Here is a 57,671-nt window from a genome sequence, read left to right as displayed (position 1 = left end):
CAACGGCCGCCAGAAGTGTCTGTCTTGCGCTGCTTCCCTCAATACGGCCCTGAAGACGCACCTGTGTTACCAGATCGCTGCCGGTGCGCCCGCCCCAAGGACAGGACTGCATGCCCTGCTTCAACGGTGACAAAGCCTTAGGTTCGTCCGGAGGCCAGCACAACTGCTCGCGGAGCTGGCCGTCTTCATCCAGGACCTGATACCGCAGCCCGTTCTGATCGACCGCCATCTGAACACAGTGAAGATATTCAACACCGTCCGGCATTCGGTGCGCGGTGCCCGCACCGGCGCTGGTGATTTGCAAGACACCCTTATGGCACTGGACATCAAAGGCCAGGATATGGCTGCAAAGATAGGCAGTCACACCATTGCCGGTCAGGATCTGCCAGAACTTTCCGGCATATTCCGGGCCTATATTGCGCTGATAAGGGCCACCATAGCCGTTCACAGTGAAGGCGGGATGGTGGCCAACCACAAATTTCCAGCGCGCATCCGCGTGGGTTTTCAAGGTTCCTGCCAGCCAGTCCAGCTCCAGATGCCCTTCCCCGCCCAAACCGCTCCAGAGCGTGTTCACAAACACCATCACCACATCACCCCGGCGAATGACATAGGAGAGACCATCTTGTCCCTCAGGACCGTTGCGCGGAAGGTGCGCCATGACTGCGGCGAACACACGCTCGCTCATCTTGTCATAGACCGTATGGTTGCCGGTCGTATGGTAATGCGGAATACCAGACTGGCTCAGCCAGGCCATTTCCACATCGAAAAAATAGGCCCATTGCTGCCGAAGTTCCGCTTCTCCGGGCACCAGACCAATGATTTCGTCCCCCGGAAAAACAACCCATTCCGGCGCTGGGTCCAACCGCTGCACGACCGCATTCACCCTGGCCAGCTTTTGCGCATGAAGCGCTTCCGCAATACCGGAGCAGCTGTCCCCGTAAAAAACAAACTGATGCCCCTCCCCCTCCGGGGTCAGGGCCTTTATTTTGCTGTCCGCCATCGCCTACCCGCGCTCCGCCTTTGACCAGACCACCGAATGCGGCTGAGTGTCTGTCTAGTGTGGTGGAATTGAAATACGCCCGATTTGTGCAGCGCACGCCGTAGCGTATTTCGAGTCCGAAAACCACATTAGAAACATAGACTTGCTAGTCACCTTCTTGAATCTGAAGTTCGTTCGGATCGTGCCGGGAAATGTGACGAACTTCAGATTCAGGTGACTAGCAGATCCTAGGCCTGCCCCAATAGATCCACCAGCCCAAGAACAAAGGATTGGAAAGCCCTGAGCTTTCGTCGTAGCTGATTCTCTGCAATCTCACATTGTAACGATCCCAGCTAAAAAGATCACTTATCAATTTTAAAGTACATTTCAAAAATAATTATTATAAAATAATACAATATTACTATAAAATATTCTCAATATATCATTTTATGCCATATATTGCTATATATATTGAAAATTATGTTATTATTACGTGAGGCACTGTAGGGAAAACTTCGCAGCAGTGCCGTAAACCTACCAGTTGAAAAAGCAAATCCTCCCTTACCCCGCCACTTCCTCCTGCAGCCAATCGGCAAAGGCGGCGGCCGGGGCTGTCAGACCGGCGGAGGGGCCGGTGAGCCAGTAGGCGGCGCGGGCGGGATGCTCAAGGCCGAAAGGACGGACGAGACGGCCCGCGCGCAGGGCGTTGCCGCAGGTGACACCGTCGCCAAGACAAAGGCCAAGGCCGGCTTCCGCGGCCGCATACATGGCCAGCAGGCCGGTAAAGAGCGCTCCACCCGTGGCCAGATCCGACGTAAGTCCAGCCGGTTTCAAGCCTGCCTGTGTGCCTCTCTCCGGCCCGGGGGCCGACACCTCCCCATGTGCTTCCAGCCAAAGCTGCCAGTCGCGCGGCGTGTTCAGATGGAGGAGCGGCAGCGACGGGATCCCGGAGAGGGTGAGCGGACCATTCCGGCTCAAAAACCCGGGGCTGCAGACCGGAAAGAAAGACACGTCCTGAAGATGGTCCGCCCCCTCCGGCGGCTGATCGGTGAACACTATACCAAGATCGCACTCGGGCAGCTTTTCCCCGGCTGCAACACTGCGCAGCTTCAAGGACACTTCCGGATAACCGCTCAGGAAACCGGACAGGCGCGAAGCCAGCCATGTCGCCGCAAACCCTGAACTGACAGCGATATCCAGGCTGCCCCGGGCCTGGTCCCGGCCGCGATGGGCTGCCCGCAACACAGCAAGGGCAGGCCGAATGGCCTCCACATAGCGCCGGGCCTCTCCGGTCAGCACTACGCCGCGCCCCTTCGCCCGGGTCAGTTGGAAACCCAGCCGGGTTTCCAGCGCCTTCAGCTTGTGGCTGACCGCGCTTTGGCTGAGTTTCACCTCCTTGGCCGCCTCCCGCACAGAGCCGGTGCGGGCAAGAGCGTCCAGAACGGTAAGCGCAGAAAGAGAAGGCATATTCATGCATGAATTGCAGCATTAAGCGCCGGAAATATCAATAGACCTGCAAAAACCTAATCGGTACGATTTTCTGCGTATGAGGCGCTCCAGCACCATCTGCCGGAGGCCTCATGAAGAGATATCTGGCTGAGAGGGCCTTTTATGGACGCGCAATTTTCCCGCCGCAAATTGCTGGAGCCGGCCGAGCTTCACGCGCTCAACAAACGCTCGGATCTGCGCGGCTGGGCCCAGATGCTCAGCCATATCGGCGCCATTGCCGCTATTGGCGCCCTCCATGCCGCTGCCATGGGCACCTATTGGGTGCTGGTGACCGGCTTCTGCCTCGGTGTGCTGTTGAACTTCCTTTATGCTGCCCAGCATGAACTCTCCCATGGCACGGTGTTCACCGCCCGCCGGGTGAATGAGATCTGGGGCCGGATCATCGGCTTTTTGATGCTGTTTCCCCGGGATTTCGACCAGGTGATGCACTTTGCCCATCACAAATGGACCCAGGACTGGGAGCGGGACGGCGAGCTGGTGCGCGAACCCTATACGCTGGGCACCTATCTGCTTTGGGTCAGCGGGATCACCTATTGGCGCAACCGGGTGGTGGGGCTGCTCCGCCGGGCACGGGGCATCATCGCCGAACCTTATATCCGAGCCGATGAAGAGGACCGGATCATCCGCGAAAGCCGCATTCACCTGGCGCTCTACGTCCTGATCATCGCCGGATCTGTGCTGCTCGGCAGCTGGGCCTTTGCCACCTTCTGGCTGCTGCCCATGCTTTTGACCAAACCGGTGCATCAGCTGCAAAACACGATCGAGCATCTTGGCCTCAGCCATGAGGACAATATTCTGGAAAACACCCGCAGCACCCGCGCCAACGGCTTTATCCGCTGGCTGTGCTGGCAAATGCCCTATCACACCGCCCATCACACCTTTCCCTCCGTGCCGTTCTGGAAGCTGAAACAGCTGAACGACAAGATCGAGACCAAGATCGGCGGCGAGGTCTGGCGCATGGGCTGGATCGAGTTCCAGATCGAGGTGATCAAGAAACTCAGCCAGAAAGAGGAAAGCGCCTATCCGATGAACGAGGTCTGGGTTGTTCCGGTCAATGGCCGCCAGATGCGGATTGCGGCCGAATGAGCCGGTCGCTTTACGTCTACACGTCCCTTTGGGCCCTGCAGCCCCATGACCCGAGCGGAGTGAAGCTGCCCTTCGAACAGGTGGTCGAGAAGGTAAAAGAGGCCGGCTATGCCGGCATGGCGCTGGATTTCGGCGCGACCCCGCAGGAGGATATCAAGCGCATTCAGCCCATGATGGCCCGGGCCGGGCTGACGCCGTTTCTGTTGGACTTTCCCAAAACAGTTGAAGGCCTGAGGCCGACGCTGAAACTGGCCAGCGACTTCGGCGCCCCCTTTGTGGTGGTGATCGGCCAGGTCATGCCGCTCAGTGTGGACGCCATGATCCCGGTGATCCGCGCCTGGATCGACATGTCTAAACAGGAAGGCATGCCGATCCTGTTTGAGACCCACCGCGACTGCATCACCAATGACCTTTTTGCCACCCTGCTTCTTCTGGATGCGGTTCCCGAAATGCGGCTCTGTGCGGACTTGTCCCACTATGTCACGGCCAGGGAAATGGCCTGCCCCCTGCGTCCCCGCGATGCGGCGCACATGAGCCGCATCCTGGAGCGCTCCGACAGTTTTCAGGGCCGGGTGGCCAGCCGCAGCCAGATCCAGCTGCAGCTGGACTTTCCGCAGAACCAGAAATGGGTGGAGATGTTCAAGGGGTGGTGGCGAGAGGGTCTGGCCGGGTGGCAGGCCCGCAACACGGACGGCACCTGCATCTTCTTATGCGAACTTGGCCCGCCCGACTATGCCATGACCGGCCCGGACGGACGCGAACTGTCCAACCGCTGGGACGAAGCCCTTCAGATCAAAACCTGGGTGGAAGATATCTGGCAGGATCTCTTGAAGGTAGACCTTGCAGAAGACCTCTAAAGCAAATCGCGTTTCATCCGTCTGGTCTCCCGGCTTTCTTAACCGGCCCCGGGGCCAGATGCGGTTTCTGGCTCGGTTCCCGGAGCCAGCCCGGGTGCGGAACCAAGGCGCTGCGGGCGTGCCAGGGCGTTTTCGTCTTCCAGATTGTCGCCCCAGAAACCAGCAACGCTTGGCCCATCCTTCACCCTCTTGTCCTTGAAGAGAAATCCGAACACCTCATGGAACCACACCCGCTTGCCCATCTGGTAGTACCAGGCCTGACCGTGGCGCAGCTTCCTGTCTTTCAAGGTGAAGAGCCGCCACAGAGCCCTGGGGCGGGACTGGACGATAAACTCGATTGCCTTCACCCATAAAAACACCCGCCAGGGCGGCACATGGCGGGTCGCCAGGACCTGGTGTTTGTAATCCCATTTGCGCTGGTCAAGCTGGATCACCTGCCGGTGGCTGATCTCGGCAAACAGCGGTGTCCAGCGGTGCGGCGTGACATAGAGCGACTGGATCTGATCCGGGTCATACACCAGGAGAAGACGCAGCACCCGCCAATAATCCCGGTCCCGTTCCTCCTCAAAGCCAACCACCCAGGTGGCCATGGACAGCATGCCATGGCGCCGCATCAGCCGGATTGCCTCGCGGTCGGTGCTGGTGGCGCCACCCTTGCGCACCTTTTTCAAAACGGCCTCATCTGTGTGTTCCATGCCCATCAGGAACCGTTCGACACCTGCTTTCTTGTAAAGGTGAAGATGATCCCGGTCCCGGACGATATCGTCGGCCCGGGTGGACCCGACCAATGACACATCGATGTTTTCCGCTATCAGAGCCTCCAGGAACCGGCGCCACATCTTTTTTGAAGACGTCGGGTTTTCATCGGCAAAATTGAAGACTTCGACCCCATGCTTCCGGTGCAGCCAGGCAATCTCACCGGCAAAACGTTCCGGATTGCGGTGTCGCCATTGGGTCCAGAAGCCGCGCTGGCCGCAATAGGTGCACGGATGCGGACACCCCCGGGAGAACTGCACCACCACGGCGCGCTTTCCGCCCCAATAGGAATAGTCGGCAAAATCGATCAGCTCCCAGGCGATCCGGTAGGCATCCAGATCCCGGATCACCGGCTGTGGTGCAGTTGAGGTAACTTTGCCCTCCTTCCGGAACGCAAGGCCGCGCACCCCGCTGAGAGGCTGCCCCGTTGCGAGGGCCTGAACAAGCTGGCGGCAGGTTTCCTCTCCTTCCCCCCGGACAATGATGTCGAATTGCGGCGCGTCCTTTAGAACCTCGCGCCAATGGTAGGTGGGAAAGACACCGCCATAGATCACCGTCAGCCCAGGGCAGAGCGCCTTGGCCTCACAGGCGATCTTAGCGGCAGTCGGATGGGCCGAGGTTGATCCGGAGTGGCCGATCAGCAAAAGATCACAGCCGCTCTCCGCAATGTTCCGGGCAATCTGGTCCGGGGAAAGCGGACCGAACTCGGCATCAAGCAGGCGAACCTTGTGCCCGTCATCCAGAAGCGGCCCTGCAATCGACAACAACCCTAGAGGCGGCAGATGATCATCCGGAATCCGGCTGCCGATGGCCGTGTGCGGCGGGTTGACGATCAGAATATCCATGGGCTTCCTTTCCGGGCGTGGGACCACGGCAAGAAAGCCTGCCCGGCTTGCAGAAACTCAGGAGAGCCTGTGCGGAACGGGCTGAGTTCGGTTTGAAATCTTAAGGGTGCCTGGAAATCACATGGGCAAAGGAGCCCATTACGGAGCCGGACTTCAGGCCCATATCGGGCAAGGCTGTGCCTGCTGCGTCCTGTGCCGCAAACAGCCGCTCTGCCGTGCCTTCCGACTGGATCGAGGCATAGTGGAACTCATGGGCTGCCAGCGCGCCCTGCCAGGGATGCCCGTCAAGCGGTGTGAGCCTGCGATAGCCCAGATGCCGTTTGCGGGCTGCAAACGAGGTTTCCAGCGGCAACAGGCCCAGCATCCGGTGACGGAGGCCCTTGGCATCGGTGAGGCCGGTGCCAAGGGTCATATAGCCGCCGCACTCCCCGTAGATCAGCGTGCCGGAAGCGGCCGCCTTTTCCATACCAGATCGAAAACGCTCCGCCGCTGCAATCCGGCCCGCATGAAGCTCCGGATAGCCGCCGGGCAAAAAAACCGCGTCGGCGCTGGGTCCGGGCGTTTCATTTGCCAGGGGGGAAAAGAAGCTCAGTTCGGCCCCCTGGGCTTGCCAGAAAGACAGGAGATGAGGATAGGAAAACGCAAAGGCGGTGTCCTGTGCAATGGCAATTCGCTGTCCCGGCGGCTGCGGCAGATCAATGGAACGCCCGCCAGCCTCCTCAAGGGGGGCTGCGGCGGCACTCAAGGCCGCCAGATCAAGATGCTGTGCACAGAGCGCCGCGGCCTGGTCCAGAAAGGCCTCCAGATCCGCATGTTCGCCGGCCTGAACAAGTCCCAGATGGCGCTCTGGCAGGATCAGCTCGTCTGACCGGGGCAGAGCGCCGAAAATGTCAACTCCGCCGGAGGCCAGTGCGGCGCGCAGCATGGCCTCGTGACGGGCACTGCCAACCCTGTTGAGGATCACGCCTGCCAGATGGATATCGGGGCGAAAGCTTTGAAAGCCATGAACCAGCGCGGCTATGGACTGGGCCTGACGCGCGCAATCCACCACCAGAATCACGGGCAGCGCCAAGCAGGCAGCCAGATCAGCGGCAGATCCGCGCCCGTTCGCCGCGCCATCAAACAGACCCATGGCCCCTTCCACCAGCAACAGCTCCGCCCCTGTCCCATGGGCGCACGCAAGCCCTTTCAATGTGCCCGTCCCCATGGCCCAGGCATCAAGATTGAAACAGGCCTTGCCGCTGGCCGCCCGGTGAAAGCCGGGATCGATATAGTCAGGACCGGATTTGGCCGAGACGACGGACCGGCCTGCATTGCGGAACGCCCGCAGCAGAGCCAGGGTGACGGTGGTCTTGCCCGAGCCGGAGGATGAGGCTGCAACAAGAAGCCCCTTTGCAGGACCAGCGATCTGATCCATCGGCAGGAGCCTATCCGGCATCGGCTGACCGCTGCCCGCGCGGATGGCCCAAATGCAAGCCCAGCGGGTCGCTCACCAGCACCTTGCCGGAGAGCGCGCCCAGCCAGTCGAGCCCGGCGCGCAGGCGCACCACCTCACCGACACAGACAATCGCCGGAGGTTTGAGGCTGGAAGCTGCCGCGTCGGCCGCGCAGCGTCCAAGCGTGGTCTCCAGCACCTGCTGGCCCTCCAAAGACGCATTGCACACAATGCCCACAGGCTCGTCCACAGACCGTCCACCGGCTATGAGTTTGCCGGCTATGTTTTCAAGATGCTTCATCGCCATATACATGACGATCACCGGCGAGCCCTTGGCAATGCCTTCCCAATTGACCGCATCGGGCGTCAGGCCGGTCTGGTCATGGCCGGTCAGGAAAGTAACCGCCTGATTGCAGTCCCGGTGGGTGGCCGGAATGCCCGCATAGGCCAGCCCGCCAATACCCGCCGTGATGCCCGGTATGATGCGGAAGGGAATTTTGGCCTCCACCAGCCCGAGCGCCTCTTCCCCGCCCCGGCCGAACACAAACGGATCGCCGCCTTTAAGCCGCAAAACCCGTTTGCCCGCACGGGCCGTCTCAATCAGCTTCAAAGTGATGTCGCGCTGTTTCGGGCTGGGTTTGCCGCCACGCTTGCCTGCATAATCGGCAACCGCCCCGGGCTTCATCCAGTCCAGAATGCTGCGGTCGACCAGCGCATCATAGACCACCACATCCGCCTGGCGCAGGCCGTTGAGGGCATGCAGGGTCAAAAGGCCCGGATCTCCCGGCCCGGCGCCTGCAAGCCAGACCCAGCCGGGCTCAAACACCGGAAGGCTTCTTGGCATTGCAGTCAAATGATGCGGTTCGTTCATGAAACCTGTTTATCCGGCAATCCTTCGCCCGCCAAGCCGGTCCGTGCTGGAAAAGAGAAGGAATACGACACCGCCGCGGTACCGCCGTTCCCCTTTTGCCATGGGACACCGGCAAAGAGGCCGCGCACAGGGTGGGAACATCGGCTATAGAGGGATCATGTCATCACCGGAGCCTAAAGACCTCAGACGTGGCTGGACGACCGGGGCCTGCGCGACCGCAGCTGCCAAGGCCGCCTATTGCGCGCTTTTGAGCGGCCGCTTTCCCGATCCGGTGACCATTGCCCTGCCCAAGGGCGGCGAGACGGATTTTGCCCTCACCCGGCACGCCTTGCTGTCAAAGGACAGCGCCAGCGCCACCATCACCAAGGATGCGGGCGATGATCCGGATGTGACCCACGGGGCGCTGATCACAGCCACCGTGCGCCTGCTGGCGCCCGGCACCGGGGTCCGGTTCTCGGCAGGGGACGGGGTTGGCATGGTGACCCGGCCCGGCCTGCCCATCCCGCCTGGGGAACCGGCCATCAACCCGGTGCCGCGCCAGATGATGGCTGAGGCCATTGCCGGGGCCGCTACAGCCTATGGAGCGCCGGGGGATGTGGAGATTGAAATCTCCATCGACGGCGGAGCGGAGCTGGCTCAAAAAACCATGAACCCGCGTCTCGGGATCGTCGGCGGCCTGTCGGTTCTGGGCACAACCGGCATTGTGCGCCCCTTTTCCTGCGCCGCCTGGATCGCCTCCATTCACCGGGGCATTGATGTCGCCCGGGCGGGTGGTCTCTCCCATGTGGTTGGCGCCACGGGGGCGTCTTCGGAAGAGGCGGTGCGCAAACGGTATCAGCTGGATGAGGCCGCCTATCTTGACATGGGCGACTTTGCGGGCGGGCTGTTGAAATATCTGCGCCACCACCCCGTGGACCGGCTGACCCTGTCCGGCGGCTTCGCCAAGTTCTCCAAGCTGGCGCAAGGCGCCCTCGATCTTCATTCGGCCCGCAGCTCGGTCGACTTCAGCTTTCTTCAGGAGCTGCTGGAGGAGGCAGGCGCATCCGAAGCCCTGATCAAACAAGCTGCCGCGGCCAACACCGCCAAGGAAGTGCTCGACACCTCGCTTGCGGACGGGCTGGACCTGAGCACGCTGCTGGCCCGGCGCACAAAACAGGCGGTCCGCCACATCCTGAAAGACGCGCCGGTGGCGCTTGAGGTTCTGGTCACGGACCGTACCGGCATGGTTCTGGGGGAAAGCGGCTTTGACAACACCTGACCACCTTTTGCTGCTGGCCGGAACCTTTGAAGCACGCCAGCTTGCCGAAAGGCTCAAGCAAGCCTTTCCCGGTCTCCGGATCACGGTGTCCTTTGCCGGAGCGGTCAAGGATCTGCCCGCGCTTGACCTGCCCACCCGGGTTGGAGGATTTGGCGGGGTTGAAGGGCTCTGCGCGTATCTGCGGGCAGAACAGGTCACGCTGGTAATCGATGCCACCCATCCCTTCGCAGCGCAAATGAGCCGCAATGCCACGAAAGCCTGCCAGCAACTGGCTCAGCCGCTGATCCGCCTGGACCGCCCGCCCTGGCCGGTGCAAGACGGCGACCAATGGATCGAGGTGGAGACGATGGCGGCTGCGGCCTCCGCCCTGCCCGCCGGGGCGAAGGCCTTTCTCGGGATTGGCCGGAAGGAAATCGGCCAGTTCACCCAGCGCACGGATCTTTCTGCGCTTGTGCGGATGATCGAACCGCCTTCAGTGCCCCTGCCGGCCCGTTGGGATCTGGTTCTGGCCCGGCCGCCGCGTTCCGCACGGGACGAATTTGCCCTCTTCAGGCACCATGGCATCACCCATGTGGTCACCAAGAACAGCGGCGGTACAAGGGCCTATGCAAAGATAGATGCCGCCCGCATGCTGAATGTTCCGGTGATCATGATCAACCGTCCTCAACTGCCTGAAACCAGGACCGTTTCAAGCCTTCAGGACATGTTCGCGCAGGTTGAAAAGGAGCTTGCCAGAAACGCCTGATCCGGGCGGGACTGTCAGGGCTGTTTGTGCTTCAAAGTCCACAGAGCGAACAAGAAGCGGGGAATACCGATGACATAGCGGCGGAACAGACGGCGCGGTTCCAGCAGAAACCGGAACAACCACTCCAGGCCGACGGCCTGTACGGCACGGGGTGCCCGAATCACCGATCCTGACAGGAAATCAAACAGAGCGCCGACGCCGACCGCGACGGTCGCGTTCAGGTGTTCACGATTCTGGACAATGAAATTTTCCTGCCGGGGATTGCCCATGCCGACAAGCAGAAGGTCTGCCCCGGTGCTGTTGATGCCCTCGCAAATGGCCACACTGTCAGCCAGATCGAAGTAACCGTTCCGGCATCCGACAACCTTGTGCTGGGGGTACGTCTCGACGATATGGCGTTTGGCCTGTGTCACCCGGTCTTCGCTTGCGCCCAGCAGATAGATACGGAGCGGCGTTCCAACTTCTGCAAGAAGGGTCGGGATCAGATCCGTGCCATTCAGGTTTTCCGGAAAGCAAGTCCCGTTCAGATAGTGACTTGCAATGTTCACTCCGACCCCGTCATTCAAAAGGGTCATCTTTTGTAGTGTTTCGGCAAACTGCGGATCATCCAGTGCGGTCAACGTCGTATGCGCGTTGCAGATGGCAATATCCAGCCGTTGATGCATCAAGATCGCGGACCTTATCAGCTGAACGGCCTGAGAGCTTGTCAGCCGCGAAATCGCCAGCGGCCCGATAGTCGTGGTATCCGCCCGGACAGGAAGATTGACATCCACCTTATTCATTATCGGAAAGCCATAGTTTACTGAACGCATTCTTCATTTCTTACTTCGCCAACGACCAAATGTTTCTTAGTGGAAATAAACTTAATTTGGTTTAACGTGGTCATACGCCCCTCGTTTATCGTGAATATTTCGTTTCGTCATCATCTAAAATTTTTTCTGAAATACACTTTTAAGATGTTCTATCTGCGATTTGCATCCAGGAACGATCTTTGCGATGCGTTAATCATGTTTGTTTACCCTCAGGGACCGGTGCGCGGCAGTGCAACTTGCCCCTGCCCGGCGCCGGCAGAACGCATGGCCTAACAACCAGCTCCAACCGGGGCGCTTGACGGCCCCCAAGTCAGAACGATGGCGGAATGATCGAACTTTCAGAGATACCGGCAATCCTGCGGCGTCATACCGTGTGGCTGATCGTGTCTCCCCTGGTCTTCGCCGCTCTTGCCCTAGGATATGCGGTTCTGAAAACCCCCGTCTATCAGACGACCACACAGCTTCTGATCCAGCCTGACGGGGTCCAGATTCTCGGCACGGACCCGACCCAGCTCCAGGGTGACCAGAGCCTGAAGGGGATGGATCTCGACAGCCAGATCTTCGTCATCCTGTCCGCAGGTGTCCTGAACGAAGTCGCCAACACGCTCCAGCTCGACGACAATGCATCCTTCCAGCGGCCCGGTCTGCGCCAGCGTCTGGCCGGACTGCTCACGGGCGGGCTTGCCCGCGGGGGGCGCTCCTCAAACGACGCCCGCAATGCCACACTGGAAGCCCTGCGGGAGATCCTTCAGGTCTACCGGCTGGACCGGTCCTTTGTTTTTGCGATCACGGTCAGCCATCCCGACCCGCAGCTGGCCGCTGCCATCGCCAATGAGACGGCCCGCGCCTATATTGATCAGACCCGCAGCAGCCGGAGCGACGCCCTGGCACGGGCCAGCCTGTCTTTAAGCAAACAGGCCGGGCAGCTGCGCGCCCGGGTGGAAACTGCCGAGGCAGCCGTGGAGACCTACAAGGCCCGGCAAGGCCTGATCAGCACCGCTGGCGGCTCGGTGGTCGGCCAGCAGCTGGAAGCCCTCAACACCCAGATCACCACCGCACGTGTCGATCTGGACCGGGTCAAGGCGCTTTACGATCAGATGGCGCCGCTGACCCTGTCGGATGTGGAGGCGGGGTCCGTGCCGCCCGCAACGGGCAATTCGGTTCTCAATTCCCTTAGAGTGCAATATGCCCGCGCTGCACAGCAGGAAGCCGAAGCGGCGGCAACCCTGGGCACCAACCATCCTACCTTGCGCGAGCTGCGGTCGCAGCTTACCAATACCAAACGCGAAATCCAGAGCGAACTGCAGCGGATCAAACAATCGGTGCGCAGCCAGTATGAGCAGGCCCAGGCCACCGTGAACGCACTGGAACAGAGGTCAAGATCCCTGCAATCGGAAACCACGGCTCAAGGCAAAGCGCTGATTGAACTGCGGCAATTGCAAAGCGAAGCAGATGCGAGCCGGGCGATCTATGAGGCCTTCCTGAAACGCTCCCGGGAGCTGGAGGAACTGCCAGATCTGGACACCAGCACCACCCGCATCCTGTCGGAGGCGCCAGTGCCGGGCGAGGCGAGCGGACCGCGCAAGCTTGTTGTGCTCGGAGCGGCCCTGGTCTTTGGATTTGCCGTTGCCGCGTCCGGTGCCGTTGGGATCACGCTCTTGAAGGGCACGATGGTCACCGAACGGCAGCTTGTCACGCGGACCGGAGCCCCGATCCTGGCCAGTCTGACCGCGCCGCCAAAACCCGGCCACTCCTTTAGGGCTTTTCCCAGGCTTGGCTCTCCTGCCCGCCACGCCCCGGAGCGCGAAACGGCCGTTGCCAGCGCGCGGGTAGCCTATGCGGTCCGCCACGCCCTGGCCGACACAAGGCCTGCGAACATTCTGGCCTTGAGCGTTGGGCGGAGCGGCGCCGGAAAGGGCTTTGTCCGCAGCCTGGCCGAAGAGCTTCACGACATGGGCGAGGATGTTCTTTTTGCCCAAACGGCAACCGGACCAAAAGCCCCACGGCAGGCCAGCCAGGTGCCGCGAAAGGGCAGTCAGCCCGGACACCCCGGACAATCAGGACAATCCGGACAATCCGCGCGCGAGATTTTCTCCCAGATGGCGACCAAATTCTCCGGTCCGGCCGAACGCGTCCAGCAGGATACAGCGGCAACCGGGGAAGGACTGTCCGGCTTTTTGCACGTGGAGCAGATCGACTCGCGGCGCAAATATGCCTCAGGCGGTGATCTGGCCACATCAACCGAAGATATTTTCCTGGTGGATGCAGGCCATATCGACGAAAGCCCGGTTCTGCCCGTGCTGCTGCGCCATTGTGACGGCATTCTTCTGATCACGGCACAGGACGGCACACCGGCCGCCGAGTTTGAACATGCGGCTGCCTTCCTGGAGCCCTGGCACAAGCGGATCATCGGAAATGTTGTCCTCAAGCCTGACTGACCGGCAGGGCGCCCTCCGGGCCGCCGGGGCGCAGGACCTGAACGGATACCGGCTCTGGCTACGGGCCGTTTACGCGGTCGTGCTCGGTGCGGTGATGTTCAATTTCCTGCTCGCCATTGTGAACACCAATGGACTGCGCATCTCCGAAAGCCATGTTATCCTTTCCGAGCTGGCGCTTCTGGGCGGCGCGCTGGTCCTCGCCTTCAGCCGGAACACCCTGGTTCTGGTGCTCGTCTTTCTCTATCTCAGCTATATGGCGCTGATCCTGGCCCTGCGGCCCGAGCTTGATCTGAAGGCCGTTCGCGACTTCCTGATCCCGATCGTGTTTTACCTGATCGGCCGGCAGATCCGCCATATCGAAGAGGCTGACCGGCTGGTCTGGATCTGCGCCGGACTCGTCCTAAGTGTCGGGCTGTTCGAGTTTTTCTTTCTCGATGTCTATACGCGGGTAGTGAACATCTTCGATTATTATGTTGCCCGCGGCACCTTGAGCGCGGATGCAAATTTTGTCGAAGGCTCGAACCTGTTTGTGTCCAGCACCCGGCTTGGCGGCCGGAACTTTTTCGGGTTTTTGGGCGAGGTGCGCGCCTCCTCCGTGTTTCTTGAGCCGGTCACCATGGGCAATTTCGGGGCCTTCCTGTGCCTGTGGGCCCTTTTCCGGTCGGGAATGCGCCGCCGCGCCCTGCTCTTTGCCGCCGCTTTCATTGCCATTGTCCTGCCGGACACCCGTTTTGGCATGTTTGTCTGCGTGGCCCTGATCGGAGCGGCCGCCGCCGGACGGGTTCTGCCCCGGTTGACCTGGTGGAGCCTGCCTGTGCTGATCCTCTTTGGCCTTGCCCTTTATGGCGGCTGGTCCACCCGTATCGGCTGGAGCGATGACTTTTCAGGCCGCTTGCTGCATGCCAGCCAGCTCATTCAGGAGGTCACACCGGAAGCCTTTTTCGGGGTCGATGCCAATGTGCCGTTTCTGGCCGACAATGGCTTCGCCTATGCCCTGGCCCAGGCCGGGGCCATAGGCCTGCTGGGGCTTTGGACGCTCTATATGTTTGCCCCGTATGAGGACCAGCGCGCCATTCAGTTCAAGGCCCTCTCGGCCACCTACATCGCCCTTTTGATGACGATTTCCAATTCGGTGTTTTCCATCAAGATGGCAGCGCTTTTCTGGGTGGCTGCCGGGGCCGCGGATGTAATGCGCCCGGCCAAACCGAAGGACCGCTGACGGACGATCCCAGGGACAAACAGCTATCGCGCCAGAACGTCCCGATAGAGCGCCTCATAGAGCGCGGCCTTGGCGTCCCAGCCATAGCCCGCCACAGCCTCCATGACCGCACAGCGCACTCCAGGCCTTTCGGCGAGGTCCCTGTAAGCCGCCGTGACCGCCTCCGCCGCCTGGCGGGCATTTGCAAAATCAAGCGTGCTGATCTGGGGGTGCTTGTCCCCAAGGCCCACAAAAGCTTCGTTGGCCTGCACCACCGGCACAAGACCCGCACTCATGGCCTCGATCAGAACCAAGCCGAACCCCTCATACTCCGATGCACTGACAAACAGCGAAGCCTGACCCATCAGATCCCGGATCTGAGCGTTTGGCAGCCCCACATGAAGATGGACATGCCCGGACAGACCCCGGGCCGTGATCTGGTCTTGAAGCGCCTGCCGGCTCAGATCGGATTCCATGCCCGCAATATCGAGATGCCACTGCGGGTCCTCCCCTGCCAGGATCTCCATCAGGCCCATCAGCCGGTCCAGCCGTTTGTTGGCGGAAAACCGGCCCAGCGTCAGCAACCGCTTTTGCGGACTGGGGGCACTGGCGTTCCGGAATTTTTCCAGCGCCACACCGTTTTCGATCAGGCGGGTTCTCTGTGGTGCGACCTTATTGAAAAGATCAAGATCACTTGAACTGCAACACGCAAGCGCTGCATAGCCGCGGCTGGTGACACGGGTCAGGGAATTGAACCAGACGGCCTTGAGCCGCGCGAAGGTCCGGGTGTGAAAAAAGCCACCATGGGTGGTGGCCACCAGCGGCTTGCGGTGAACAGGCTTTGTCAACGCCAGAAAGTCGAAGAAGAAATCGACCGCATGCACATGGACCAGATCCGCGCCGCCAATCCGGCTTAAAACCGAGGGCGCCAACGGATAGCGTGCGCTGCCCCGGTAGGGAATGCGGGTAATCTCAAGCCCGTCCATCTGCTCCCGGTGCGCCAGCCGCTTGCCAGGGTCCGTAAACAACCGGTCGAGCGTCACGATGGACACCTGCGCGAAGCTCTCCTTTTGCCTGGTTGCAAGATTTCTGACCACATCCTCAAGCCCACCAACGCTCGGTGCATATTGGCGCACCACATGCACAATGCTCTTGTCATTGAGCAGATCGGTGCCGCCTTCAGCTTGGGCAGGCAGGCTGACTGTGTCCATCAGGGACCCTTTACGAAAATGTTTCGGCAAGACTAATCGGGTAATACGGTCGGAAAGCAAGCTATCATCCGCCCCTCAACAAGACCTTTATTGAGATTTCCGAGCCACACCGACCATGCTGACGCAGATTCCGATCCGGCTTTTGGCCTTTTGTCTGGCCGCCCTGCCCCTGACGGCCAATGCAGCCTCCTGCCTGCGCGGTGTCAATCTGGCCGGGGCGGAGTTCGGCGACCCCGGGTCCCCCCATGGCAAAGGCTATATCTACCCCTCCGAGGCCACCCTTGACTGGGCCGCCCGCCAGGGCATGACAGCCATCCGCTTGCCGTTTCTCTGGGAGCGGCTGCAGCCGCAGCTGTTTGGGGCCTTTGACCCGGACGAACTGGCCCGGCTGCAGATCACTGTTGCGGCCGCCAACAGCCGGGGCCTGAGCGTCATTCTCGATCTTCACAATTATGCAGCCTATCGCGGCGACAGGCTGGGAACGGGTGCTCTGACGAAAGAGGCTTTTGTGGACGTCTGGCGCCGTCTCGCTCCTGTTTTCGCGGGCAATGACCAAGTTGTTTTCGGCCTTATGAACGAGCCGGTCGAGGTCAGCGCACAAGACTGGTTCAACGCGGCTCAGGCAGGCCTGCAAGCCCTTCGGGAAAGCGGGGCCGGTCAGCTGGTTCTGGTGCCGGGCACCCATTGGAGTGGGGCCTCACACTGGTTCGACCCCGAAGAGGGCGGCTCCAATGCGGACAATTTCAAGCGCTTCGCAGACAGCCACAACAGGTTTGCTTTCGAGTTTCACCAATATATGGACGCCAATTTTTCCGGCACCCAGGCCACATGCCCGCGCGCCAAAGACGCGGTTCAGGCGCTTCAGGAGGTGACCGGCTGGATGCGCCAGCACGGTTTCACCGGGTTTCTGGGGGAATTTGGCGGCAGCGCGTCGCCGGATTGTCTGGAGGCCCTGAAGGAGGTGGCGGGGGTTCTGCAAGAGAACCGGGATGTCTGGATCGGCTGGACCGCCTGGGCCGCCGGGGAATGGTGGGGCGATTATGCCTTGTCCCTGCAACCCGACGGAGACACCAACACGCCCCAGCTGGAGGTCCTAAAACCGTATTTCAGCACCGCATCCGTCCAATGCGGGCCGAAGGCAGGCAAATGATGGCAACGCAAAGCCCGTGTTTTCAGTTTGCGGTGAGGAACACCTGAATGCCCAACTCCATTCTTCTGGTCTCACGCCATGACTACCGGACCGGCTGGCGCGCCAATCTGCATTTTCTGGCCGATGCCTATGTGGCCCTCGGAGACAGGGTCAGCTTTGTCTCTGCCGGGTTCAGCCCACTCTCCCTGCTGGCCTCGGACCACCGCAAGCACCTGTTCAGAGCTGCAAACCGATGGGAGGAGCACGCGGGGGTTGCGTGTTTCCTCTGGCGCTCTGCGCTCCATCCTTTCGGCAAAGGCCTGGGTGCGCTTCGCCCCCTCACCAATGGCCTGTTCCGCTGGTGGATCAGCTCCCCTTGCGCTGAACTGGACACCGCCGCAGCAGAAGCGGACCTGATCCTTGTGGAATCCGGCCTCACAGCCGCCCTGATCGGGCGCTTGCGCAAAGCTGCTCCCAAGGCAAAGATCATTTATCTGGTGTCCGATCTGCTTGAGACCGTCGGTGCCCATCCGTTTATCGCCGGGCAGCTGTTCCGGGACCGGAAGGCCATAGATGCGATTGTGGTGTGCGCCCGCGCCATGGCACCGCATTTTGACAACTTTGGACGGCCGGTCCATTTCATTCCCCACGGAATTGCCAAATCCGACTTCAGCGAGATCGGCCCGACCCCCTACCGGGCCGACACGAACATAGTGACCGTCGGCTCCATGCTATTTGATGCCGGTTTTTTTCAGACCGCCGCCGCAGCCTTTCCCAAGGTTCAATTTCACCTGATCGGCACCCCGGCGCTTGAGCGCGTCCCGGCCAATGTCACCGAATATGGGCGCATGCCGTTCAAGGACACTTTGCCGTTCTTGAAATATGCCGATGCGGGGGCTGCGCCCTATCATGACCAGAACCATGCGGAGTATCTGAGCGATTCCAGCATGAAGCTGATGCAATACGGGTATTTGAACCTTCCTGCAATCTGTCCGGATTTTGCGGCCGGGGACAAGGCCAACCGCCATGGCTACCGGCCCGGAGACCGGGCATCGATTGAAGCGGCGGTTCAAAAAGCCCTGGAAACACCCTTTGCCGCCCCCGGAGACGAGGTACTGGACTGGACGGATGTGGCGGCCCGCTGCAAGGCGTTATGATCTCTTGCCCGTGTGGTGAATTTGAAATACGCCTCATTTTGGCAGGAACCGCCGGAGCGTCTTTCAAATTCGAAAACCGCACTAGGAACATAAATTTGCTGGTCACTTTCTTGGATCTGAAGTTCGTTCAGAGCCTGCCGGGAAATGTGACGAACCTCAGAGTCAGGTGACTGGATGCTCAAGAGATATTAAGCCTTTGCGCGGTATTCCCTTAAGTCATACAGTCCCGCGCCAGCCGAGGCGGCCGGATCAGACCACAAGCTGCAAGACACCAGAAAGGGCGACAGGGAACCCGATGGCCTCCATGCTGCGCATGTCCATTGTGAATACCTCTGCAGGTATGCTGTCAATGCTCGCCGGATTTGCAAGCAGCATCATCGTGGCGCGCACGCTTGGGGTCGAAGGCACGGGGACAGTGGCCTATGCCCTTTGGTTCATGACCGTTGCAACGCTTGTATCAGACCTGGGTATGCCCCAGGCAGCTCTGCGTTTCATTGCCAGGGACACCGCGGGCGGCCAGGGCCGGAGCCCGCTCTTCCGCCAGCTCTTTTTCCGTTTTCTCGCCGCGTCTTCCCTGATGACCCTTGCCATAATCGGATATGCCCTGGTCCTTGCCCGTCAGGACAATGCGCCGGGGGCCTTTGTCTGGGCCGTGACGAGTGTGCTTTTCCTCAGCTATGCCTATTCCACGCTGGTCATTGGCGCTGCCCAGGGGCTTGGCCAGTTCGACCGCGCAGCCCGCATGACCCTGACCGGCTGTCTGTTGCAGCCTGTTGTAGTCCTTGCCGGCGCGCTGGCGCTCGGCCCGGCCGGAGCCATTTTGGGACATGCTGTCCGGCATTTGCCCCAGGCGCTGGATCTGAAGCGGTATCTTGGCCCGGCCGGGTCCGGCACTGAGACCGGAGCAGCTCCGTCTGTCCCCCTGACCCAGGAGATCCGGCGCTATGCCCGCAATAACTGGATCTCCGGCAGCATCCTCGCCCTGTTCGGCGTCCGCATCGAACTTGCCATCATCGGCTTTTTCTTCACCCTGACCCAGGTCGGTTACTACGCGATCGGCCTGACCATGTCCGGCATGGTGGTGCAGCTCTCCCTCTTCATCGTTGCCTTTGTGATCCCACGCTTTGGCGTGCTGCATGATCAGGCCGATGATGAAGCCTTCCGAAAGGCGTTTGACGGAACGGTCCGCTGGCTGACGATCGTCATCGCCCCGATCACCATCGGCGGCGCCGCGATTGCACCGGAGCTTATTCCGCTTGTTTTCGGAGCCGATTTCCTGCCCGCCGTCTGGCCTGCCAGCGTGCTTCTGGTCTTTTCCATTCCCATGGCCCTGTCGGCAGTCATTTCCCGAGCCATTCTGGCCAAGAACAGGAGCCGCGACGAGTTGCGCATGACCTTTGCCTGGTGCGCAGTCACGATTGCTGCGCTTCTGGCCGTTATACCCATGTCCGGCCAGATGGGGGCTGCCTGGGTGCGCGGCGGTGCGAATGTGCTGCAACTGGTAATCCTGGCGGTCTATTGCCACCGCTGTTTCAAGCTTTTCCTGCCACTCAAAACCCTTTTGAAAAGCCTCATCGCTGCGGCCCTTTGCGCTGCAGCAGCTGTCATTGTTCTGAACACAGTCTCAAGCCCGTGGAACTTGCCGCTGGCCATCCTGGCCGCAGCCCCCGTCTATCTGGCGGCGCTTGTCATGCTGCGTACAGTGCCCGTTGCGGAGCTTGCCCCGCTTGTTGAGGCCTTCAAGTCCCGCTTTGGCCGGAACCGAGCGACCTGATGCCAATCTCCGTTGAGAGGGGCCATCATATCAGGTTCTATCAAGTGAAATCGGTATGCGTGAAAAGGCCAAACACGCTCATGTTTGGTTAATCAATAATCAACAGGCTGTTTCTAAGCTCCCGACCAACATTTGAAAGACGGATCGGCCGGGGGCGCCAGGGCCGGAAAGCTGAGTTCCAGTCCGGACCGCGCCAGCTGATCACAGACCAGAAAGAGGGCACGGCCATGACCTTGACTGATGTATTCGGCGACCGGTTCGGATCTTTTCTAAGGGCCATCGGCAGATTGTTGACCCGCAAAACCATGGGCGCCCTTGCAGCCGGACTTTATGGCGGGGTCGTTCTCGGCACCCTGGCGCTGGCCTATTTCAATCCGGTCTATAACTGGGACATCCTCGCCTATGTCGGCATTGCGGCGGAGAACAGCCTGGGTCTAGAGACCGCCGAGGACATCCATGCCGCCGCCTATGGCGAGGTCAAGGAAGCGGCGTCAGATCTCCAATTCTACAAGGTCACCGCCAGCATTCCCTACCGTGTCGGGCAATATGAGAATCCGGAGCATTTTGTGTCCCTGTTCCCACTCTATCAGGTCAAGGTCGCCTATATCGCGGCCATTGAACAGTTGGGAGCCCTGGTGGGCCGGGTTGAGGCAACAACGCTGATTTCAAGCCTGTCAGCGGCACTGGTCGGGGCTCTCATTTTTGCCTGGAGCCTGCGGCACGGTTTTGTTCAGGGGCTGTTCCTCATCGCCCCCGCCTCGGTGCTCACCGGCTATGTGTTTTCCGCCCGCGAGGCAACGCCCGACCTGATGATGACGGTGTTCAGCCTGCCCGCCATCTATTTTGTCAGCCGGGAAAAACCGCTGCTGGCCGCGCCGTTTCTCTATCTGATGTTTCTTGTGCGCCCGGATGGTATCCTGCTGTTCTTCGCCCTGCTTTTGGCAGCCCTTGCAGTCAACCGGTTCCGCCTTCTCTATCTGGCGTTTTTCGGTGCCTGTGTGGCGCTGTATTTTCCGGTGGTTGGCTCCGTGGACCACCCGGGCTGGTGGCCGCATTTCTATTTTTCCAACATCGAATATCAGGACGACCTGCGCGGCTTTGACCCGGCCTTCGATGCGGTGCTCTATCTGAAAGCGCTTGCCATCAATCTGGCCCGGACCGTCCAGGCCTATGACTGGCTGATGATCCTTGCGGTGATCCTGTGCGGTTTTGCCCTGCTGCTGCGCTCCGGCCGCCATGTCAGTCAGGGGCAATGGATGGCGGTGATCGCCCTCACCCTGTGTATCGGCGGTAAATTCGTGACCTTTCCCCTGCCGGACGACCGGATCTATCTGCCCTATATGCTCCCGCTTCTGATGGTGGTGATGCATATCTGGAAACCGGATTTTTCCTATCCGGACACCGAAGAACGGTCTGCAGCGTCACGGTAATACATAACGTAAATCCGCCCGCTAGAGCACAAAAGAGGACGCCCGCTCGTTTCAAGCGGGCGTCCTCTTTTTGCAAACGGGCCGGTGGGCCTTCAGGAGGCCTGGGACTTGATGAAGCCCTGCACGATGCTGACGATGCCTTTGGACAGAAGGTCATCAAGGGCGTTGCAGAATGTGTCCACGTTCTGCCGTGTGCAAATCAACGGCGGCTCCAGGCGGATGACATTGCGGTTATATTCCGTGAAGGCGACCAGAATATCGTAGTCCCTCAGGAGCTGCGCACCGATAAAGCCGGAGAGCGAGCCCTTCAGCTTGTCATCCAGAAGGGCCACCATGGGCCTGAGCACCATAGGCATGGTGCGCGAGAAGTCCTGGAATTCCAGACCAACCATCAAGCCCTTTCCGCGCACATCCTTGATGATCTTCGGATACTTGTCCTGAAGCGCTTTCAGGCGGGTGATCAGATAGTCTCCCACCTGCGCGGCATTGTCGATCAAGTCCTCGTCGTAAAGAACATTGAGGCCTTCGATCGCGGTTATGCTCGCCTCTCCCATGCCGCCAAAGGTGGCCTGAGCATGGATCATGGCGGTTTTCGGCGTGCCATAGGCTTTCATGTAGACGCTGCTTTTCGCGATCATGGCGCCCACAGCCGCCTTGCCGGCGCCCAGGGATTTGGCCAGCGCCGTGATATCAGGAACAACGCCGTAATGTTCAAAGGCGTAGAACTTGCCGGTGCGGCCATAGCCGCACTGAACCTCGTCGGCAACCCAAAGCACATCGTGCTTGTCGCACAGGGCCCGCACCCCTTTCCAGTAGCTGTCCGGCGCGGAGATGATGCCGCCACCGCCCTGGACCGTCTCCAGAACAACCACGCCGATATCGGGATCGGATTCAATGGCCCGGGTCAGGGCCTCCAGATCGCCAAAAGGCACCTTTACACGGTTGTCCACCAGCTTGAAGGACCCTTGATAAAGATCGGAATCGGTGATCGAGAGAACACCCTTGGTCTTGCCGTGAAAGGCATTTTCGGCATGCACGATCTTGCAGTTGGTCCGCCCGGAGGCGCGCTCGGCAAGCTTGACGGCCGCTTCCATGGCCTCTGATCCGGACGACCCCAGAAACACCATGTCGAGGTCGCCCGGCGAACATGCCGCAAGGTTCTTCGCCAGGGCAGAGGCATATTGCGACAGGAAGGCTATGGCGATTTCGTGCCGGTCTTCCTTCTGAAATGCCTTGCGCGCAGCCAGCACGCGCGGGTGATTGTGCCCATGGGCCAGCGAGCCGAAGCCGCCGAAAAAGTCCAGGATCCGGCGGCCATTCTGGTCAACATAATACATGCCGTCGGCACGCTCGATCTTGACCTTGTGAAAGCCGAGCAGCTTCATGAAATGAAATTGACCCGGATTGATATGGGCCTTGAAGAGATCAGCCATGGTCTTGGTGTCCATGGCCTTGGCGTCTTCCACACTCATTAGATCCGGTTTGGAAGACGTTTGTGGCATAAGATCTTCACCGACAAGATCGTCGACAGGAGCGGCTTGGGTCTGCGTCATGGGTAATCCTATTCTGCCGGTTGAGCGTTGCCATGGTTGACGCCGTTGCCGGCGGCTTTCTGGGCCCGGTATTCGTCATAGGCGGCGATCAGCATATCCTCATCCCGGTAGGCGGGCACCCAGCCGAGATCCCGTTCCCCCTTGGAGACATCCAGAACACACATTTCGTCGGCAATCAGATACTGCTCCGGGTCCATCAACGGCAGATTGACAGCATCCAGCAGATCCAGCGTCCGTTTGACCGCAAAGCCCCAGGTGGGCACCAGAAGCGATTTCGACTGAGCATGTTTTACCAAATCGCCAAGCAGCTTGCGGACTGGCGGCGGATTGATCGAGCCGAGATTATAGGCCTCATTCGGCACATCCGCCATCCAGGCTTTGTAAGCCGCATCGGCACAGTCATAGACCGAAATGAACTGATAAGGGTTCTTGCCGGAGCCGATCATGGGAACCGGCAGATTCATGTCGATCAGTTTGAACAGCTTGGTCAGGATGCCCAGACGGCCCGGTCCGATAATCAGGCGGGGCCGGAACAGTGTGATGTTCATGCCGCGTGTGCGCCACTCGCCCGCCAGAATTTCCGTATCCAGTTTGGACTGGCCGTATTCACCGAGCGGAGCGACCGGATGGTCCTCGGTCATCGGATATGTGACCGTATGTCCGTAGACCATGTCGGTCGTGTAATGCACCAGCTTGCTGGCTCCGGCCCGGTCCATCGCCTCGATGATGTGTTTCGTGCCGTCGTAGTTGACCGGATAGAAGAATGCATGCCGCTTGGCACGTACCTGGATCGGCGACAGCATCTTGGCCGAGAGATTGTAGACCATATCGCCCGCCGACATGGGAATGGCAGCAACCGAATCCGGATTGGTAACGTCGCATTCCAGGAACGTGGCTTTGGGATAGACTTGGCGGTTGGTGTCCGCGATGTCGGCGACAATGACCTCTTCGCCCTCTTCGGAGAGCCGTTTCGCCAGTTGACGGCCGACAAACCCGTCGCCGCCGAAAAGAATGTGTTTCACTTTGAGCTCTCCTCAAGGTCAACCGTTTGCATCTTTGTCTGGGTTCCGGCCTGCGCACCGTTTGACCCGCCCTGGGCAATGCAGACCGTGCCGGCACAGATCAGCGCGATGCCGAAAACCCGCATGGTGTTCAAATCTTCCCGGAAGATGAAATAGGCATAGACCGCCACCACCACATAAGCGAGCGACAGGAACGGATAGGCGTAAGACAGCTCCACCTTCGACAGGACATAGAGGTGCGAAGCCATCGAGATGACGAAGGTGCACAGCCCCAGAAAGACAAAGGGGGTGAACACGACCTGTAGCAATTTGATGATCAGGTTGCTGTGCAGCGTGCTGAGGTCGCCGATCCGGGTCATGCCCATTTTCAGCATGATTTGCGCAGCGGCATTGGTCAGAACGGTAAATAATATGAAGGGAAGATAGGAGCTCATGAAGGGCTTCTCCGCACACGCTGAATTCAACGTCGGCACTTTCCCTGAATTTCCATTAGATTATCTTAATTGCGATGCAAATTTGAACAACAGATTTTCTATGAATAACAAAGTATTACGTCACGTCTCCGTCATTCATAAACATTCACTTTACGAGGGCCGTTCTGCGCCAGAAATCGGATAACAGCGCCGGATCACGCAAGGTTTCAAGGCGCTGCCACTGGGGAAAAGACGCCTTGAACGTGTCAGCCGACATGCGGCGATCCTTGTAAGGATTGACTGCCCCGCCCGCCTCCAGCGTAATCTCGTCCAGCTTCGTCAGCAGTTTGAGGGTTTCCAGCCCCTTGTCTGGAAAGTCGAGCGTCAGCGTATAGCCCGGACGCGGAAAACTCATGAAGCCTGGGCTGTCAACAGCGCCGAACCGTTTCAGCACGGTCAGAAATGACCCGTGCCGGTGCTGGCGGGTGCACTCCAGAAGCGCTGCAACAGTCTCAAACCCCTGTGCCTCCGGGATCACGCTTTGGTGCTGATGCAGTCCACGCGGCCCATAGAGGCGGTTCCACCGTCCGATGCGGTCCAGGGGAAAGAAGAATGTTTCGGAAGCCACATCCCGGACCGATACGCCTTCCGGTGCGCCGCGGAAAAATGCTTCGTTGAAGAGTTTCAGGAACGGCCCCTGCAAGGGGGAAACCGGCAGGGTAAACGGTACGCTGAGCCGCCGGGCCGCCCTTGTGTCCAGGTGGCCGCCGGAGAGCAGGTGATCGCCTGCAATCAGATGGCCCCGGCCGAACTGTCTGCCCTTGGCGAGGGAGTCGATCCAGGCCACCGCATATTCATGCGTCTCGTCGGCCTTTGGCGCCAGCTCAAAATAGGCCTCCAGTGATGTGAAGCGGGTGGTTTTCTGACGGATTGCCGACGCCCCCACATGCATCAACTGCAGTTTAGCCTTGCGGATCAGGCCGGTCAGGCCCAGACCGCCGATTGTGGCGGCAAACAGTCCCGTCTGATCCTCCGGGGTGAGCACCAGCTGCCCCCGGTCGGACCGGTCCAGATGGATCTCCAGGACATGGCAGCCGAATGTGCCCTTGCGGTGATGGTTCTTGCCGTGAATGTCATTGGCAATCGCGCCACCGACGGTCACGAACTGGGTACCGGGCAGGACTGGCGGAAACCATCCGAATGGCGCCGCAGCGGCAAGGATGTCGGCAAGCAGCGTGCCCGCTTCAGCCTCCAGCTGGCCGGTGATCTTGTCAAAGAAGAGTATCCGGCCGGGCGCCTGACTGGTGAGCGCCTTGCCCTGCGCATTCAGGCAACTATCGCCATAGCTGCGGCCATTGCCATATGGCAAGGCCCCACCCGGGGAAATCGCAGTTGCAAGATAGTCCTCCGGCAGCAGGATCTCCGGATTTTCAAAGGACAAGCCGCCCCAGCTTTGCACAGCCTTCGCCACGGAGGTCACCAGATAGCTGCAATGAGAAACAGAAGCGCGCCGCAGCCGATCATGAGCTGGCTGCGCCAGTCCCGCAAGATGAAGACAATCGGGTCTTCATGCATTTCATTTCGCCGGGCCAGAATCCAGATGCGCATGATGATGTAGAGAATGAGCGGGCACAAAAGCCAGATCAGCTCCGGAAAGGAATAGGCCTGCTCGATGGCCGGGCTCTGGATATAAAGCGCCAGAACCAGAACGGCTGCAAAGCCGGAGGTCATGCCCGCCTGGGAGATCGCTTCAAGATCCACATGCCGGTAACCCCGTCCGGTTACCGCCCGAGACGCCGTTTCCCCGACCTGCTGCAGCTCCGTGAAGCGCTTCACCAGCGCCAGGGACAGGAAGAAGAAGACGGAAAAGGCCAGAAGCCAGAAGGAATATTCGATACTGGCGGCCACCCCGCCAGCCAGAACCCGGATCGTATAAAGGCCGGCCAGAACAAAGACGTCGAGCAACAGCATGCGCTTGACTGCCATGGAATAGGCGGTGGTGATGAACAGGTAGAGCATCAGCACCCCGGCAAATTCAATCGGCAGAAACGCGGCCAGCGCGAAGGCGGTCGCGACAAGGCCCAGCGCCAGCAGCAAACCCGCCGGAACGCTGAGGCGCCCGCTCGCAAAGGGCCGTTTGTATTTGCTGCTGTGTTTGCGGTCCGCTTCCAGATCCATCAGGTCGTTGAGAATATAGATTGCCGACGCCGCCAGCGAAAAGGCTAGGAATGCCAGAAACGCGCTGAGGAGAACGGCCCCATGGAAGATCTCGTGGTCCAGAATGGCGGGCACGAACACAAGAGTGTTCTTGATCCACTGGTGCGGACGCATGGCATGCAGCGCAGCCTTGACCTGGCTGTCCGCTGCCTCAATCCGCTCCGCGCCGGACTGGGCCTGCCATTGGCTGGCGGCCCGGTCCGGAGCCACCACTGTCGCCTCCACAGCCGCACCGAACAGGCAGATATCATGGTGGGAATTGCCGTAATAGTCGAACCCGTTGGCGTCCGCCTCCGCCCGGATGCGCGCCAGCTTCCGCTCCGACGTCAGATTTGTGGCCTCGTCCGAGGCCAGAACAGCGTCAAACAACCCTAAATGCCCGGCAACCGCCTGTGCCAGGCTGTCCGTCGACCCGGTCGCCAGAACGAGCCGCCGCCCAAGGGCTTTTTCATCTTTCAGCCGGTCCACGACCTCGCTGCGATATGGCAAGGAGGTGACATCAATGTCCGCCGCTTCGGCAAGCCGTGCCTTGGTATAGGCAATCCCGTTCAACAGCCAGCCGAACAGCGCAAGGATCACCTCCGGCTTCCGGCGCAGCGCCTGAAACAGGCTCTCCCAGAGCAAATCGGTCCGCAGCAGGGTCCCATCCAAGTCCACATAGATGGGCCTATCGGTGCTCTTTAAACGCTGATCCATTCCACTGTCTTCACAAAAGCATCTTTGAAGCGACCAGCCTTTCAATGCCAAACCGTGTCCCGTTGCACATTGGCTGATCTTGTGTCTCACTGTCAGAGCCTTAGCAAACGTTTCTTATCATGCGCTTTAGAACACCCGGAACGGGAGCAGAAAAAGAACATTTCCCGCAGAAATACTGCCGCTTCGGCCGAATTGGTGAAATTATACTTAGCAAACGCTTAACATCAGCGGCGGCGGTCAAACGGGCAGCGCGGCGAAATCCACATGGCCCACCGTGACTTCAAGCGCGCCGGTGCGGATCTCCCTTTGACGCTGCTGCCACCAGGCCCCGACAGCCTCGCCGTCCAGGCCGCTCTTGCGGCCCACACCGGCCCAGCCTTCCAGAAATTCCAGAAGAAAGGCGCTGTCCTGCGCACCCGCCTGCCAGTCCGAGCGTCCTTGGACCACCCGGTAGCCTTGCGCCTCAAACAGGCCGATGGCTGCGGCTGCCGCCTCCGGCCCAAGAGCCGGACCAAAACCCTTGTCGCTGCGCTGGTCCCGGTTCATCGCCTCCCGCATTGCCCCGTCCAAACCGGCGTCCGGTGCGAAGCTCGCCCGTCCGTCATAGGTGAGACTGGCCAGGAACGGTTTGCGCGCCTTGGCCACACATGTGGCCAACCGGGCGAGGAAGGGTTCCGAAACAAGATCCAGAAAGGCAGACGTGGTCACCCCGTCAACCCCGGCAAAGGGAAGGCTCTCAAGGTCTGCGGCCAGATCAATCTGCTGGAAAGACACCTGGTCCTGGTCCTTATCGCTCAGGCGGGCGGACGCCGCGCCAATCAGGGCCGGATCATAGTCGGTCATCCGCCAGGCCGTCGCCTCCGGCAGCCGGTCCCGCAGGGCCGCCCGGGTTGAACCTGCGCCGCTGGCCAGATCCAGCAGCTTCACGCCATCTTCCGGACACTGGGCCAGAAAAGCCGCCTCCACGTCCCGGTTGCGGGCCGCAAGGTCCACGGGCTCGCGCAAGGCCAGCCACTGGCTCGAAAATCCACTCATTGATGGGCCTCCTCAAGGGCCGCGGCAAAGCGCCCGGCAGCCGCCTTCCAATCTGGCAGAGCTGCTGCGGCTTTCCAGGCTGCCTCTGCCATATTCGTACGTTGGTCTTTGTTGCCGATCAGCAGCGCCAGAGCCTGGCGCAACCGGTCCGTGTCCTCCGTTCCGCAATAAAGCGCAGCATCCGGTGGCAAGGTTTCTTCGACCGCGCCAGCGCCACTGCCGATAACCGGCAGTCCGTGGGCAATCGCTTCCGTGTAGGCCATGCCATAGCCCTCATAGCGGCTGGCAAGAACGAAGAGATCCGCCTTGCGGTAAAAGTCCAGCAGGCTGGCGGAGGGTACAGCACCGTGGAAAGTCACCCGGTCACCGAGACCCAGCTTGTCAGTTTCAGCTTGAAGCCGTGCCGCACAGTCCGGATCAGCCTCCTTGCCGCCGACAATGTCCAGATGCCAGTCCTGGTCCTTAAGCTCTGCAAGCGCGGACAAGAGCAAGTCATAGCCCTTTCGCGGCACCAGCGTTCCGACGCTGAGCAGCTGGACAGCCGGGCCCGGACTGTGTGGAAAAGGGGCCGGCTTATCGGTTCCGGGCAGAACAACCGCAATCTTGCCGTCCGGAACCTCAAAGAGGCCCTTGACCTGATCTGCCGTGGCCGGGCTGGTCACGATGATATGATGGGCAAAACCAAGCGCACAATTCTCGCGCACCCTCAGACTCTCAGCCCGTTGCAGCGTCAGACCGGTCTCCTGGCAAAGGGGATGGTGAACAAGCGCCACGAGGGTCAGCCGCTGGGCCAGCGCTTCTGCCATAATGTCGAAGACACCGAAGGCGAGCCCGTCAATGGTCAGAAGCGCCCCGTCCGGAACCAGATCCAGCACCGCCTGAGCCCGGACGAGATCGGCCTCGGCCGGGAAGGGAAAGCCGCCGCCAAGCGACAGCGGATGAACGTCCCAGCCAAGCTCTTCCAAGCCGGCAATGATCCGGCGGTCATAGCCATAGCCCCCGGTTGGCGTGTCCAGGTCACCGGGATAGGCAAAATAAAGTGTCTTCAAAGGATCAGATCCGGGCTTCATACCAGGCGCGGGCCACATGGGACTCCGAAATGGAAATCCGGATGGCCGACAGTTCCGAGCCCGACCGCCCGAGGCGCCCGTCACGGGCAGCCCCCGCCAGATGATCATGAATGTGCTTGGTGAGGAACTCGGTTGTCGTGTTGACCCCGGCAAAGGCGGGAACCTCATCCAGGTTCTTGTAGTTCAGGGGCTGCAGAACTTCCTTCAAAACCTCGTGGGCCCGGCCGATATCAATCACAACGCCATTCTCATCGAGGCTTTCGGACAAAAAGGCGGCATCCACCACAAAGGTTGCGCCATGCAATGCCTGAGCAGGGCCAAAAAGCTCCCCCTTGAAGGAGTGGGCAATCATGACGTGGTCGCGAACTTCTACTGCAAACATGGTCTAATCCTGAAAGGGTCGGGAAGGAACCGGCCGTCAGGCGGCCGGGCAAGAGGGATCGTCATAAACAACAAGCGCTGCCAGGACATCCGCATCCCTGGTCAAAACTTCGGGAAGGCGTTCGGGCAGAGCCTGGAACGGCAGGCGGTGTGTGATCAGATGATCAAGCGCCGGGTCCTGCAACAGGCCCAAGGCGGTTGTCAGCCGGCGTTTGAAGGTCCAGCGGGGCTGGCGCTCAAAGGGAATGGTTCCAACCTGGCTGGACACCAGTTTCAAACGCCGTGAATGAAAGTCAGCCCCAAGCGGCACCGCCACATTCTGGGTGCCGTACCAGCTCATTTCAATCACGGACGCGCCATCCCCGGCGCAGGAGAGCGCCGTTGACAGGCCCTCGGCGCACGCGCTGGCATGGAACACCAGATCCTGGTTGCACGGGGCCTCCTGAGGCAGCGCAAAGGCAAGCCCCAACGCCTTTGCCGTTGCCGCGCGGGCCGGGTTCACATCCACCAGCGTGACCTGTGTCGCGGGCATGCGGGCCGCCAGATAGGCCGTTAACAGCCCGACAACTCCGCCGCCAACCACGCAGATGTGATCCCCAGGTGATGGTTTTCCGTCCCATATAGAATTGAGCGCTGTCTCCATATTGGCAGCAAGAACAGCACGTTCGGGCGGAAGACCGGCTGGAACCGGCACGCAGGCGTGAGACGGGAGCGAAAAAAGGCTTTGATGGGGAAAGAGCGAAAAGACGGTCTGGCCGACCAGGTCGGGCTCTCCTTCCACGACGGTGCCTACATTGGCGTAGCCATATTTAACCGGGAAAGGAAACTCGCCAGCCTGGAACGGCGCGCGCATGCGCTGCCACTCGCTTTCGGGGACAGCACCGCGAAAAATCAGACTTTCGGTGCCCCGGCTGATGCAACTAAAGCGCGTACGCACCAGCACCTCGCCACATTTTGGTCTTTCCAGCGACACCGGATCAAGCCCGCAAACCTCGCGCTCTCGATACCAAAGGGCCTGGGCCGCGCCCGTTTTCCCAGTCAAATCAAAACTCTCCGTCATTCACGCAACGTTCCGGATCTTGAAATTTTACATTGTCAACAATAGGCCACTTTGGCATGTGAACTATCGTCATGAGTGCCCTTTTTGAAAGTCAAAAATATGTTCCGAGCTTTTGGCCCAGTCATTTCACTTGCAAAACCGCCCCACATGACAGTTCGCAGATGCATTTTTGCAACTCTTCTTTTGGTCAGTTTCGTTGCGTTAACAGCTTTGATGGCCGCAACACTGTCCCCCGGAGGCCTGTCTCCGCTCGATTTGTTCATCCTGCTGTGTTTCATGATCACCCTACCCTGGACCATTATCGGGTTCTGGAATGCGGTCATCGGTCTGCTGGTGATGCGGCTCGCCCGCGACCCGATTGAAACTGTCTCGCCACTCCGCCCCGGGGATCTTGAGGGTCCCTTGACGAGTTCAACCGCGCTTTTGTCCTGTGTCCGGGATGAAGATACAGCCGCACTGGAGACACATCTCAGCGCCATGGTGAGTGATCTCCTCCAGACCGGGCACGGCGCCCATTTCAAGCTTTATGTGCTGAGCGACACGTCCCAGAACGACATCGCCCTGCAGGAGCAGGAAATGACCGCCCGCCTGCAAGAACGCTTTGACGGTCAAATGCAAGTCGTCTACCGGCGCCGCAGCCTGAACACCGGTTTCAAGGCCGGCAACATTGAAGACTTCTGCGATCGTTGGGCCAGCCAGCACGATTTCGCTCTTGTGCTGGATGCGGACAGCTTCCTGTCGGCCGAGGCGGTCATCGGTCTGGTCCGCCGGATGGAAGCGAACCCCGCGGTCGGCATCTTGCAAAGCCTCGTCGTCGGCCTGCCGACGGACAGTGCCTTTGCCCGTGTCTTCCAGTTCGGCATGCGCCTCGGCATGCGCTCCTACACCATCGGCAGCGCCTGGTGGCAGGGCGATTGCGGTCCCTATTGGGGCCACAATGCGCTGTTGCGGCTGCAGCCGTTCAAGGAGCATTGCCGCTTGCCGGTTCTTCCGGGCAAGGGCCCGCTGGCCGGTACGATCCTCTCCCATGATCAGGTCGAGGCCGTCCTGATGCGCCGGGCCGGTTATGAGGTGCGCGTGCTGCCTCTGGAAACCGGCAGCTACGAGACAAACCCGCCCCATCTTCTGGAGTTCATCCGCCGGGATCTACGCTGGTGCCAGGGCAACCTGCAATACCGCCGCCTGTTGGGTCTGAAGGGGTTGAAACTGGTCAGCCGGGCCCAGTTGTTCCTGGCCATGCTAATGTTCCTGGGCTCTCCCGCCTGGATCGGTTTCATGGTTGCTTCGGCCGTTCTGGGAATGACCACAAATTATGCACCCTACCGGGCGGATACGGGGATAACCCTGTTCATAACCATTTTGAGCATGGTGTTTGCCCCCAAACTGGCGACCGTTGCCGACGTTCTGGCGCGCAAGGATCTGCGCCAGGCCTTTGGCGGCCCCGTGCGCATTCTGGTCAGTACCGCAGGCGAAATCCTGTATGCCTCCATGCTGGCCCCGATCATGGCCGTCGCGCACACGCTGTTTATGGGCGGGCTTGTTGCCGGCAAAACCATCGGCTGGGGCGCTCAGGCCCGCGGCGTCGCCCGCCTGCCGCTCGCCCTGGCCGCCGGAAAGCTGTGGCCGCAGACCCTCTTTGGCCTTCTGGGCCTCGCCTGGCTGATCCATCAGCCGCTTGAGCTGGTCTGGCCGGTTATTCCGATTGCTGTCGGGCCGCTTTGCGCCATCCTTCTGGCCGTTGCGACCTCCACCAAAACCCTCGGCAAACTGGGCATCCGCTCAACACTTTGGCGCATTCCGGAAGAAACCGCCCCGCCCCCCGAACTGGCCAGCCTGCACCTGCCCGCGCTTGCCAAGAACCCGGCTCCGGCCACAGCCGAGCCCGCCCTGGTGCGGACCGGCGCCAAGCCAGCTGAGGCTTGAATGTGTGACAGGGCGGCCGCCGAGCCGCCCTTCCTGTTTGCGCACAGCCCCTCTGGGGTCCTCAAAAAACCGGCGCGAAGCCGGTCTTTTTATGATCGGGTTTGAGCTGCAGAGAGCGGGAGCGTGCCGCGTTCATCGAGTTTCAAACGGCTTTGTCTTTTGCGTTGAACCCCGTGATGTCAGGCAACGAAAGACAAAACCCGTCAAACACACTTTACTCTAACAGCCCATCCTGCAGGGCCGAACAGCTTGAAAGCAACCGAGACGCGGCGCGCCTTATTCCCGCCTCAACAAATAAGACCCTATTCGACCGTGACATGAGAGCGCTCAGAAAAAAGCGTGTTACAGGGCGATGCGGGGCATCGTCCAGGACGCGCGACACGGTGGAACGCTTTCATGCCGCAGCCTTCGTTGGTTTGTCCAGGCCCGCCGGGCTGTGTCACCCCGTTTGCCAGGCCAACCAAGGCCGGTCTGCGCGCCTCTCCGAGCCGGAGAACCTGAAAAACCGATCCAATAGCTGCTTGATTGGTAAGGTTGGTACTAAGCTGCGTTGGAAGAGGTCAAGGACTGGGTCAGATAGCCGTAAATTTCCTGCGGATCGGAGGACGCCCGCACCCCTTGGGTGACGGCCGCATCCCGCAACTGGCGGGCAATCCGCGCCAAAGCCTTGAGATGATCGGCACCGGCACCTTCCGGTGCCAGCAGCAGGAACACCAGATCGACCGGCTCATCGTCGAGCGCATCAAAATCGACCGGTTTGTCCAGTTTTGCAAACAGGCCCACAAGGCGGTCCAGACGCGTCAGCTTTCCATGGGGGATAGCAATGCCATGACCGACACCGGTGGAGCCCAGACGCTCGCGCTGCAGAAGCGTTTCGAAAATTTCGCGTTCCGAAAGACCGGTCAGCTCTGCCGCCCGCGCGGACAGTTCCTGAATTGCCTGCTTTTTGCTTTTCGCTTTCAGGTCGGCAATGACCGCATCTTTTCCAAGAAGATCGCCAAGATCCATTCGTTTGCCTACAAGTTTCAGAAGCCGGCCCCGGCAGGGTGCCGGCTTCTAGCGCTTCAAAGTATTATTCCGCAGCCTGAGTGGCCACCAAGGCCGGATCGATCCAGCCTATATTCCCGTCCGGCCTGCGGTAAACAACATTTACACCGCCATTTGCCGCATTTTTAAACAATACGACCGGGGCTTCGGTCAGATCCAGTTCCATAACGGCCATGCCGACCGTCATGGTCTTCACCTTGGCCGAGGTTTCCGCAATGACAAGCGGATTGAAATCCGCCGGCACTTCCTCGTCTTCCTCCGGAGAGGCGAGAACGTAGGACGCAGCCTCAAACGCGTCGCGACCGTGGCCATTGTGGCCGTGATGGTCTTTCAGCTTGCGCTTGTAGCGGCGAAGCCTTTTTTCGATCTTGTCCGCAGCAGCATCAAAACTGTTGCGCGGGTCTGGATCTTGCGCAGATACCTGTAACACGATTCCCGTGTCCAGATGCAGGCTGCATTCCGACTTAAAGCCTGTACCTTCCCTGCTGAGCGTAACGTGGCCAGTGAATCCACCCGTGAAATATTTCGACAGGGCATCTTCAATTCGGTCTGTGACGTGAACGCGCAGTGCATCGCCGACATCAACATGTTTACCCGAAATCCGCAAAGCCATGGGGACCTCTTCTTTTTCTATAGGCCGATATGCCACCGGATTGTGCCGGTGTTGAGACGCGAAACGTCTCAAGTCCACAGAATGGACCAGTCAGCGCTAGAGCGCCATCCCCTGATTACGTCATGAGGGCGGTGCTATAATTGCGCTAACGCAAAGTGTCAATTCTTTGTAGATAGGTGTGCACGGCTGAGAAAAAAACCGTTTTCACTCAAGGAATTGTATCGGTGGATATCTTGAAATTCGAGACCCGGCAAACTACCGTTCAGGCAATTTGAAAGGCGTTTTCGGTCTTTGCAAAAGATGCTGCGGGCCTGCCGACTGGGGAAAAAGAGGGTTGCTAGAGCCTTGCATTTTTCTCCCGGCGGCGCTGCACGGATGATCCGATCTTCATCGCCTCGCGATATTTGGCAACGGTCCGGCGCGCGATATCGACACCATCACCTTTGAGAATTTTCACGATCGTATCATCGGAGAGAATGGCCTTGGGATCTTCCGCATCAATCATCTGGCGGATCCTGTGGCGCACGGATTCCGCCGAATGCGCATCACCATCCGCCGTGCCGGCAATGGCGGACGAGAAGAAATATTTCAGCTCGAAAATGCCGCGCGGCGTGGCCATGTATTTATTGGACGTCACCCGGCTGACAGTGGATTCGTGCATGCTGATGGCTTCGGCGACCGTGCGCAGATTGAGCGGCCGCAAATGCTCGATGCCGTAGGTCAGAAAGCCGTCCTGCTGGCGCACGATTTCCGTCGACACTTTCAAGATGGTCTTGGCGCGCTGATCCAGGCTCTTGGCCAGCCAGTTGGCGGTCTGAAGAGACTCCGTCAGATATTCTTTTTCAGTCTCATTGCGCGCCGTCTTGATGACCTTTGCAAAATAGGTCTGGTTGACCAGCACTTTCGGCAAGGTGTCCGAATTCAGTTCCACCGCCCAGGTGCCGTCACTGGCCGGGCGCACAAACACATCCGGGACCACAGGCTGCACCAGGGCGGAGCCAAAGACACTTCCCGGCTTGGGATCAAGCGCACGGATCTCGCCGATCATTTCAACCAGATCCTCGTCATCCACACCGCAGACTTTCCGCAACGCGGCAAGGTCCCGCTTGGCCAGCAACTCGATATTGCCGATCAGCGCTTCCATCGCCGGATCAAACCGGTTCCGGTCCAGCAATTGCAGCTTCAGGCATTCGGCCAGATTGCGCGCAAACACTCCGGCCGGTTCAAAGGATTGCAGCACCGAGAGCACTGTTTCAATCCGTTGTGCCTCCACCCCGAACTGCTCTGCCGTCTCTTCCAGATCGAAATAGAGATAGCCGTTTTCATCAAGCGAATTGATCAGATGGCCGCCGATCAGCCGGTCGGCCTCATCCGTCAGCGCCAGATGCATCTGTTCTTCCAGGAACTGGACCAGAGAGGCTTCCTCGGCCACAAACGCTTCCAGATTGTAGTCTTCCGACGCCTGGCCGCTGGTCGCGTTCTTGTAGCTGTCCCCAGACTTCAAAAGAGCCGGATCCGGGGAGGCAGGCACGCCCGGCTCATCGGGAAACACATTGCCGAGATCGGTGTCCATGCGCGCGGCGATCGCTTCCGAGCCGGTTTCCAGATCGCTCTGCATCCAGTCGCCCGTATTCGGGTCATCCGCCTGGCCCGCAGCTGCGTCGTGCCGGTCCGCGTCCCCGTCCTGCGGGGACGGCCTGTCCGGCTCCGGCGCGTCTGCGCCGCCTGTATCAGTTTCGCTCTTTTCCAGAAGGGGATTGCGCTCCAGCTCGGCCTCGACATAGGAGACCAGATCAAGGTTGGACATCTGCAGCAGCTTGATCGCCTGCATCAGCTGCGGCGTCATCACCAGCGACTGGCTTTGCCGCATCTCCAACTTTGTTGAAATGGCCATCGAGTTCCCGGGCGATTGTCAGCTTCTAGTGGTCTGCTTTTTGCTTATCATTGCAGGCGCGCACTATAGCCTAGCCGGACACTGATCATCAAAGCGTAAATTGCTCCCCAAGGTAAAGCCGTCGCACATCCGGATTGGTGACGATATCCTGGGGCAATCCTTCGGTCAGAACTTCACCGGCCGCAATGATATAGGCCCGGTCGATGAGACCCAGCGTTTCGCGCACATTGTGGTCCGTGATCAGCACGCCAATACCGCGCTGGGTCAGATGGCGCACAAGCTGCTGAATATCGCCGACCGCAATTGGATCAATGCCCGCAAAGGGCTCGTCCAGCAGCATGAAGGAGGGCCGGCTGGCCAGCGCGCGGGCAATTTCCACCCGGCGGCGTTCCCCGCCCGACAAGGCGATACTCGGCGATTTGCGCAAATGGGTGAGGCCGAATTCCGCCAGAAGGGAATCGAGTTCCTCGCGCCGCTTGCGCCTGTTAGGCTCGATCACTTCCAAAACGGCGCGGATGTTTTCCTCAACGGTCAGCCCCCGGAAGATCGAGGCTTCCTGCGGCAGATAGCCAATGCCCAGGCGCGCGCGCCGGTACATGGGCATGCGGGTGATGTTGAAGCCTTCCAGCAGGATCTGGCCTTGATCGGGCCGGATCAGGCCCGTGATCATGTAAAAGGTCGTGGTCTTGCCGGCCCCGTTCGGTCCCAGAAGGCCGACCGCCTCGCCCGGCTTGACCGTCAGGCTGACATATTTGACCACCTGCCGCCGCCCGTAGGTCTTGCCGATCCCATCGACCACAAGGGCCTGCGACAAGTCCTCTTCAGTGCGGGCAGACCCGGCCATATCCACATGCAATCCATTGAAATCCGGAGACGATCTTTTCACGTAAGCACTGTCCATTGCTGCCCCGCACAAACCCCACATAAGGTTTGACACAAGGTCTGTCGAGTCAGCCTCTTGCCGGGCCTGGATCAACCAATGCTCAACCGGCCGCTGCCGGGCCTCAACATTGATCGCTTTTAGCTTGATCGAGCCTTTGTCCTGCGGGCTCTAGTTCTGGTCCTGGTTGACGCTGTTGGGCATGATCCGGACCTTGACCCGCCCGCCATTTGAAGACGGCGAAGTGGCCGCGTTGCCCGCCGTCAGATTGGCTTCGCCGGTCTTCAGGTTGACCGTGAGTTTCTTGCCGACAACCACATTCGGCCCCTGGCTCAGGACAACTTCGCGGCCGGTCATGACCATGACTTCCCGCGTCATGTCGAAATTGGCCTGATCACCGGTCGCGGTCTGGTCCTTGGAGGTCACATGCACCCCGCCTTCAGCCTCCAGGCGGGAGATGCGCTGCTGAACCGCTTCTTCATTGGTCGACGCGCCGGAGCCTGCGTAAAACACTTTCAGCCGTTCGGTCTTCAGCTTGGTCTCGCCCTGGGTGACCACCACATCGCCGACAAAGGTCGCCGTGTTCTTGTTGTCTTCCACCCGCAGCTCACTCGCCTCGATCTCGATCGGCTCGCCATCATTGGAACCGAACCCGGCGAAGGAATCGGAAAAGGTCTGGGCCTGAACGGCCGTCGCCACAACCATTACAGCGGCGGCCAGGGCCGCTTGTTTGAAACATCTCATCTTCTACTGTCCTTGCGCCGCAGCCGGGTTAATGGTCATTTTCACACCATCTGAGAACCGGACGATCCCTTTTTCCTTGTCATAGGAAAGTTTGCCGGAATGCACCCTTCCCTGATCAGAGCGGATGGTGACCGGTTCGGATGTCTTCATCCCGCCATCCTTCATGTCGATCTCCACTTCCGAGAGATCCACAGTGTAGCCCTGGCTCCATTCGATCTGGATGCCATCGAACAGGCGCAGGGTCTCAGCGGCGTTGTTGTAGGTTCCCTTCAGGGCCACAATATTGGCTTCCTCATCCTTGCCAAGGACAATATCCGCCCGGATCGTTTCCAGATCGATAATGCGCGGGTCGCTCAGTCTCTGAATGGCCCGGCGGGCATGGACCTTGTAAGAGCGGTCACCGTCATGGCCGGAAAGCTCGGGGTGATCCATCACCAGGCCCTTGCTGGTCAGCATCATGTTGGCAGCACCAAAACTGCTCAAAACGTTGAACAGCACCACCAGACCGATCATTCCGGCAAGGATCAGAAAGCCGATGCCGGGAAAGACCCAGCGCAGCACACGAACCAGAATGCTGTGCCGGCGCGCCGCCCTTTGCGCCCGGCTCAGGCCGGGCTGCCGGATGGTCTGTTGCGGGTAGCCGCTGAGGACGCTCAAATATCAACTCCAAACCGGCGCCCCAGAAAGGCACCCAAACGGTTTTCCTGCTCAGGAATGAGCGAAAATATCAGTCTCTTCCCAGCCCTTCAGGTCCAATTCGCCCCGGACCGGCAAGAACCCGAAACAGGCCTCGGCCAAGTGAGTGCGTCCTTCCCGCTCCAGCATGGCCTGCAGCTTTTCCCTCAAGCCATGCAAATGCAAGACATCGGAGGCTGCATATTCAAGCTGCGCCGGCGACAGGGTGTCCGCGGCCCAGTCCGAGCTTTGCTGCTGCTTGGACAGTTCCACACCGAGAAGCTCCCGCGTGATGTCCTTCAGTCCGTGCCGGTCCGTATAGGTGCGCACCAGTTTCGAGGCGATCTTGGTGCACCAGACCGGATTGACCTCAATGCCCAGATAGTGCCGCAAGACGGCAACATCAAACCGTGCGAAGTGAAATATCTTGGGCTTTGACGGATCGGAGAACAGGCGGGCCAGGTTCGGCGCTTCGCTCTGGCCCCGCGCAATCTGCACCACATCGGCAGAGCCGTCGCCGGAAGACAATTGCACCACACACAGCCGGTCACGCAGCGGATTGAGGCCCAGCGTTTCCGTGTCGACCGCAACCGCGTCCGCCGATTCATAGGCTGCCAGATCGGGTAGGTCGCCCTTGTGGTGCCGAATGGTCATGCTGCCTCGTCTCCTATCTCTTGTCCGCGCGCATATATAAAACCTTCAGGGAAGATTTCTCCGTGAGGTAGAACAAGCGTGGGGATGTGGCAAGCAGATTACGGCATTTGAACGGCTTCCGCCGCCCCGCTCCCCGGCAAGCGACCCGTTTTCTTCCCGGCCGTGCCTTTATTGCCCGTCTCTTATGGTTCCGGCCAGATCATCAATGATCGGACAGTCCGGGCGGGTGTCCCCATGGCAGGCGTTCACCAGGGTCTTCAGTACCCGTTTGAGCGATTGCAGTTCCCCGATCTTGCGGTCCACTTCCTCGATCTTGGCCTCTGTGAGCGCTTTCACATCCGCGCTGGCCCGGTTGCCGTCCTGATAAAGCGACAGCAGGTCCCGGCATTCCTCGATTGAAAACCCCAGGCTTCTCGCCCTTTGCACAAACCGCAGCCGCTGCACGTCGCCGTCCGAAAAATCCCGGTAACCATTGCCCCGGCGCTCGGGCGTGACAAGGCCGATCTCCTCATAGTAGCGGATCGTCTTGACCGGCAGATGGCTCAAATCTGATGCGGTGCCGATATTCATGGCTGCGGCCTCACTGGTGTTTCTGCCCCGGTTTTACAGCGTCCGCCGCCTGAGGCGCAATGCATCTCCAGACACGGGCACGGGCACGGGCACGGGTACGGGTACGGGTACGGGTACGGGTACGGGTACGGGTACGGGTACGGGTACGGGTACGGGTACGGGTACGGGCAGCAAAGCCAAAACCGGGAATGGGCTCAACAGCGCGGTCTGCAGAACAGCCCTCACGCCGCTGCGCTCAACCAGCCTTCGCCTTCAAGCTGGTCATCAGATTGTGGAATTTCTCGCCCTGAACGGCCACATGGTGGCGCAGCGCCATGGCCGCGTCCTCCGGCTTTCCGTCCGCCAGCGCCTCGACGACGGCTTCATGTTCCGCCATCGACTGGGCCATCCGGCCCCGGAAGCGCAATTGCTGGCGGCGGAACGGCTTCAGCCGCTTGTGCAGTTTGGCAGCTTCCTGCTCCAGAAAGCCGTTGCCGGACTGGCGGTATATCGTCTGATGGAAGCGCTCGTTTTCCAGATAATAGGCATCGGGGTCCACCGCTTCGACCGCTATGCGGCATTTGGCATTGGCATCGCGCAGATCATCCAGCGCCTCATCGCAGATCCTGAGCGCCGCGAGACGGCCGCACACGGCTTCCAGTTCGGCCATGACCTCAAACATTTCCATCAGTTCAATCGGCCCCGGCTGTCGGACAAAGGCGCCCCGGCGGGGCACGAGCTCCACCAGGCCGGACAGGGCCAGCCGCTGGAAGGCTTCCCGCAAGGGGGTGCGGGACACGCCGAACTGCTCGGCCAGCCGGACTTCGTCCAGCCGGTCGCCATCAACGAAAACGCCGCTGAAAATATGCTCTTCCAAAGCTTCGGCAATGTTATCTGCGCGGCGTTGTTCCATGATTTTTTCTAGCCCGCCCATCTGAAAAACGCAATCTCGTACTTTTTGTATACAAGAACATTGACTAAAAATACAGCACTCCGCTACTCTCCCTGAACCGGTCGGCTCTGCCGGGCGGACTTTTGGGAGGAAAATATGAAAACCATTTTGAAAAGCGCGGTCGCAGCCGTCGCGCTCATGAGCACGGTCTCCTTTGCCCAGGCAACGGAACTGCGCCTGTCGCACCAATGGTCGAACAAGGATGTGCGCCATCAGGTGGCCCAGATCGTCGCCGACGAAGTGGCCGCTGCCAACGTGGATCTTGAGATCAAGATCTATGGGTCCAAGTCGCTGTTCAAGCCGCGCGAACAATATAAGCCGCTCAGCCGGGGCCAGCTCGACATGACGGTGCTGCCGCTCAGCTATGCGGGCGGCCAGCAGCCTGCCTATAACCTGACCCTGATGCCCGGTCTGGTGAAGAACCACGACCACGCAGCCCGGCTCAGCCAGTCCCCGTTCATGGACGCTCTGGAAGCCAAGATGGCCGAGGACGATGTCATGGTGCTCGTGCATGGCTACCTGGCCGGCGGTTTTGCAGGCAAGGACAAATGCATCACCAAGCCGGACGACGTGAAGGGCCTGCAGACCCGCGCCGCCGGAAAGTCGTTTGAGCAGATGCTGGCCGGAGCCGGCGCGTCAATTGCGTCCATGGCTTCGTCGGAAATCTACAACGCCATGCAGACCGGCGTGCTCCAGGCGGCCAACACCTCGTCCTCCTCTTTCGTCTCCTACCGGATCTATGAGCAGGTCAAATGCTATACGCCGGCCGGAGAGGTGGCTCTCTGGTTCATGTATCAGCCACTTCTCATGAACAAATCCACCTTTGAAGGGCTGACGGAAGCCCAGCAGTCCGCGCTTCTGGCCGCCGCCGAAAAAGCCGAAGCCTTCTATCTGGCCGAAGCCAAGAAACAGGATGCTGCCTCGGTGCAAGTCTTCCAGGAAGCGGGCGTGGAAATTGCCGAAATGACCCCGGAAGATTTCGAGGCCTGGCGCAAGCTGGCGATGGAAACCTCCTACAAGAAATTTGTCGAGGAAGTGCCGGACGGGCAGGAGCTGCTCGATAAGGCCCTGGCTGTCGAATAAGCCCAGGCCAGAGGGGCGGCCCGGCCGCCCCTTTCCTTTCTTTCCCGTCACATCTTATTCATGGGGAGTCGGTCATGGCCGGCCATAGTTCCGCTGTTGCCGCCCGCACGGGCAACAATCCGTTCCTGCGCGCCGCTGCCGCGCTGTCCACCCTGGCCGGCTGGTGCTCTGCGGCCATGATCGTTGCCGCTGTCGCCATCACCTGCCAGATGATCTTCGTGCGGTTCATGCTCAACGGCTCCACCATCTGGCAGACAGAAGCGGTCATCTATCTGGTGATCGCAGCCACCCTGGTCGGCCTGCCCTATGTGCAGCGTTTGCGCGGGCATGTGAATGTCGATCTGATCCCGATCTCCCTGGGTCCGCGTGCCCGGTTTTGCCTGGCCATTCTGACCTCGGTGCTGTCCATCGTGATCATCACGATCATGCTGGTCTATGGCTTTGAATACTGGCATTTCGCCTGGGAACGGGGCTGGCGCTCCGACACGGTCTGGGGCGTAAGGCTCTGGATCCCCTATCTTTCCATCCCGGTCGGCTTCGGGCTGCTCCTTTTGCAGCTGATCGCCGATCTGGTTGCGGTCATCACCGGCACAGACAAACCCTTCGGCCTGGAGTAAGCGCAATGGATCCCCTGTTTCTCGGCGTCATTGTCGCGCTTGCCACCATTCTGGTGCTGTTTTCCGGCGTCTCCGTCGCCATCGGCCTTCTGATCGTCTCCGCAGGTTTTCTGATCATTTTCGACGGGCCACGCTCACTGGAACTGATGCCGGAAATCCTGTTCGGCAAACTCGATAATTTCGCGCTTCTGTCCATCCCCATGTTCATCATCATGGGGGCGTCCATTGCCTCCACCCGGGCCGGGGCCGACCTTTATGAGGCGCTCGAACGATGGCTGACCCGGGTGCCGGGCGGGCTGGTGGTCTCCAATCTGGGGGCCTGCGCCCTGTTTGCGGCCATGTCAGGCTCTTCGCCTGCCACCTGCGCCGCCATTGGCAAGATGGGCATTCCCGAAATGCGCAAGCGCGGCTATCCGGACGGGGTGGCCGCCGGGTCGATTGCCGCCGGAGGCACGCTCGGTATTCTCATTCCGCCTTCCGTCACCATGATTGTGTATGGGATTGCCACGGAAACCTCGATCGGGCGCCTGTTTCTGGCCGGTGTGATCCCGGGCCTGCTGCTGGTCAGCCTGTTCATGGCCTGGTCGCTGTATTCCACCTGGAAGTCGGGCGACGGTGTGCGGCTGAGCGCGGGGCGCTACAGCTGGAGTGAACGGTTGGAGATCCTGCCGCGGGTGCTGCCCTTTCTGGCGATCATTGCCGGCGTTCTTTATGCCATGTATGGCGGCATCGCCACCCCGTCGGAAACCGCTGCCGTCGGCGCCCTTCTCTGCCTGCTGATCGCGGTGATCATCTACCGGCTCTGGCAGCCCCAGGCGCTGTGGGTGGTCCTGCGTGACAGCACCAAGGAATCGGTGATGATCCTTTTCATCATCGCCACCGCCGGTGTCTTTTCCTATATGCTCAGCTCGCTCTTCATCACCCAGTCAATTGCCGAATGGATCGGCACGCTGGATGTGAACCGCTGGGTGCTGATGGGCGCGGTCAACTTCTTCCTGCTGATTGCCGGATTTTTCCTGCCACCCGTCGCTGTGATCCTGATGGCCGCACCGATCCTTCTGCCGATCATCACCACGGCGGGCTTTGATCCGATCTGGTTTGCGGTCGTCCTGACCATCAACATGGAAATCGGCCTGATTTCCCCTCCGGTCGGCCTGAACCTATATGTGATCAACGGGATCGCGCCGGATATCTCTTTGAAGACGATCCTGACCGGCTCCCTGCCCTTTGTCGGATGCATGGTGCTGGCCATTATATTGCTGTGCCTGTTCCCGGAACTGGCAACCTGGCTGCCCGATCTGATCATGGGGAAATCCATATGACACTTCTTGCCGATCTTCTGTCCACCGTCTTTGAACGGCGCTACCGCCAGCCCGCCCGCAAGAGCCATGACGGCCGCCCGCTGGAGGAACTGGCCACCGATCTGGTCGGCTCGGCCGGGGAAACCTCGGGACTGGCGCTTGCCCAGGATATTCTGTCGCGCTTCAAGGATCTTGAAGACGTCGACAAGCTCGCTTTCTTCAAGACAGCCGCCGAACGGCTTAACCTGGACCCGGAAGCGGTGCGCACGGCCCTGGACGCCTATGAGCGCGCGCCCTCCAAAACCACCTACCGGGATTTCATGAACGCGGCCGAACCCCGCCGCCAGGAGCTTTTCCGGCGCCTCAATATGGTGCCGGGTGCGACCGAAGCCCTGGTCAACATGCGGGCGGACCTGCTGCGCCTTGGCGGCAGGGACCCGGAGCTTGAAGCCTTTGACCAGGATCTCCGGCACCTTTTTGCGTCCTGGTTCAACCGTGGCTTTCTGGTGCTGCGGCCGATCAATTGGGAAAGCCCGGCCCATATTCTGGAAAAGATCATCGCCTATGAGGCCGTTCATGCGATCCACAGCTGGGACGACCTGCGCCGCCGCCTGGAGCCGGCGGACCGGCGCTGTTTTGCCTTCTTTCACCCGGCCATGCCCGATGAACCGCTGATTTTTGTGGAAGTGGCCCTAACCAAGGGCATTGCCAGCTCGATCCAGGCGCTTCTGGCCGGAGACCGGGAGGCCCTTGCCGCCGAAGAGGCGGATACGGCGGTGTTCTATTCGATCTCCAACTGCCAGGCGGGTCTGGCCAGCATCTCCTTCGGCAATTCGCTGATCAAACAGGTGGCAGCTGACCTGGCCGCCGAACTTGGCGGGCTGAAGACCTTCGTCACCCTGTCGCCCATTCCCAAACTCACCAAATGGCTGGAACGCGAGGAAGAGGACTGGAAACAGTATTCAGAACAGGACCTGAAGGCCGCAACCGCCTTTTACCTTTTGAATGCAAAGGCCCGTGGCGGGCGCCCCTATGACCCGGTCGCCCGGTTTCACCTGGGCAACGGGGCCCTTGTCCATGCTGTCCATGCCAATGCGGACCTGTCGGAAAAAGGGCAGGCCCAATCTGGCGGAATGATGGTCAACTATCTTTACGATCTTGCCAAAGTCTCGCAAAACCACGAGAAATTCGCCACAACGCAGGATGTGACGGCGGCAGATGCCGTTCGCTCCCTCGCCCGCTCCAGTGCTCTCTCCCAGAAAGGAAAAAAAGGGACCGCCGATGCCTAACCCCCTCTATGACACACTTTTTGGCGCCCATGCCGGCAAGACAACGCCCTTTCTTCACCTTCTGGATGGCAGCACCCTCACCCATCAGGATTTTCTCGCCCAGACCGCCCGGATCGCCAACGCCTTGAGCGGGTTTGGCCTCGCCCCCGGCGACCGGGTGGCCGTTCAGGTGCAAAAATCCCCCGAAGCGCTTGCCCTTTATGCGGCCTGCGCCCAGGCGGGCATGGTGTTCCTGCCGCTCAACACGGCCTATACGGTCGACGAGCTGACCTATTTCATCGAGAACAGCGGCGCCGCGCTGATCGTGTGTGACGGGACCAGCGAAGCCGCCCTTGCCCCGATTGCCGCACAGCTGAACGCCCGGCTCGAGACCCTGAACGCCGATGGCAGCGGCTCCTTGAAAAACGCAGCAGCCTCCCTTTCCGCCAGCTTTGACACTGTTGACCGGAGCGGCGAAGACCTGGCAGCCTTTCTGTATACGTCCGGCACCACCGGCCGCTCCAAGGGCGCGATGCTGACCCAGAACAATCTTCTGTCGAATGCGCAGACGCTTGTGCGGGAATGGCGGTTCACGGACAAGGATGTGCTTTTACACGCCCTGCCCATCTTCCACACCCACGGGCTGTTTGTGGCCACCAATGTCACGCTGGCGGCCGGGGGCAGCATGATCTTTTTGCCCAAATTCGATCTGGAAGCCCTTCTGGCACACCTGCCGAAGGCCAGCGCCATGATGGGGGTTCCGACCTTCTATACCCGGCTACTGGACGACAGCCGCTTCACAAAAGAACTGGCCGCGCATATGCGCCTCTTCGTCTCTGGTTCCGCCCCGCTTCTGGCAGAAACCCATGTGCAGTTTGAAAGCCGCACCGGGCACCGGATTCTGGAGCGCTATGGCATGACGGAAACCAATATGAACACGTCCAACCCCTATGACGGCGAGCGCCGGGCCGGCACGGTTGGCTTTCCCCTGCCCGGCGTGGAGCTGAAGATCACCAATCCGGAAACCGGTGCTTCTTTACCAAACGGCGAAGTCGGCCAGATCGAAGTGCGCGGGCCGAACGTTTTCAAGGGCTACTGGCAGATGCCGGACAAGACCGCCGCCGAGTTACGCGCTGACGGTTTTTTCATCACTGGAGATCTCGGCAAGATCGATGCGGACGGCTATGTGCACATTGTCGGGCGCAACAAGGATCTGATCATTTCCGGTGGCTACAACATCTATCCCAAGGAAATCGAGCTGGTGCTGGATGAACAACCCGGCGTTCTGGAAAGCGCGGTGATCGGCGTGCCCCATCCCGATTTCGGCGAGACGGTGCTGGGGGTTCTGGTGCCGCAAAAAGGCGCCTCCCCAGACCTTGAGGCCATTCAGGCGGCCGTTCAGTCGTCGCTCGCCCGTTTCAAACACCCCCGCAAGCTGCTGCTGGTGGACGAGCTGCCCCGCAACACCATGGGCAAGGTGCAGAAAAACATCTTGCGGGATAAGTATCAGGACATGTTCGCCCCGGCCTGAGTCCCGTGACCGGGGACCGGCCCAATTGACGCAGGAGCAGCTCAAGGCTAGAGCACCACCACCTTGGTGCCCAGTTCGACCCGGTTATAGAGGTCGATAATGTCCTGATGCCACATGCGGATACAGCCGCTGGAGGCATTGGTGCCGATGCTGCTTGGCTGGTTGGTGCTGTGGATACGGTAAAGCGTGTCCTTGTTGCCCTGCCACAGGTACAGACCGCGCGCGCCGATGGGATTGTTCGGTCCGCCCTCCTGTCCGTCCCGGTATTTTTCAAGGCTCGGGTCCCGCTCGATCATCTCGTCGGGCGGGAACCATTTCGGCCATTCGCGCTTGAACCGGATGACCGCATCGCCGCTCCAGGCAAAGCCTGCCCGGCCAACCCCGATCCCGTAACGGATCGCCCGCCCGCCGGGCTGAATCAGATAGAGAAATTTCTGGTGCGGATCGACCACGATCGTGCCTGCCGGATAGCGGGTCGGATAATAGACCGTCTGGCGCAGAAATTTGGGATCAAAGGCTGTGTAATTGATCGCCGGCAGCGAAAAGCCGCCATCATGGACCGGCGCATAGGCGGTCGCATAATCCGGCCTGCCATCGGCCAGCGGGGTCAGGCCCGCTTCGACAATCGATTTTTTCTGGCTTTGACAGGCCGCCAGCAGCAGCGGTATCCCGGCAATCAGACTGCGGCGGCTCAAACCTGTCGCCATTCTCACATCCCTTCCCGCACCCGGTTTCCGGGGCACTCCCGGGCCCAGTCTCCTGTAACCAGTCTCCCGGGCCCAGCTTTTTGGGAAGACCCGCCCCGGGTCAGATCCCTCAAAAAGCGCCAGACCCGGCTGCAAACCGGCCCAAACCATCCTCGCCCGCCCCTGCAACGCAGCGGCAGGCAAGTCCATTGAGCGAACAATATTATGGTAAACAGTGTCTTAAAGAGGGCCCTCGTGTCTCAAGACCGGGCCGTTTTCGGGCGAAGAAATGTCCACAGCACAGAACCACTTTGCGTTCCCCGCCGGACGCCCCAAACTCTTTCCCCAACACGAAAAAAGCCCCGGAAGACCGGAGCTTTTTTTCGAATATTTCCGGTTCGAACTGGTTGTTCCGGAAAAATTTTGGTGCCCAGGAGAGGACTCGAACCTCCACGCCCGTAAGGGCACTAGCACCTGAAGCTAGCGCGTCTACCAGTTCCGCCACCTGGGCTGTGAGGGGGGCTTTTAAGGGCCGGGCTGCACCTTGTCAATCAGCAAATGAAACTTTTTTCCGTCAATCACATAGAGCCCTTTCCACGCGGCCCGCAAAGCCCTAAAAAACAAAAGGAAAGGCTTGGCGTTTCGCATCCGAGCCCTCCTTGCCACGCAACAAAAGGCAGTTGAGGATGTCCACAGCACTTAACGGCAAACTCGTCACGATTTTCGGTGGGTCGGGCTTTCTCGGCCGGCATATTGTGCAAGCGCTCGCCAGACGCGGCTACCGGATCCGCGTGGCCGTGCGCCGCCCGGACCTGGCCACCCATGTGCAGCCGCTCGGCGCTCCCGGGCAGATCATGCCGGTGCAAGCCAATCTGCGCTACCGCTGGTCGGTGGAACGGGCTGTTGAGGGCGCAAATGCGGTTGTGAATGCGGTCGGCATTCTTGCCCCTTCCGGCAAACAGACCTTTGACGCGGTGCAGGCCTTTGGCCCCCGCGCCATTGCGGAGGCGGCGCGGGCTGCCGGGATCACCGCGCTCACCCATCTGTCGGCCATCGGCGCGGACAAGGACAGCCGGTCCGTCTATGCCCGCACCAAGGCGGCCGGCGAAGCGGCCATTCTGGACACCCTGCCGGACAGCATCCTGCTGCGCCCGTCCATCGTGTTCGGCCCGGAAGACGACTTCTTCAACAAATTCGCCGACATGGCACGCTTTGCCCCTGCCCTGCCGCTGATCGGCGGCGGCCTGACCAAGTTTCAGCCGGTCTATGTCTGTGACGTGGCCGAGGCGGTGGCCCGCGCGGTGGACGGCGCGTTGATCCCCGGCACGGTCTATGAGCTCGGCGGACCGGAAATCAAAAGCTTCAAAGAATGCCTTCAGGACATGCTGGCAGTGACGCGGCGCAGCCGTCCTCTGGTGACGCTGCCCTTCCCCGTTGCCTCCGCCATGGGCAAAGTGATGCAGTTGCTGCCCTTTGCTCCGCTGACGGCAGATCAGGTGGAGCTGCTGAAGACCGACAATGTCGTCTCAGACGCTGCGATCGCTGAAAGCCGCACCCTGACCGGAATCGGCATCGAGCCGGCCACCCTGGCCGCTATCCTGCCGACCTATCTGGACCGGTTCCGCGAGCACGGCCAGTACGACGCCCACCGCCCCGTCTGACAGCCCGAGAATCCGGGAACACGGAACAGGCCGCCGCAAAGGGGAGCGGCGTCCTGACCTGAGACACCGGGAAGAGGGCACCGGGCAAGATGCCCCCGGATCTGATGGCCCCGGATCAAAGGACGCTGGGGCCGCAGGCTCGGGACGGGTCTTCCGCCCGCATAAAATGCGGTTGAAAATCCGTCCTTTTGCCATTGCTGCTTTCCGCAGGGTCGCCTAGGCTTTGTCCAAGGGGGAAAACGCATGTCTCCATTTGCCAAGATCACCATGGTCTTTGTTGTATTTGTCGATCTTCTCGGACAGGGGCTGGTCTTTCCGATCCTCAATTCCCTGATCATGGAGCCCGGCACGTCGATCCTGCCGCAGACCACCTCCATGGCCATGCGGCATTTCAACTATGGCCTGATCATCGGCATCTTCTTTCTGTGCTGGTTTTTCGGCGCTCCCTACATCTCCAAACTGTCCGACCAGATCGGCCGCAAGAACGCGATCCTGATCTGCCTGTTCGGAGCATTGGCCGGATATGCGCTCACCATCGCCGCGCTTTATGTGAACAGTTTCCTGCTGCTGATCCTGGGCCGCGCCATCACTGGCCTGACGGCGGGCAACCAGCCGATTGCCCAGGCAGCCATGGTCGATGGCAGCACCGGTGAAGAAGACCTGTCGCGCAATATGGGCTTCATCATGGTCGGCATCAGCCTGGGCCTTGTGGGCGGCCCATTGATCGGCGGATTTCTGTCAGACCCGGTGCTGATCGGGGCCTCCGCCAGCATCAAGCTGCCCTTCTATGCCTGTCTGGCACTGGTCGCGTGTGCCGTCATTCTGGTGGTGTTTTTCTATCATGAGGCGCCGGGTGCGCGGGAGGCCTTTGCCCTGCGGCCTGCGGCCATTTTCGAAACGCTGTGGCGCATCCGGGAGTTTCCGCTCGTGCTGCGGCTTGCCATCGTTCTGTTCTTCTTTCACCTGGCAAATGTGACCTTCTATGTCTTTGTTGCGAACTACCTGAGCAGCCGCTTTGACTACGGCACACTTGGCACCAGTTTTGCCATGATGACCATTGGCGCGGCGATTGCGATTTCCAGCACCTTTCTGGTGGTGCCCTTGCAAAAGCGCTTTAACAAGGAGCGGATCATTGCGGCGACTTTCGGGGTCTGGATCGTGGCGACTGCAGCCTTCATTCTGTCACCGGACGGGCCGCTGACCTATGTTCCGGTCTTCTGTTTCTATCTGATGTTCGGCGCCACCTACCCTATCCTTCTGGGCATCTTTTCCGCAGCGGTAGGCGAGGAGGAACAGGGCTGGGTGATGGGCATCACGGTTGCCGTTTTCACCTTTGTCGCTGGTGTGATGTCACTTGTCGGCGGTGAGCTGATGGGCATCAATCTCGATCTGCCGTTCTATATCGTGATTGCCGCTGCCCTTGTGGCCATGCTGGCCATGATCCTGGTCTGGAACAAACCGGAGATCAAAAGCCTGATGCGCGCGCCCCGCAGCTGAATGCGGGCCCAGTGAGCACGGGGGCGGCGCTCTGCCCCCGCGTTGTCTTTGCCCGATAGACTGATTGCGATGCTGGCCTGCGGAGACCTGTGACAGACGCTCCCTTGCTGACTGGGAAACCGCTCAGTCATCCCAATAAAACGCCCCAATCCGGTCCTGATGCAGCTCGCGGTAGCCCCTTGGGGTCCGGATGAGGCCAATGTCCTTCAGCTCCTCCTCATTCAGATGAGCAAGAGCCCGGGCCGTGGCCCGGCGGCGAAGATAACGGCGCAGCCCATCGGCACAGACACGAACAAGGGCCAGAAGTGTGCGGCTGCTCTGGGCAGGTCCGCGGAAAACGGTTTCAATCTCAACACTCATCTCGCTTCTCCTTGAGGGAACACAGCCCCTGAATTTCGGGGACAAGGAGACCTTCGCAGATCAATCCTGACAGCAGGGAGTCAGGTTTGATCCCGTTCTGTTCCCGGGCTATGATTTTTTTCACGACCAACCCTCCAGAGGTCCTTTCATGAACCCGATTGAACGTGCGCTCGGCATTTTATTGCTGCTGACCGGCGGCAAGCTTGTTCCGGCCACGGTGCTGGCCGAGCGCTTTCAGGTGTCCCTGCGCACCATCTACCGGGATATTGACCGGCTGATTGCCCTTGGGGTGCCGGTGGATGCGGAACGGGGCGCGGAAGGCGGCTACCGGCTGGCCAGCGGCTATCTGCAGCCGCCCGTTGCCCTGACGCGGAACGAGACCGCCGCCCTGCTGGCGGCCATGGCGCTGGTGCGCAGCAGCCGCACTGTGCCCCTTGCCGGTGACCTAAGCTCTGCGGAACAGAAGCTGCTCGCCACCCTGCCCAAATCCGTCCATGGCCTGTTAAAGGAAGCCGACCGGATTGTCGGCATCGAACCGATCCCACCGGATATCTTTCATTCCGGCACCAAGGCGGAACCGTCCGAAGACTGGCAGATGGCGCTGGACGGGTTCATGGCCGGTATTCTGGACAGCAAGCGGGTGCGGTTTGACCATGTCAATCCCTCCCGCAAGAGTGCCAAGGCCCATGACGTGGAGCCTTACGGGGTCCTGTTTGACCGGGACCTGTGGTATCTGGCCGGGCGCTGCGTCGACACGCAAACGGTCAAGGTCTACCGCGCCGACCGGGTGCGGGATCTGGAGATCAGCGGCCTCTTTTTCCGGCCCGACAAGGATTTTTCAATAAAGACCTTACTTGGCGGGGTCTGGCTTTCCCAGGCGATGCGCCGCTGGGAACAGGATGAGGAGATTGCCGAGATCCTGATCACCGCCCAACAAGCCCGCAAGCTGGGGGCGGACTGGTATTACCGCCACGCGGTGTTCACCCCCGCAGGTGACGGTAAGGTGAAGATCCGCGTTCCCAGCACCGACAGGGCCAGGATCCTGCCGCTGGTGCGCTGGCTCGGCCCGGGGGCTGAGCTGATCGGCCCGGACCATCTGCGCCGGGACCTGGCCGAAGAACTGGCCGGTCTGAGCGCGCTTTACGCCTGAAGCACCCGGCCCGCAGCAGCCCTGATCCTTATCCTGCGCTGGGTCAGCCCAGGAAATACAGCCCTGCGAACCCGGCAAGGCCAATGAAGATCCGCCACCACGCAAAGGGGGCAAAGCCGTGCCGGGAGACAAAATCCAGAAGGCCCTTCACCACAAAGACGCCGGAAATGAACGATGCAACAAAGCCAATGACAATCAAGGTGGCGTCATCGGCAGAAAGCACGTTCCGGTTCTTGTAAAGGTCATAGGCAAACGCACCCGCCATGGTTGGCATGGCCAGAAAGAAGGAGAACTCAGCCGCCGAACGCTTGTCCGTACCCATCAGCAGGGCTCCGGCGATGGTTGCCCCGGAGCGGGACACGCCGGGCACCATGGCCAGGCACTGGCAAAAGCCGATCTTGAGACAAAGCGACAGCGGATAATCCATCACATTGGTGTAGCGCGGTGTCAGCGGCAGCCGGTCGATCCACAAAAGAACAATACCGCCCACCAGCAAGGTGGTGCAGATCAGGGCCGGGGTTTCGAACAGCACTTCCTTGATGAAGCCATGCAGAAGCACACCGATCACGGCGGCAGGCAGAAAGGCGATCAGAATGCCAGCCACGAACCGCCGGCTGGCAGGGGCACTCGGCAGCGTCACCGCAAGGCTCCAGAGCCTGCCGAAATAGACAGACAGGATCGCAAGGATCGCGCCGAGCTGGATCAAAACTTCAAAGGTCTTACCCTTGCTTTCAAAGCCCAGAAAGTGGCCAAGCAGCAGAATATGCCCGGTGGAAGAGACCGGAATGAATTCGGTCAAGCCTTCTACAATTCCTAAAATAAGCGCGTTTACAATCGTTTGGCCGTCCATGGGATGGTATATCTCCGATTGGCGTGATGAAGTGTGGCCTGAACTGGCAAAAATGCGGATGCAGGCACGGCCTGACCCACGTCTATTTGCAGGACCAACCGGGTGGCGTCAAACCCTTGATAACCATATTTGGGGCAAACTGGGATTCTTAGTCTCGCCACAGTTGCGGTCCTTATACCGAAGGAAGTTGAATATGACCCATGTGAGGCACCTTGAGCGCCAGCCGGGCGGGCGGGTTGCCCGGTGCCGCCGGACCGGGCTGACAGGGGCACCGGGGACATCCGGTTTCGGCAGATCCAGATCCGGCCAAGAGGATTCCCGTCGAAGCGTTTCTGGTCTGAACTTTTCCGGTTTCAACGTCTCAGGCCTTATGAGGCATAAGCAACATCCTTTGGTATCCTTCCTTTCATGCTGACGCTTTACCACCACCCCTTTTCACCCTCTTCCCGGTTCGTGCGCCTTGTGCTGAGCGAATACGGGGCTGCCTTTGACGAACAGCATGTCGACCCCTGGGAACGGCCGCAGCAGCTTCTGCTGCTGAACGCGGCAGGAACCGTTCCTGTCCTGGTGGAAAATGACGGCCCGGGCATTTGCGGGCCGGGGCCGATCATGGAGTATCTGGACGAGACGCGGGGCTATGCTCTGACCGACCGGCGGTTGATGCCCGATCATCCAGATGCGCGGGCCGAAACCCGGCGGCTGGTGGACTGGAGCCTGACCAAATTCGACCAGGAGGTGGTCGGCCATCTGGTGCGCGAGCGCATTTACAAGCAGATCATGCCGAAATCCGCTGGCGGCGGGGAACCGGATTCCGCAGCCCTGCGGGTGGCAAGGGCCAACATTCACCACCATCTGAAATATTTTGGCTATCTGGTCGCTTCCCGGCGCTGGCTGGCTGGCGACCGCCTGTCCTTCGCCGATTTTGCCCTTGCAGCCGGGCTCTCTTGCGCAGATTATCTGGGGGAAGTGCCCTGGAGCAACGAAGACGATGTCAAAAGCTGGTATGCGCGGGTGAAATCACGTCCCAGCATGCGGCCGCTTCTGGGGGAAAAGGTCCTGGGCATGCCGCCCGCCGCCACCTATGCGGATCTGGACTTCTGACGGTTTTGACCCTTTGACGCCCGGCGACCCTTGGACAGAAAAACGCAAAAACTGCTGAATGCGCTGGACGGCAAGGCACAGGCCCTTGGCTTTGACGGGCTGAAGATTGCCGCTGCGGACAGCATCCCGGACGCGCCAAAAAGGCTGCGCGATTTTCTGGACAAGGGCTATCACGGCACCATGGCCTGGATGGAAGAGACCGCCGGCCGCCGAGGAGCCCCAAAGGCGCTTTGGCCAGAGGTGAAATCGGTGCTGATGCTGGCCATGAATTACGGCCCCGATGACAGCCCCCAGAACCATCCGCTGGCCCATCTGGAGGATCCGGAAAGCGGCGGCATTTCCGTCTATGCCCGCCACCGGGACTATCACGATGTCATTAAGGGCCGGTTGAAGGAACTGGCCAGTTTCCTGGTGTCACGGGCCGGCGGCGATGTGAAAGTGTTTGTCGACACGGCCCCCGTGATGGAAAAACCTCTGGGGCAGGCCGCTGGGCTGGGCTGGCAGGGCAAACACACCAATCTGGTCTCGCGCGAGCTCGGGTCCTGGTTTTTCCTCGGCGCCCTCTTCACCACGCTGGAGTTGCCGCCCAGCGGGGCGGAAACCGACCATTGCGGCTCCTGCCGCGCCTGTCTCGACAGCTGCCCGACCGACGCCTTTCCCGCGCCCTACCAGCTCGATGCACGCCGCTGCATATCCTATCTCACCATCGAGCACCCGGGCCCCATTCCAGAAGAGTTCCGCGCGCCCATGGGCAACCGCATCTATGGCTGTGATGATTGCCTTGCGGCCTGCCCCTGGAACAAGTTCGCCAGCGCGGCCCGCGAAGCCAAGCTGGCCGCGCGGGAGCAAATGCAGAACCCGCCCCTTGCCCGGCTGCTGACCCTCGATGATGCCGGGTTCCGCACCTATTTCTCCGGCTCTCCCATCAAGCGGATCGGACGCAACCGGTTCTTGCGCAATGTCCTGATCGCTGCGGGAAATTCAAACCTCCCGGCCCTTCTTGCACAGGTCACCCCACACCTTGAGGATCCGGACCCGACCGTGCGCGGGGCCGCCGTGTGGGCCTTTTGCCAGCTGGCGGATGCGTCAGAGAGTGCCGGCCGAAAGCGTACCGCGCTTGCAGGCGAAGCCGACTCAGGTGTCCGCGCGGAGTGGCTCCGCCGGAAGCAGGCTTAGCCGGCCCCAGGCCTGACCGTCACTTCTCCGAGATCATCCCTGTTGCGATTAGACCTTGTCACAAGAATACGCCATAGTCACACAATGGCCAAAGAGGGCCGACTCTATCGGGACGGATCGAATAATCCGGTCTTTTCTCACCATATGATTTGGAGCCAAAACCTTGTTTTTATTGCCTGCTTCGTCACTTCCCCAAAAGAAGGCCCGCTTCCATGCGCGGTCGCTGTATCTGGGAACCGCCTTGGTTCTGGTCTCCAGCTCAGCCTTTGCCCAGGACAAGGGGCTTGAGGCCTTCAACGCCTATATGGACGGCCTGAAAAGGTTCGGCATGACCATTGAAAACGGCCTAGTCGACTATGACCCGGGCAGCGACACCCTGACCCTGACCGACAGCACGCTTTCTTTCGGCGGCATGATCCAGGATCTCACAGCCAAGGAAACCGATGACACAGGCGCGGACGGCGCCACTGAGACTGATCAGCCCAAACCGTCCACTCTGAGCTTCAAGGTGTCTTTCTCTTCCGGCACTGTGACGATCTCCGGACTGACCCATGACGGCAACCGGTTCTCCGCCGAAAACTGGGTCTATTCGGACGACACAAAGATGCTCCTCAGCGGTTCGGTGAGCGGCAAGGGTCGGCTGAAGGCGGAAACCCGCTTCGCCGGCATGAGCGCAACACGCTACGACTTCGTCCTGCCGGACTTGCCACCGGACAATCCGGCTCAACAGGCCAGCCGCTGGCTCCCTTTCGTCAAGGCAGCCCTGCTGACATCCTTTGACGACGTCAAAGTCGACAATTCAGGCACAACCCTGGAAGCGTATGACACCAGCGGCGACAAGGAAAAGCTGGTGATGTCAAGCACGATCCAGATGGATGGATACCACATGAGCGGGGCCAGGGACGGCCTGATCGCTGAGTATTCGATCGACCGGATGGTCCAGAACATGAAAACCCTGGACGCGCCGTCCGGCCAGATGCTGGCCCAGACGACCAGCCAGGGCAAAACCGTCTATTCCAATATTGACATCGGCGCCCTGCTGGATCTGTTCGATCCTTCGGTTTCCGAAACCGGCGAAGAACGCACGCTGGTCGGCTCCGGAACCGCCGTCGACTATGTGTCGGACCAGGAAATCGCTAACGGTCTCAGCATCAAGGCCACGGCTGAGACCGCTACGATCGACAAGGTCTCGGTAATCAAGCGGGACAATTCGGTTCTGGGCCTGATCGACGACGTCCTGAACAAGAAGACGCCTACCCCGGAAGAGCTTCTCGTCAACCTGTTTCAGTTCTACCGCTCCTTTGCTGTTGCCGATGCCCGCGTCAGCGGCGTGTCGCTGATCGTGCCCATCGCGCCGGGCCTGGACTCCGCCATCACCATCAAGGAAATGGCCATGACAAATGTGGGCGCCAGCGGAGTTGAAGAGATGATGCTCGTCGGCCTGAATGCACCGGCCCTGCCCAAAGATGCCTCCGTCAAACTGGATTGGGCTGCGATCGGCGGGATTGAATTTGCCGACTATGCGCCGATGGAAGGTGTGATCCAGAAAATGATCGCCGACAGCACCTATGCACAGAAGAACCCGCTCGAGGTGGCCCGCACCTTTCTGCCCCGTTCCTTTGGCTATGAGATCGAAGGGCTGGACGTAACGGTGCCCGACACCGGCCGGGTGCAGATCGGCAAGGCCGAAATGACTCTGTCCAGCACCGTTCCGCCGATCCCGACCAGCTTTCACCAGAAGAGTGAAGGCGTGCACGTGCCGGTGGCGGCCCTGGACGATCCGGAAGCCCGAGCCCTTTTGACCGCCCTTGGCCTCGACACTCTGGTCTGGTCTGACGAGACCCGGCTCTATTGGGACGAAGCCACCAAAGAGCTCAACCTGGAACGTCTGCGAATAAACGTTGAGGGTCTCGGCACAGTGGAAGCGTCCGCCAAATTCGCCAATGTGCCGAGGGCTTTGTTTGAAGATCCGCAAGGACAGGGCCAGCTGGCGGCCATTACCGCCCAGTTCGTGACTGCGTCCTTCACCTTCCAGGATGCAGGCTTTACGTCAAAGGGGCTGAAACACGCGGCGGAAACCCAGGGAATTCCGGAAGACGCCCTGCGCGAGGCTCTGGTGGCCCAGGCTGGCCAGGCCGCGGCCCCGATCCAGAACCCGGCCTTCACCAAGATGGTTTCCGACGCTGTCAAAACCTATCTGGACGATCCGAAGTCCCTGAAAGTGACGCTGGCCCCGGCAAATCCGGTGCCGCTCGCCCAGATCCTCGGCAGCATGGCCGCCCCCCAGGGGCTGCCGGATCTGTTGAATGTGAAGGTGGTTGCGAACTGACGCGTGCGCCTTGTCATCTTCAAAAGGGCGGCCCTGTGCCGCCCTTTTCGTTCACTGTTTCATACCAAGCGCAATTGATGATGGCCTATTTGACCGCGCTTGGTTGTCTAATTCCGGCCTCACAGTCAAGTCCCAAGCCCTGTTGCCTCCTCACCAGGTCCACGGTTGTCTTCGAAGTCGCTGCCAGCAGGGT

At 60.2% G+C, this 57,671-nt stretch carries 50 protein-coding genes and 1 tRNA gene (1 of these 51 running past the window's edge); 22 read left to right on the top strand and 29 right to left on the bottom strand.

Annotated elements, in window-relative coordinates:
• On the bottom strand, window positions 1–1,000 hold the 5' portion of the coding sequence (locus ACXAIC_RS09585) for a metallophosphoesterase family protein (RefSeq protein ID WP_475176640.1). Its footprint begins 347 nt before the window's first position; the window shows 1,000 of its 1,347 coding nt (coding positions 1–1,000); the start codon lies at window positions 998–1,000; its stop codon lies off the left edge, out of view.
• Window positions 1,001–1,540: 540 nt separating this feature from the next.
• Window positions 1,541–2,452 (bottom strand): LysR substrate-binding domain-containing protein, encoded by a 912-nt coding sequence (locus tag ACXAIC_RS09580; protein WP_475176636.1) that lies wholly within the window; start codon window positions 2,450–2,452, stop codon window positions 1,541–1,543.
• Between the two features lie 138 nt (window positions 2,453–2,590).
• Between ACXAIC_RS09580 and ACXAIC_RS09575 the strand changes: the two genes are divergently transcribed.
• Both ACXAIC_RS09575 and ACXAIC_RS09570 read left to right on the top strand, forming a co-directional pair.
• Window positions 2,591–3,574, top strand: a complete 984-nt coding sequence (locus tag ACXAIC_RS09575; protein ID WP_475176632.1) for a fatty acid desaturase — start codon at window positions 2,591–2,593, stop codon at window positions 3,572–3,574.
• Complete coding sequence (locus ACXAIC_RS09570; protein ID WP_475176628.1) at window positions 3,571–4,431, top strand: sugar phosphate isomerase/epimerase family protein; 861 nt, start codon at window positions 3,571–3,573, stop codon at window positions 4,429–4,431. The genes ACXAIC_RS09575 and ACXAIC_RS09570 overlap by 4 nt, the downstream gene beginning before the upstream one ends.
• 38 nt (window positions 4,432–4,469) lie before the next feature.
• Here the strand turns inward: ACXAIC_RS09570 and bchE are convergent, their stop codons facing one another.
• From bchE to cobA, 3 genes are all read right to left on the bottom strand, one after another.
• A complete protein-coding gene (bchE, locus tag ACXAIC_RS09565; RefSeq protein ID WP_475176624.1) occupies window positions 4,470–6,032 on the bottom strand; it encodes a magnesium-protoporphyrin IX monomethyl ester anaerobic oxidative cyclase in 1,563 nt (520 codons plus the stop codon).
• Between the two features lie 100 nt (window positions 6,033–6,132).
• A complete protein-coding gene (locus tag ACXAIC_RS09560; RefSeq protein ID WP_475176621.1) occupies window positions 6,133–7,449 on the bottom strand; it encodes a cobyrinate a,c-diamide synthase in 1,317 nt (438 codons plus the stop codon).
• Between the two features lie 10 nt (window positions 7,450–7,459).
• A complete protein-coding gene (gene cobA, locus ACXAIC_RS09555; protein WP_475176618.1) occupies window positions 7,460–8,338 on the bottom strand; it encodes a uroporphyrinogen-III C-methyltransferase in 879 nt (292 codons plus the stop codon).
• A gap of 157 nt (window positions 8,339–8,495) precedes the next feature.
• Between cobA and ACXAIC_RS09550 the strand changes: the two genes are divergently transcribed.
• On the top strand, window positions 8,496–9,596 hold the full coding sequence (locus tag ACXAIC_RS09550) for a cobalt-precorrin-5B (C(1))-methyltransferase (RefSeq protein ID WP_475176614.1): 1,101 nt from the start codon (window positions 8,496–8,498) through the stop codon (window positions 9,594–9,596).
• On the top strand, window positions 9,583–10,341 hold the full coding sequence (locus ACXAIC_RS09545) for a cobalt-precorrin-6A reductase (protein ID WP_475176609.1): 759 nt from the start codon (window positions 9,583–9,585) through the stop codon (window positions 10,339–10,341). The genes ACXAIC_RS09550 and ACXAIC_RS09545 overlap by 14 nt, the downstream gene beginning before the upstream one ends.
• Window positions 10,342–10,355: 14 nt before the next feature.
• On the opposite strand, the gene ACXAIC_RS09540 is transcribed toward ACXAIC_RS09545, so the two are convergent.
• On the bottom strand, window positions 10,356–11,153 hold the full coding sequence (locus ACXAIC_RS09540; RefSeq protein ID WP_475176604.1) for a WecB/TagA/CpsF family glycosyltransferase: 798 nt from the start codon (window positions 11,151–11,153) through the stop codon (window positions 10,356–10,358).
• A gap of 326 nt (window positions 11,154–11,479) precedes the next feature.
• Between ACXAIC_RS09540 and ACXAIC_RS09535 the strand changes: the two genes are divergently transcribed.
• Together ACXAIC_RS09535 and ACXAIC_RS09530 are read left to right on the top strand one after the other, a co-directional pair.
• Complete coding sequence (locus ACXAIC_RS09535) at window positions 11,480–13,591, top strand: GumC family protein (RefSeq protein WP_475176600.1); 2,112 nt, start codon at window positions 11,480–11,482, stop codon at window positions 13,589–13,591.
• Window positions 13,569–14,810, top strand: coding sequence for a UDP-phosphate alpha N-acetylglucosaminyltransferase (locus ACXAIC_RS09530; protein ID WP_475176597.1), 1,242 nt, complete (start codon window positions 13,569–13,571; stop codon window positions 14,808–14,810). Before ACXAIC_RS09535 ends, ACXAIC_RS09530 begins: the two co-directional genes overlap by 23 nt.
• Before the next feature lie 23 nt (window positions 14,811–14,833).
• Here ACXAIC_RS09530 and ACXAIC_RS09525 read toward each other — a convergent pair whose 3' ends face one another.
• Window positions 14,834–16,000: a glycosyltransferase family 4 protein gene (locus ACXAIC_RS09525; protein ID WP_475176594.1), complete on the bottom strand. Its 1,167-nt coding sequence runs from the start codon at window positions 15,998–16,000 to the stop codon at window positions 14,834–14,836.
• 115 nt (window positions 16,001–16,115) lie between these two features.
• On the opposite strand from ACXAIC_RS09525, the gene ACXAIC_RS09520 reads away from it, so the two are divergent.
• The 4 genes from ACXAIC_RS09520 (at window position 16,116) to ACXAIC_RS09505 (ending at window position 21,490) form a co-directional block, all read left to right on the top strand.
• Window positions 16,116–17,150: a glycoside hydrolase family 5 protein gene (locus ACXAIC_RS09520; protein WP_475176589.1), complete on the top strand. Its 1,035-nt coding sequence runs from the start codon at window positions 16,116–16,118 to the stop codon at window positions 17,148–17,150.
• Window positions 17,151–17,197: 47 nt separating this feature from the next.
• On the top strand, window positions 17,198–18,286 hold the full coding sequence (locus ACXAIC_RS09515; protein WP_475176583.1) for a GumK N-terminal domain-containing glycosyltransferase: 1,089 nt from the start codon (window positions 17,198–17,200) through the stop codon (window positions 18,284–18,286).
• A gap of 295 nt (window positions 18,287–18,581) precedes the next feature.
• Window positions 18,582–20,060, top strand: coding sequence for a lipopolysaccharide biosynthesis protein (locus ACXAIC_RS09510; RefSeq protein ID WP_475176578.1), 1,479 nt, complete (start codon window positions 18,582–18,584; stop codon window positions 20,058–20,060).
• 227 nt (window positions 20,061–20,287) lie between these two features.
• On the top strand, window positions 20,288–21,490 hold the full coding sequence (locus tag ACXAIC_RS09505; protein WP_475176575.1) for a hypothetical protein: 1,203 nt from the start codon (window positions 20,288–20,290) through the stop codon (window positions 21,488–21,490).
• Between the two features lie 92 nt (window positions 21,491–21,582).
• On the opposite strand, the gene ACXAIC_RS09500 is transcribed toward ACXAIC_RS09505, so the two are convergent.
• From ACXAIC_RS09500 to ACXAIC_RS09460, 9 genes are all read right to left on the bottom strand, one after another.
• Window positions 21,583–22,992, bottom strand: a complete 1,410-nt coding sequence (locus ACXAIC_RS09500; protein WP_475177103.1) for an aspartate aminotransferase family protein — start codon at window positions 22,990–22,992, stop codon at window positions 21,583–21,585.
• A gap of 59 nt (window positions 22,993–23,051) precedes the next feature.
• Entirely contained in the window at window positions 23,052–24,065 is a 1,014-nt protein-coding gene (locus tag ACXAIC_RS09495; protein ID WP_475176570.1) for an NAD-dependent epimerase/dehydratase family protein, read from the bottom strand.
• Window positions 24,062–24,499: an EamA family transporter gene (locus ACXAIC_RS09490; protein WP_475176566.1), complete on the bottom strand. Its 438-nt coding sequence runs from the start codon at window positions 24,497–24,499 to the stop codon at window positions 24,062–24,064. Before ACXAIC_RS09490 ends, ACXAIC_RS09495 begins: the two co-directional genes overlap by 4 nt.
• A gap of 145 nt (window positions 24,500–24,644) precedes the next feature.
• Window positions 24,645–25,949, bottom strand: a complete 1,305-nt coding sequence (locus ACXAIC_RS09485; RefSeq protein ID WP_475176563.1) for an FAD-binding protein — start codon at window positions 25,947–25,949, stop codon at window positions 24,645–24,647.
• Between the two features lie 5 nt (window positions 25,950–25,954).
• Entirely contained in the window at window positions 25,955–27,391 is a 1,437-nt protein-coding gene (locus ACXAIC_RS09480) for a UbiA family prenyltransferase (RefSeq protein WP_475176558.1), read from the bottom strand.
• 237 nt (window positions 27,392–27,628) lie between these two features.
• The gene (locus ACXAIC_RS09475; RefSeq protein WP_475176554.1) at window positions 27,629–28,426 is read right to left on the bottom strand and encodes a class I SAM-dependent methyltransferase; all 798 of its coding nucleotides are present in this window, start codon (window positions 28,424–28,426) and stop codon (window positions 27,629–27,631) included.
• Window positions 28,423–29,475, bottom strand: coding sequence for a glycosyltransferase family 4 protein (locus ACXAIC_RS09470; protein WP_475176549.1), 1,053 nt, complete (start codon window positions 29,473–29,475; stop codon window positions 28,423–28,425). The genes ACXAIC_RS09475 and ACXAIC_RS09470 overlap by 4 nt, the downstream gene beginning before the upstream one ends.
• 4 nt (window positions 29,476–29,479) lie before the next feature.
• Entirely contained in the window at window positions 29,480–29,878 is a 399-nt protein-coding gene (locus ACXAIC_RS09465; protein WP_475176543.1) for a 6-pyruvoyl trahydropterin synthase family protein, read from the bottom strand.
• A gap of 36 nt (window positions 29,879–29,914) precedes the next feature.
• Window positions 29,915–30,919, bottom strand: a complete 1,005-nt coding sequence (locus ACXAIC_RS09460) for a zinc-dependent alcohol dehydrogenase (protein ID WP_475176540.1) — start codon at window positions 30,917–30,919, stop codon at window positions 29,915–29,917.
• A 117-nt stretch (window positions 30,920–31,036) separates the two neighbouring features.
• Here ACXAIC_RS09460 and mdoH point away from each other — a divergent pair, with 117 nt between their 5' ends.
• Complete coding sequence (mdoH, locus tag ACXAIC_RS09455) at window positions 31,037–32,860, top strand: glucans biosynthesis glucosyltransferase MdoH (RefSeq protein ID WP_475176535.1); 1,824 nt, start codon at window positions 31,037–31,039, stop codon at window positions 32,858–32,860.
• A 540-nt stretch (window positions 32,861–33,400) separates the two neighbouring features.
• Here the strand turns inward: mdoH and ptsN are convergent.
• From ptsN to ACXAIC_RS09410, 9 genes are all read right to left on the bottom strand, one after another.
• Window positions 33,401–33,868, bottom strand: coding sequence for a PTS IIA-like nitrogen regulatory protein PtsN (ptsN, locus tag ACXAIC_RS09450; RefSeq protein ID WP_475176532.1), 468 nt, complete (start codon window positions 33,866–33,868; stop codon window positions 33,401–33,403).
• 64 nt (window positions 33,869–33,932) lie between these two features.
• Window positions 33,933–34,520: a ribosome hibernation-promoting factor, HPF/YfiA family gene (gene hpf / locus ACXAIC_RS09445; RefSeq protein WP_475176528.1), complete on the bottom strand. Its 588-nt coding sequence runs from the start codon at window positions 34,518–34,520 to the stop codon at window positions 33,933–33,935.
• 337 nt (window positions 34,521–34,857) lie between these two features.
• Window positions 34,858–36,414, bottom strand: a complete 1,557-nt coding sequence (gene rpoN / locus ACXAIC_RS09440) for an RNA polymerase factor sigma-54 (protein WP_475176523.1) — start codon at window positions 36,412–36,414, stop codon at window positions 34,858–34,860.
• A gap of 88 nt (window positions 36,415–36,502) precedes the next feature.
• Window positions 36,503–37,258: an LPS export ABC transporter ATP-binding protein gene (gene lptB / locus ACXAIC_RS09435; protein ID WP_475177096.1), complete on the bottom strand. Its 756-nt coding sequence runs from the start codon at window positions 37,256–37,258 to the stop codon at window positions 36,503–36,505.
• Between the two features lie 207 nt (window positions 37,259–37,465).
• On the bottom strand, window positions 37,466–38,038 hold the full coding sequence (locus ACXAIC_RS09430; RefSeq protein WP_475176519.1) for an LptA/OstA family protein: 573 nt from the start codon (window positions 38,036–38,038) through the stop codon (window positions 37,466–37,468).
• A 3-nt stretch (window positions 38,039–38,041) separates the two neighbouring features.
• A complete protein-coding gene (gene lptC / locus ACXAIC_RS09425) occupies window positions 38,042–38,695 on the bottom strand; it encodes an LPS export ABC transporter periplasmic protein LptC (protein ID WP_475176517.1) in 654 nt (217 codons plus the stop codon).
• Between the two features lie 51 nt (window positions 38,696–38,746).
• The gene (locus ACXAIC_RS09420; RefSeq protein WP_475176513.1) at window positions 38,747–39,367 is read right to left on the bottom strand and encodes a ribonuclease D; all 621 of its coding nucleotides are present in this window, start codon (window positions 39,365–39,367) and stop codon (window positions 38,747–38,749) included.
• Between the two features lie 168 nt (window positions 39,368–39,535).
• Window positions 39,536–39,937, bottom strand: a complete 402-nt coding sequence (cueR, locus tag ACXAIC_RS09415) for a Cu(I)-responsive transcriptional regulator (RefSeq protein ID WP_475176508.1) — start codon at window positions 39,935–39,937, stop codon at window positions 39,536–39,538.
• Window positions 39,938–40,172: 235 nt separating this feature from the next.
• Window positions 40,173–40,829 (bottom strand): GntR family transcriptional regulator, encoded by a 657-nt coding sequence (locus tag ACXAIC_RS09410; protein WP_475176504.1) that lies wholly within the window; start codon window positions 40,827–40,829, stop codon window positions 40,173–40,175.
• A gap of 135 nt (window positions 40,830–40,964) precedes the next feature.
• Between ACXAIC_RS09410 and dctP the strand changes: the two genes are divergently transcribed.
• The 5 genes from dctP to ACXAIC_RS09385 all read left to right on the top strand — a co-directional run bounded on the left by dctP (window position 40,965) and on the right by ACXAIC_RS09385 (window position 46,668).
• Window positions 40,965–41,951 carry a TRAP transporter substrate-binding protein DctP gene (gene dctP, locus ACXAIC_RS09405; protein ID WP_475176498.1) on the top strand — a complete coding sequence of 329 codons (987 nt, stop codon included), beginning with the start codon at window positions 40,965–40,967 and terminating at the stop codon, window positions 41,949–41,951.
• Window positions 41,952–42,025: 74 nt separating this feature from the next.
• Window positions 42,026–42,568 (top strand): TRAP transporter small permease, encoded by a 543-nt coding sequence (locus tag ACXAIC_RS09400; RefSeq protein ID WP_475176492.1) that lies wholly within the window; start codon window positions 42,026–42,028, stop codon window positions 42,566–42,568.
• Between the two features lie 5 nt (window positions 42,569–42,573).
• A complete protein-coding gene (locus ACXAIC_RS09395; RefSeq protein ID WP_475176482.1) occupies window positions 42,574–43,890 on the top strand; it encodes a TRAP transporter large permease in 1,317 nt (438 codons plus the stop codon).
• Entirely contained in the window at window positions 43,887–45,158 is a 1,272-nt protein-coding gene (locus ACXAIC_RS09390; protein ID WP_475176476.1) for a malonyl-CoA decarboxylase, read from the top strand. Before ACXAIC_RS09395 ends, ACXAIC_RS09390 begins: the two co-directional genes overlap by 4 nt.
• Entirely contained in the window at window positions 45,151–46,668 is a 1,518-nt protein-coding gene (locus ACXAIC_RS09385; RefSeq protein ID WP_475176470.1) for a malonate--CoA ligase, read from the top strand. The genes ACXAIC_RS09390 and ACXAIC_RS09385 overlap by 8 nt, the downstream gene beginning before the upstream one ends.
• Before the next feature lie 47 nt (window positions 46,669–46,715).
• Here the strand turns inward: ACXAIC_RS09385 and ACXAIC_RS09380 are convergent, their stop codons facing one another.
• Window positions 46,716–47,375: a L,D-transpeptidase gene (locus ACXAIC_RS09380; protein WP_475176465.1), complete on the bottom strand. Its 660-nt coding sequence runs from the start codon at window positions 47,373–47,375 to the stop codon at window positions 46,716–46,718.
• A gap of 403 nt (window positions 47,376–47,778) precedes the next feature.
• Window positions 47,779–47,865 (bottom strand) — tRNA-Leu (locus tag ACXAIC_RS09375).
• Between the two features lie 175 nt (window positions 47,866–48,040).
• Here ACXAIC_RS09375 and ACXAIC_RS09370 point away from each other — a divergent pair.
• Both ACXAIC_RS09370 and ACXAIC_RS09365 read left to right on the top strand, forming a co-directional pair.
• Window positions 48,041–49,015, top strand: coding sequence for a complex I NDUFA9 subunit family protein (locus tag ACXAIC_RS09370; protein WP_475176460.1), 975 nt, complete (start codon window positions 48,041–48,043; stop codon window positions 49,013–49,015).
• Window positions 49,016–49,258: 243 nt separating this feature from the next.
• The gene (locus ACXAIC_RS09365) at window positions 49,259–50,512 is read left to right on the top strand and encodes an MFS transporter (protein WP_475176457.1); all 1,254 of its coding nucleotides are present in this window, start codon (window positions 49,259–49,261) and stop codon (window positions 50,510–50,512) included.
• Window positions 50,513–50,635: 123 nt separating this feature from the next.
• Here the strand turns inward: ACXAIC_RS09365 and ACXAIC_RS09360 are convergent, their stop codons facing one another.
• Complete coding sequence (locus tag ACXAIC_RS09360; RefSeq protein ID WP_475176453.1) at window positions 50,636–50,872, bottom strand: YjiS-like domain-containing protein; 237 nt, start codon at window positions 50,870–50,872, stop codon at window positions 50,636–50,638.
• Between the two features lie 148 nt (window positions 50,873–51,020).
• Here ACXAIC_RS09360 and ACXAIC_RS09355 point away from each other — a divergent pair, with 148 nt between their 5' ends.
• The gene (locus tag ACXAIC_RS09355; protein WP_475176448.1) at window positions 51,021–52,022 is read left to right on the top strand and encodes a helix-turn-helix transcriptional regulator; all 1,002 of its coding nucleotides are present in this window, start codon (window positions 51,021–51,023) and stop codon (window positions 52,020–52,022) included.
• A gap of 43 nt (window positions 52,023–52,065) precedes the next feature.
• Here ACXAIC_RS09355 and ACXAIC_RS09350 read toward each other — a convergent pair whose 3' ends face one another.
• Window positions 52,066–52,872 (bottom strand): undecaprenyl-diphosphate phosphatase, encoded by an 807-nt coding sequence (locus tag ACXAIC_RS09350; protein WP_475176445.1) that lies wholly within the window; start codon window positions 52,870–52,872, stop codon window positions 52,066–52,068.
• A 408-nt stretch (window positions 52,873–53,280) separates the two neighbouring features.
• Here ACXAIC_RS09350 and ACXAIC_RS09345 point away from each other — a divergent pair, with 408 nt between their 5' ends.
• From ACXAIC_RS09345 to ACXAIC_RS09335, 3 genes are all read left to right on the top strand, one after another.
• Entirely contained in the window at window positions 53,281–53,973 is a 693-nt protein-coding gene (locus ACXAIC_RS09345) for a glutathione S-transferase family protein (RefSeq protein ID WP_475176439.1), read from the top strand.
• A 30-nt stretch (window positions 53,974–54,003) separates the two neighbouring features.
• Entirely contained in the window at window positions 54,004–55,149 is a 1,146-nt protein-coding gene (queG, locus tag ACXAIC_RS09340; protein ID WP_475176435.1) for a tRNA epoxyqueuosine(34) reductase QueG, read from the top strand.
• Between the two features lie 163 nt (window positions 55,150–55,312).
• Window positions 55,313–57,478 carry a hypothetical protein gene (locus tag ACXAIC_RS09335; RefSeq protein WP_475176431.1) on the top strand — a complete coding sequence of 722 codons (2,166 nt, stop codon included), beginning with the start codon at window positions 55,313–55,315 and terminating at the stop codon, window positions 57,476–57,478.
• The last annotated feature ends 193 nt before the right edge of the window (window positions 57,479–57,671 follow it).

It is taken from the genome of Roseibium sp. AWQ4_254 (assembly GCF_056161025.1).
The sequence above is the reverse complement of the archived record's forward strand: the minus strand, read 5'-3'. Positions and strand labels throughout refer to the sequence as shown.

Coding starts and splice junctions, on each gene's coding strand:
- ACXAIC_RS09580 (WP_475176636.1), bottom strand. CDS start 2,452: ATGAATATGCCTTCTCTTTCTGCGCTTACCGTTCTGGACGCTCTTGCC.
- ACXAIC_RS09575 (WP_475176632.1), top strand. CDS start 2,591: ATGGACGCGCAATTTTCCCGCCGCAAATTGCTGGAGCCGGCCGAGCTT.
- ACXAIC_RS09570 (WP_475176628.1), top strand. CDS start 3,571: ATGAGCCGGTCGCTTTACGTCTACACGTCCCTTTGGGCCCTGCAGCCC.
- bchE (WP_475176624.1), bottom strand. CDS start 6,032: ATGGATATTCTGATCGTCAACCCGCCGCACACGGCCATCGGCAGCCGG.
- ACXAIC_RS09560 (WP_475176621.1), bottom strand. CDS start 7,449: ATGGATCAGATCGCTGGTCCTGCAAAGGGGCTTCTTGTTGCAGCCTCA.
- cobA (WP_475176618.1), bottom strand. CDS start 8,338: ATGAACGAACCGCATCATTTGACTGCAATGCCAAGAAGCCTTCCGGTG.
- ACXAIC_RS09550 (WP_475176614.1), top strand. CDS start 8,496: ATGTCATCACCGGAGCCTAAAGACCTCAGACGTGGCTGGACGACCGGG.
- ACXAIC_RS09540 (WP_475176604.1), bottom strand. CDS start 11,153: ATGCGTTCAGTAAACTATGGCTTTCCGATAATGAATAAGGTGGATGTC.
- ACXAIC_RS09535 (WP_475176600.1), top strand. CDS start 11,480: ATGATCGAACTTTCAGAGATACCGGCAATCCTGCGGCGTCATACCGTG.
- ACXAIC_RS09530 (WP_475176597.1), top strand. CDS start 13,569: ATGTTGTCCTCAAGCCTGACTGACCGGCAGGGCGCCCTCCGGGCCGCC.
- ACXAIC_RS09525 (WP_475176594.1), bottom strand. CDS start 16,000: ATGGACACAGTCAGCCTGCCTGCCCAAGCTGAAGGCGGCACCGATCTG.
- ACXAIC_RS09520 (WP_475176589.1), top strand. CDS start 16,116: ATGCTGACGCAGATTCCGATCCGGCTTTTGGCCTTTTGTCTGGCCGCC.
- ACXAIC_RS09515 (WP_475176583.1), top strand. CDS start 17,198: ATGCCCAACTCCATTCTTCTGGTCTCACGCCATGACTACCGGACCGGC.
- ACXAIC_RS09510 (WP_475176578.1), top strand. CDS start 18,582: ATGGCCTCCATGCTGCGCATGTCCATTGTGAATACCTCTGCAGGTATG.
- ACXAIC_RS09505 (WP_475176575.1), top strand. CDS start 20,288: ATGACCTTGACTGATGTATTCGGCGACCGGTTCGGATCTTTTCTAAGG.
- ACXAIC_RS09500 (WP_475177103.1), bottom strand. CDS start 22,992: ATGCCACAAACGTCTTCCAAACCGGATCTAATGAGTGTGGAAGACGCC.
- ACXAIC_RS09490 (WP_475176566.1), bottom strand. CDS start 24,499: ATGAGCTCCTATCTTCCCTTCATATTATTTACCGTTCTGACCAATGCC.
- ACXAIC_RS09480 (WP_475176558.1), bottom strand. CDS start 27,391: ATGGATCAGCGTTTAAAGAGCACCGATAGGCCCATCTATGTGGACTTG.
- ACXAIC_RS09475 (WP_475176554.1), bottom strand. CDS start 28,426: ATGAGTGGATTTTCGAGCCAGTGGCTGGCCTTGCGCGAGCCCGTGGAC.
- ACXAIC_RS09465 (WP_475176543.1), bottom strand. CDS start 29,878: ATGTTTGCAGTAGAAGTTCGCGACCACGTCATGATTGCCCACTCCTTC.
- mdoH (WP_475176535.1), top strand. CDS start 31,037: ATGTTCCGAGCTTTTGGCCCAGTCATTTCACTTGCAAAACCGCCCCAC.
- ptsN (WP_475176532.1), bottom strand. CDS start 33,868: ATGGATCTTGGCGATCTTCTTGGAAAAGATGCGGTCATTGCCGACCTG.
- hpf (WP_475176528.1), bottom strand. CDS start 34,520: ATGGCTTTGCGGATTTCGGGTAAACATGTTGATGTCGGCGATGCACTG.
- rpoN (WP_475176523.1), bottom strand. CDS start 36,414: ATGGCCATTTCAACAAAGTTGGAGATGCGGCAAAGCCAGTCGCTGGTG.
- lptB (WP_475177096.1), bottom strand. CDS start 37,258: ATGGCCGGGTCTGCCCGCACTGAAGAGGACTTGTCGCAGGCCCTTGTG.
- ACXAIC_RS09430 (WP_475176519.1), bottom strand. CDS start 38,038: ATGAGATGTTTCAAACAAGCGGCCCTGGCCGCCGCTGTAATGGTTGTG.
- ACXAIC_RS09420 (WP_475176513.1), bottom strand. CDS start 39,367: ATGACCATTCGGCACCACAAGGGCGACCTACCCGATCTGGCAGCCTAT.
- cueR (WP_475176508.1), bottom strand. CDS start 39,937: ATGAATATCGGCACCGCATCAGATTTGAGCCATCTGCCGGTCAAGACG.
- ACXAIC_RS09410 (WP_475176504.1), bottom strand. CDS start 40,829: ATGGAACAACGCCGCGCAGATAACATTGCCGAAGCTTTGGAAGAGCAT.
- dctP (WP_475176498.1), top strand. CDS start 40,965: ATGAAAACCATTTTGAAAAGCGCGGTCGCAGCCGTCGCGCTCATGAGC.
- ACXAIC_RS09400 (WP_475176492.1), top strand. CDS start 42,026: ATGGCCGGCCATAGTTCCGCTGTTGCCGCCCGCACGGGCAACAATCCG.
- ACXAIC_RS09395 (WP_475176482.1), top strand. CDS start 42,574: ATGGATCCCCTGTTTCTCGGCGTCATTGTCGCGCTTGCCACCATTCTG.
- ACXAIC_RS09390 (WP_475176476.1), top strand. CDS start 43,887: ATGACACTTCTTGCCGATCTTCTGTCCACCGTCTTTGAACGGCGCTAC.
- ACXAIC_RS09385 (WP_475176470.1), top strand. CDS start 45,151: ATGCCTAACCCCCTCTATGACACACTTTTTGGCGCCCATGCCGGCAAG.
- ACXAIC_RS09380 (WP_475176465.1), bottom strand. CDS start 47,375: ATGGCGACAGGTTTGAGCCGCCGCAGTCTGATTGCCGGGATACCGCTG.
- ACXAIC_RS09370 (WP_475176460.1), top strand. CDS start 48,041: ATGTCCACAGCACTTAACGGCAAACTCGTCACGATTTTCGGTGGGTCG.
- ACXAIC_RS09365 (WP_475176457.1), top strand. CDS start 49,259: ATGTCTCCATTTGCCAAGATCACCATGGTCTTTGTTGTATTTGTCGAT.
- ACXAIC_RS09360 (WP_475176453.1), bottom strand. CDS start 50,872: ATGAGTGTTGAGATTGAAACCGTTTTCCGCGGACCTGCCCAGAGCAGC.
- ACXAIC_RS09355 (WP_475176448.1), top strand. CDS start 51,021: ATGAACCCGATTGAACGTGCGCTCGGCATTTTATTGCTGCTGACCGGC.
- ACXAIC_RS09350 (WP_475176445.1), bottom strand. CDS start 52,872: ATGGACGGCCAAACGATTGTAAACGCGCTTATTTTAGGAATTGTAGAA.
- ACXAIC_RS09345 (WP_475176439.1), top strand. CDS start 53,281: ATGCTGACGCTTTACCACCACCCCTTTTCACCCTCTTCCCGGTTCGTG.